This is a genomic window from Xanthocytophaga flava, assembly GCF_030068545.1.
In the GTDB taxonomy this organism is placed as follows: Bacteria; Bacteroidota; Bacteroidia; order Cytophagales; family 172606-1; genus Xanthocytophaga; species Xanthocytophaga flava.
This window is the reverse complement of the sequence record NZ_JASJOR010000009.1, coordinates 173,015-230,685: the sequence shown is the minus strand read 5'-3', so window position 1 is coordinate 230,685 and position 57,671 is coordinate 173,015. Positions and strand designations below refer to the sequence as shown.

Below are 57,671 nucleotides of genomic sequence, written 5' to 3'. Positions count from 1 at the left end.
GCACGCAGTATTATTTATAACTCACCAGTAGCCAAACTCGTCTTGACAGGTGAGGATATGAATGTTCAGACAGTGAATGAAAATATGATGCAGATGCTGGGAAAAGATGATTCTATTATAGGCAAACCGTTTAGGGAGGCATTGCCTGAACTTCGCTCTACCCAATTAATGGATCGTCTCAGCAGTGTATATACTTCTGGAAAAACCTATTATCAATCCGAAGAAAAGCTGGAACTGATCCGTTTTGGACAACCCTACATCGGATATTATAATTATATATACAAGTCGCTTGCCAATACGAAAGGAGAGATTTATGGTGTGATTGTAACAGCTACTGAAGTGACAGAACAGGTACTGGCCCGAAAGAAAGTGGAGGAGGCAGAAGCCATGATGCGCGGAGCCATTGAGTTGACAAATCTTGCCACCTGGACGTATGATCCTGTTACAAATCGTGCAACCTATTCCGACCGGCTCAGAGAATGGTTTGGTATATTGCCAGGAGAAGAGAATCTGGATGATATCTATCCTGTATTGTCCCAGGAAGATCAGGAGCGCATCTCTGCTGCTATGATATGGGCACTTAATCCAGAGTCTGAAGGTGTTTACAACGAAGAGTATGAAATAAAAAACCGAACAAATGGACAAAAATATATTATCCATGCCCAAGCCCGTACCTTATTTGATAAACAGGGTAAGCCTGTAAAGATGGTCGGTACCGCTCAGGATGTTACCCGTCAGCGTCAACTTCAAGTCGAACTTGAAAGGCTTGTACAGTTACGCACCGAAGAGCTGGCTGCGACCAATGAAGAATTAGCTGCGACCAATGAAGAGCTGGCTACTACCAATGAGGAGCTAATAGAAACCAATACATTGTTAACCCATTCCAATCAGCAGCTTGAGCAATTTGCCTTTGTTGCTTCGCATGATTTGCAGGAACCGCTACGCAAGATCCAGTCTTTTAGCGATTTACTTAAAACCAAGTATAGTGATAAGGTAGGTGATGCACTGCCTTTTCTGGAGAGAATACAAGTGGCCGCCAAACGCATGTCTATTTTGATCAAAGATTTATTATCTTTTTCCAGATTAAGTTTTGATCAGCAGACAACAACGGTCATTTCTTTAAATGATGTTTTGCAGACTGTACAAACTGAGCTGGAATTACGTATTTCAGAAACGAGTGCTCAGATTGCCAGTGATTCGCTGCCTGATATAACCGGTGACCGGTCTCAGTTAGAACAACTCTTTTTTAACCTGATCAGTAATTCCTTAAAGTTTATTAAACCAGCTATACAGCCTCAGATTCGTATTCAGTATCAGTTGGTCTCTTATGAGCAGCTTCCGTCAGGAATAAAGCCTGCTCATAAAGCTAAAAATTATCATACTATCAGTCTGGCAGATAATGGGATTGGCTTTGAAGAGGAATATTCAGAACGGATCTTTCAGATGTTTCAGCGACTGCATGCCAAAACTGAGTTTGAAGGGACCGGAATCGGGTTAGCTATTTGTGCAAAGGTAGTCATCAATCATGGCGGGGCTATTACGGCATCAGGCAAACCTGGCCAGGGAGCTGTATTTACTATTTACTTACCAGAAGTATAACTTGCGAGATAAACTATTAATAGCTGGTTTTTATGTAATCAGGGTATATAGATGGTTAAGTGCGAAGTGAACATAAGTACAAGAACAAAAACAAACACAATCCCAGAATGAAAGCAACGTCCGTTGCGTTGGTGCAAATTGAGCCAAGTTCAGCTGTCCTCCTGTAAGGATTCGTGGCAAGACCGGCGGCCTTTCCGACTAGAGATGATTTTTTCTCTCATAAAGGAAATGTGGCACTATTTGTCACAAGATTCTTTCAGAAGGACAATAAAGAAATATAAAAAAAAGAAATACACTCCCTTACCTTGACAGCATTGAGCGGACGCTTGCACCAGAAACTTTCTTTGTTTCCAGAAAAAATATGGTACAATATAAAGGCCAATCTCGTGGCAGAAAGAAGGCCAACGCACCTACACTGACATTCGCGATTGAAGTCATCTTTACTCTCTTTGTAGCATTTTTTATTACTTTCTCAATAACACCTTTCAAGGAGGGTATTTCCTGAAAGAACACTCAATTGCAGGTCTTAAAATATTACTATCGTCGAGGCAAAATGATAGTGATCAGGGTTCCTTTTCCAGGTGCAGATTCTATCTCTATCGTTCCTTCCAGCAGCTTTACCCGATCTTCAATCGTTTTCATTCCGATGCCTTTGCCGGATTTACTACTATCTGGTTTTGGGGTCTGGATTCCTTTACCGTTATCCTGAGCTTCTACATAAATAAACTGGTCGTCATGGGTAACTTCGATGCGGGCACGGGTAGCACCGGAATGTTTCACAATATTATTGGCTAATTCCTGTGCTATACGATAGATAGCTGCTTCGAGGTAATCGGGGAACCGTTCTTCTAATCCATGACAGGCAAACTCAATACCTGAACCCGAAAAACGTGTACAAAAATCTTTAATCGCCTTATCCAGTCCATATTCTTTGAGCAGAATAGGAACCAGTTCATGCGAGGCTCGGCGGGTTTCTGCAATAGCATCCACCAGCATAGCTTCTGTTGCCCGAAGTGACTTTTGGACCATCGGTTTATCATTGGACTCAAGATACAGTTCGAGCTGATTCAGATTAAGTTTAGTCGCATATAGAATCTGTCCTACCCCGTTGTGCAACGATTCTGAGATGCGTCTGCGTTCTTCTTCCTGAGCTTCCAGAATGGCTAACAAAAGTTGTTTCTGTTGCTCAATCTGTATTTTGATATTCTCTTCTTCCAGCCGTTTGAGTTCACTGATATCCAGATCTACACCCACTACCCGCATGGGCTTTCCTTCTGTATCATACATAACTGCACTTTTGACTTTAACCGTTACAGGTTTCTGATCCACTATCATATGCAATGTTTCCTCAAAAGGGCCTTCACCATTCCGGATCTTATCTACCATTTTTTGGGCAAGAGGGTGATCCTGTCTGTCAACATAGTCCAGATACACTTCCAGATGGATCTGACTACCAAGCGGCAAACTAAACAAACGATACATACCCTCTGACCAGTAAAAGGATTTTGTATCCAGATCATATTCCCAGCTTCCCATTGCCGCGACCTGTTCAGCTTGTTGTAAGATCATTAACCGTTTATGCAATTCCAACTCCACCAGTTTGCGTTCGGTTATATCCAGATTGGTAGCCACCACACCATCCTCCAGTTTGACAAACATACAGGTAAACCACTTATTAAATCCTTCAAATGGATAATAATATTCCATGCCTTCTGCGTTACCTGTTTCCATGACGCGAAGCATTATATCAAATATTCCCACTTGTTGTATGCCCGGAAACTCCTTTGCATACAACTTTCCTTCCAGATCTATACGCCCTGTTTCCCGTTTGATTTCTTTGTTCGCAATCCGAATCCGAAAATCAAGAATATTGCCATTCTCATCCCGAACAGCCTTCATCACCGACATTCCCATCAGACTGGTATCAAATACCGATTGCAGCAAATCGCGGCTTTCTTCCAGTTCTTTTGTCCGCTCGCTTACCTGCCTTTCCAGCATAGTATTGAATTCCTGGAGTTGCATCTGAGCCTGTAGGCGTTCAGTAATGTCTACAGCCATGCCTACAATAAAACGACGGCCATCCCGAAGCACTCCCGGTGAGGAAGCACTGAAACTCCAGTGCCGCAACTGCCCGTGACGGGTCAGAATTGGAAAATCAATGTTGAGTGTACGCACATGGCCTTCGAATAAATGCTGCATATGAGATCTTACCTGATCGGCTCCCTGGCCGTAGGCTTTGGTGAGCCAGAACTCAAAGCTTGGTACTTCCTGAAGGGAATATCCGGTCAGTTCTGTCCAACTGCGACTGATTTGAAGCACCTCTCCATCTTCAGCATGCATAATGATCGGAATAGGAGCCTCCTCCAGTGCCCTGCGAAACTGTTCCTCATTTTCGCGTAAGTTGGCTTCTGCTCTGGCTCTTTCGACAGCAGTCCAGATGCGTTCGGCTACTTCTTCGGCCAGACTTACTTCAAAGTTTGTCCAGTTTCTGGGAGTAGATTGCACAATGCACAATATGCCAACAGGATTATTGTCTTTTATCACAGGTATATTCATAAACGAGATAACCTGCAAGGACACACATAACTCACGCAAGGATTCATCTACCAACTCAGTCACTTTTACATCCGGAACGATAAACGGCTTTGCCACATCGATAACCGTTTTGAAGATTGGCATAGTATGTAAGGGATACACATTGGCAACAGAAGGAAGTCCCTCTCGTGCAGCATCTCTGTATATAATAGCCTGCCCTCCTTTTATCTGGCAGTAATAGCATCTGTCTGAACCAAAATAATCCATTGCAACCTTGTTTGCTGTATGCTCGATCTCTATTGGATCATATAAGGGGTGTAAAGCATCACTAAGTTTGAGCAGAAAGGCTTTTCGCTCTTCGCTTTCCCGAAGGGCATCTTCTGCTTGCTTACGGTCGTGGATGTCAGTAGCGGCACCATATATTTTGACTACCTGCCCGCTTGAGTCCTTGAGTGGCCAGGCACTGACAACAAACCAGCGATACTCGCCGTCATGGCGTCGTATCCGGTGCTCCTGTCGCAAAGGTTTGCCAGTTTCAAATGTATCGCCATATCGCCTGGCAGAGCCTTCTCTGTCATCAGGGTGAATAGCGTCTGTCCAGCCCCAGCCGATAGCCTGTTCCAGATTCTGTCCGGTATATTCCAGCCAACGCTGGTTATACCAGTTGGTTGAGCCGTCCGGTTCGCTATCCCAAAGCAGATCGGGCACTAGATTGGTTATTGATTGAAGGCGCTTTTGCGACTCTCGCAAAGCTTCTTCAGCTTTTGTTCTTTCTATTGCTGCCCAGGTGCGTTCAGCTACATCCGCCAGCAGTCTTTGCTCGCCGTCTGTCCAGTGACGTGGTATAGCCATAGCAGCAGCCATAGCCCAGATAACCTCATGTGTACCCTTTCGTAAAGGCGCTACAAGTAGTGCCCGCTGAGGCACTTTAGCCAGCATGGCCTTCTGTAAATCAGAAAAGCGTGGGTCATTGTCCGCATCATCGATGATCAATGGTTGAGTGGTAAGTTGTCGCATTGTTTCAGGATAATCCGCCAACCGGAAAACACCCGCCATCGATGGTATACCCTGGCGTAGATGCTCCGGACCGACTGTCGAAAAGCCTTGTTGCTCAAATACCTCACTGATGTAGCAACGGTCAGCATCCAGATATTCGCCCAGCATCCTGACCGTTTGTTCTTTAATAGACTGCTCATCAGTCAGAGCTCGTATTGTATCACTGAGAAAGAATAGGAACTCCTGGTGTTTCTCCCGTTGTTTACGTTCGGTAATATCATCATACACACATACAATCAACGGACTGTCTTTTCCACCTACTTGTGACATATACGCATTAAACCATTTTCCTAGTTCTTTTACAGGATATTCAATACGGATCGGTTCACCTGTATAATAGATGTCTTCTATCATCTGGTGCCACTCCGGTTCTACATAAGCTAACAGTTCGCTCATTCGTTTGCCAATGACATTTTTCAATCCGGTCATCCTTGTAAATACAGGATTGTGTTCTATGTGCCTGTAATCACTCACTTTTCCGTTTTCATCAAAGATTAATTCAATGACGCTAAAACCTTGATCTATGGAATTGAAAAGCGTACGATATTTCTCCTCACTTTTTTGCAAGGCCTGTTCTGCTTTAGCTCGTTCTACCGCTGCCCAGGTGCGCTCTGTAACTTCTTCTATCAACTGGATTTCTAAAGATGTCCAGCGTCTCGGGATTGCCGAAACGGCATTGATAGACCAATACGGATTTCTCTCTTCTTTCCGAACATTGGCAACCACCAAGGCGCCAAATCCAAGTGCACCAAAATTTTGTTTTTCTGTTTCAGTTAAGCCTTCCGTATTTTGAAAATCTGTAATGACCAGGGTTTGGTCAAAGGTTTTACGCAGCGCTTCCGAAAAATCGGACAAGCGTACGCCACCTTCAGGCATTGGCAGTACCCGGTCGTTTCCTGTCTGGTAAGGGAATATTCCGCGATCGTCAGCAAGCAGGGCAATCCCCACATAGCAACGGTCAAGTTGCAACTGCTCCGCAAGCATTTGAATAGCACGATTTGCCAAGGCATCAGCATCCGGCTCTGCTCGTAATGCATCTGAAAACTTTATAAGAAATGTTTGTTGTTGCTCCCGTTGTTTGCGTTCAGTGATGTCATTGAACACTACTGCAATCAATCGGCTGCCCGCCCCGCCAATACGTGAATACTGATACGTAAGCCAACGATTTAAATCGGCTGTATAGCCTTCATTACGCAACGGCCTACCTGTGTGGTAAACCTGGGTTAAGGCATCGAGCCAGTGTTGTTCGAGATGAGGAACAAATTCACTTACTTTTCTGCCAAGCGCATTTTTCATTCCGGTGTGTTGCTCAAAAGACTCGTTTACTTCCCGATAAATCAAATCAGTAACGTTACCCTGATTATCTGTAAGCAGCTCCTGTATGGCAAATCCTTCATCTATCGAATTGAAAAGTGCCTGGTATTTGTCAGTAGCTTTTTGGGCAATCTCCTCTTTAAGACGAATAATTTCTGCTTCAGTTATTTTTCGTTCAGTGATATCAACCGCTGTTGCCACCAGGCCGTCACCAAGCCTTGCTGCCATCAGATGAAACCAGCGTTCGGTGCCTTTGAGGGTAAGTTGCACTTCAGTATCAAGTGGATTACCTGTTTCCACTACCTGACAATACAGCCTGAAAACAATTGTATTCTTAATTCCCGGATACGCTTCCGAATACCGTTTCCCGGTCCGGTGTTCGACGGCATATTTCCGAGCTTCCCGGTTTTCAAGCCGGAACTCGAAATCAATAATTTCACCAGAAGCATCGCGTATGGCAGTGTGATAGGCAATCGGATTGAGAACAACGTCGAATACGGTTTGTACCAGGTCTCTGCTTTCTTTGAGTTCTTGTTCGATCTGCTTGCGCCTTGTGATGTCTTCGGTATTCATCACAAATCCATCTCCCATTTTGACCAGCGTTTGATGAAACCATCCATCAAATTGCTCATACGCATAATATTGCTCATGATCAATGGAAACGCCCGTCTCGGTAACCTGTACAAACTTGTCAAACAGGCCTGATTGCACTACCCCCGGATTTTCTTGAAGAACTTTTTTCCCGAGCATCTCATCGCCGTACAACTGCTTCCATCGCTGGTTAGTAAATATCCAACTAAAGTCTACAATCTTTCCGGTTTGGTCACGTACTGCCTCAAAGGCCTGAAACACATATAAAGAACTGTCTAGCACGGCCTGCAGGCGTTCATTGGCTATTTGCAGATTGAATTCGGCTTGTTTGAGCTTGGTGATATTGGTAGTAGTAGTTGCCACACCATCACCAAACTTTACAGTAGACTGATAAAACCATCCATCAAACTGCTCGTATACGTAATGCCGTTCGCTTTGATCGGCTATACCTGTCTCATCTACCTGCTTAAAGGTATCAAAAATGCCCATTTCTATTACACCCGGATTGAGCTCCAGCAGGCGTTTACCGATCACATCCCCGTAGATTTGCTGGGAGGTTTTATTGTTTACCTTCCAGATAAAGTCAACAATTTCGCCTTGTTCATTCCTGACAGATTCAAATACCTGAATCATATCCAGCGAACTATCCAGCACGGCATGAAAAAGATCTTCACTTTGTTGAAGGGCTTCTTTTGAATGTACCTCCTGCAAGGTCTGCTCAGTCACATCTTCTACCCTATGAATGATATAATGTATGTCTCCAAACTCATCAAGCACAGGGGTACTGAGTGGAAGCCAGTATTTTTTCACAAACCCTGCTTCCTTTCCTGGAAGAGGCACATCATATTGCTGGCTGGGCAACTGATGAGGCTGTTTGGTTGCCAGCACTTGCCGAAACGATGCAGACAGGTTCCGGACTGCATGTACACCTGTAGCTATCGGATTATCCGGGAATACATCAAATACGAATTTGCCTGTGATCTGCTCGCGTTTGGTAAAAGTCGCTTTCAGAAAGGCATCCGATGCTGTCAGAATCACCAGGTCAACAGAGAGTATCAGATACAGATCCGGAAGGGCTTGAAAAACTTTCAGGGCTTCTTCTGAGAGGGCGGGAGATGATTTCATACCAAGTCCTACTGGTTATAGGTGTAAGTGAACTGCCTTTCAGCAAAAAAGTGTATTGTTGTTTTAAAAATAGTAAATAGTATGAGAAAGCGACAGGAACAATGGAATAAATAACTGATCAATAAGGCATTAGAGATTTCACCTCCTTTATTTCTATTGAGTTGAGCTTTCGTATTGACATACAGGGCAGAGATTCCGAAGAGCAGATGGCAACCTTATTGTTTGATGTTCCGCGCCGGTTTTCAGGTTTATCGCTTTGTCTTTTTCAGGTAGTGCTAAATCTACAGAGTATTCTATCATTGGCAGCAGGGTATAGTGGTAGTATTGGGGAATAGACTTTTCAGCCTACAAACAGATAGTCTGATTATAAGTTACTGAAGTTTAGAATAAGCTATAAAGGTTGGAAAAGCCTTGTACTGGAAAAAGAGAATAAATACTCATTCTGATAATTGAGTATTTACCACAGCAATAAGAATAGAATCAGTAAATTAGTAGATTCGAGTTGTATACAAACTAAGCCTATTCTTTCCTATTATCTTTTTTATCTTCTAGCCATTTTTTAGCAAGTGAAGCCTCAATCGGTTGCAACAGTTGTATACCAAGTTGTATCTGCTCCTGGCTTAATTCGCCAAAACACATCTGGTTGACTTTACTTAATTTTTGATAGCAAGCTTCTAATACCCGTGTCCCTTCTTTGGTTATCGAGATCCGTTTAGTTCTCTTGTCTAACTCATCTTCCTGTTCTGCAATCAGGTTAGCTTTCTTTAATCTGTCGAGGATCAATAAACCAGATGAAAGTTCATTGAAGTTAGCTAAAATGATATCGGTTTTCTTTGAATTGGGAGTGTTGGAAATAGAGTTCAGATACAAAAACTCATCAAAGCTACTAATCCCACATTCCTTAAAGGCTCCAATTGCATAGAGGCTATGCAGTTTAGCAATTCTTCCAAGTAGCTTAGTGAACATGCTGGTATCATCCGGAGGGATGGGTGACTGCCAAAAGTCAGCCTTTTTGTTTTTTTGCTCCAGATTGATCAAATAAGCTTGACAAAACTGACTTAATTCTGCAGTAGGGTTTTCCTCCTCATACTTAGCCCATAAGTTAACTAACTCGACCGTTTTGTTCATATACATCCTATTTGATGTAAAAATAAATAATTATATCATACATGATACAATTAAATCACTAATGATATATATTTACAAATATAAACATCATAAATGATATAATTATGAAAAATTTAGTTGTAAAGGGATTGACAGGAGTAATCATGTCATCTGCTCAGCCGGAACGGTTGGCCAAATTTTATAAAGACGTGCTAGGCATACCTTTAGCACTTAATCGTCATGGTAACATGCCAGAACATTGGGAGTGTGACTATAACGGTATTCACTATGCGGTGCTTAAAGGAAAAGAGAATAAGCAACCCAATGAGACTATTGTACTCTCTTTTGTGGTTAACGATATAGAAAGTTTTGTGACTGCACACAACATTCAACTGCTTCATCCTATTATGGATCTTGGAGAAGGAGCCTATATTGCAAGTTTTAAAGACCCAGATGGCAACATCCTACGCTTCTGGATGAATAAGAATCTATAATGCTAGTAAGATTAAACTGTGGGCAGTGCTTGTGTTCTGTCACAGAAAAAAGGATTCAAGTCTGGATCGATAAAAAAACAGCATTATGTCTACTTTATGATCGCGCTTATAGTTGTTCCCACCAATGACCGAAACTCCGGTCAATTTGAAAAAATATCCGAACTCTGGTCAAAATTGAAATCGAAAACAGAGTGAGCGGGCAACTGTTCAGCAAGGCAAGTGAACAGAAATCGAATCACTTTTGAAAATGACTGGAACTCTGGTCACTTTCCAGAAATATCCGAATACCAGTCATGTTGAAAAAATATTCGATCTCTGTTCACTTTTATCTTTGACTGGAAGTATGGTCAAACCCGACAATTATCCGAATACTAGTCAGATTATTGACTGAACATAGTTCCAGTCAGCAGCTAACTAAATAGATGTCTATCGAGTAGATCAACCACCCAATACTAATCTGCTATTCTATTTTATGGAGATGTAAACAAGAATCTGTAAAACAGACTACAACATACGGGGCAATATTTCTGCCAGTTCTTCAGGTGTAGCCACCATATCCGGGTGATTATCCGCAATGATTGATGCGGGCATACTCTGAAAAAGGGCTGTTTCGGGATGCTGCACAAATACAATGCCTCCTTGCTTTTCGATGGCTTTAACACCCAAAAGTCCATCCTTGCCTGTACCAGACAAGACAATCCCTATCGCACGTCGTTGAAAAGCATAGGCAAGAGCAGTAAACCCTCTGTCAATCATACGGGTGATTTTTTGTTGAGACAGAAAGGGTTTAAGTAAGAAAGCTTGATCCTTAAAATCAAGCTGCTGCCCTGGAGGTAACAGATAGGAGCGTTCAGGTTTGGGAATAATCCCATTGTTTATCCAGCTAATGTGCAAATGTGTGCAACGTTTCAGCATCTTATCCAGCAGGCTTTTGTCATCAATAGACAATTGAGAAATAATCACAAACGATGCACCTGTAGGCTTGGGTAAATGTGTCAGAAATGTTAGCAAAGCCTCAATCCCTCCTGCCGAAAACCCTATTCCGACAATTGGGTAGGATGTACTTTTATCCATGCTTGTATTCTCAGATTTTATGGTACTAATACTATCCGTATAAATCCGACTAAAACCGTGCCTGTATAAGGCTATGAATGGAAAAAGCAGCCAATGGAAACAAACCAATACCAGACCATCCTGTAGGAAGAACACTCTTCACCAAGTTGCATCTTTTTCTAAATCAGGGTCATGGCTGATCATAACAACAGATCCTCAACTTACTCACTGGTGCGGTGAAGTAACTATATCCAATAACAATACTCCTCCTTTTGCTAAATAGTTAACCGGTTGGCTATAAGATTGTCAAGCACAAGCACTTTATCACTATGTGAGCTATATCACATAGTAGAGGTGAGATAGCTCACATATAACTTGTGATATACTTCCTATGCCATATTGGGCAACTACGTGAACTTTGCAGCCTAAATCTGAGCCATTCACAGGTAGTATCAAACAGAATCTGCCCACTGCCTGAAGATAAGCCAGACAAAGGTAGCGTGGCTTATCCCAACTAAACGTAAAACAATTAATTCAAAAGAAATGGACTTAAAACTAACAAACAAAACCGCATTTATCAGCGGCTCAACCGCAGGTATCGGCTATGCGATTGCAAAAAGACTGGCAACCGAAGGGGCAACAGTACTTATTAACGGTAGAACCCAGATTGCCATCGACAAAGCTGTAAACGAACTAAAAACAACAACTGGAAACCCAAATATATCTGGCATCGTGGCAGATTTCCTGGATGTTGATCAAATAAATCAACTACTCAATCGGCTACCTCCTATCGATATTCTGATCAATAATGCAGGAATATTTGAACCTAAAATGTTTGTCGATATCACTGATCAGGAATGGTTACGTTTTTTTGACATGAATGTAATGAGTGGCATCCGGTTATCTCGTCATTTATTTCCCAGCATGTTAGAGAAAAACTGGGGACGAATTATTTTTATTTCAAGCGAAACTGCTGTGTCCACAGCAAGCGAAATGGTACATTATAGCATGACCAAAACAGCTCAGATTGCCATCGGTCGGGGTATGGCTGAACTTACAAAAGGAACCGGTGTCACAGTTAACTCCATTCTGCCAGGTCCAACCAAATCCAGGGGGATTGCTGGGTTTATTTCCGATATGGCAGCAGTAAATAGTATTACTATAGAGAAGGCTGAACAAAATTTCTTTAAAGAAATCCGCCCTACTTCTTTACTACAGCGTTTCGCTTCAGTAGAGGAAGTAGCAGATACGGTAGCCTATTATGCGAGTCCGTTAGCATCTGCCACCAATGGAGCTGCTATTCGTGTGGAAGGAGGAACCATCAACACCATTATCTGATTGCTTAACTTCATCAAGATATCGTTGTTGTTCTATGAACGCTTATACCAACTTACTACACTACCTACTATACAGACAACAAGCGTATCAGTAGCAATATATGTGTTTGGGTAATGTTAGTAACAGAAGAATGTTGATCTTTCTTTTCAATATCTCTGTCCTCCTGAAAGGTTCTCTCCCTTGTTATCCTTTCAGGAGGACAAAAAATAATAAGAGGATTGAGAAGATGAAGGTTACTCTCTGACAGATAGTGTGTGTTATTTACTGAGAACAGGTTTTACATTATATCCTACATCTCGTAATTGCTGAATCAACCCTTGCCTGTACATAAGATGTCTATACCCAACTGCAACAAAACAGCTATTTTTTTGAAACACTTTGTCAAGCCTTTTAACCCATTTCCTGTTCCGTTCAAGCAAGGCTAAATTGTTGTTTTTATCTGTCAGATCTTTTGAAAGCTCATAGTTAATAGCCAGATTTTTATACGTATCAAAAATCTGGCATGGTTTGGAATCTTCCTCTAACATACTGCGCATAATACCGACACAGGCTTCAACCAACACCGAATCAGCCAGTGTGTTAGAAGAAAACACTTCACCTATCTTTTCTTTATCATCTAACGACTCTACCGGAATATTTTTTGTCTCAGCCAATCTCTCAATATAATGATCCAATGACTCATCAGAGTCACGGTTTGCTGTATCACAGAAGTTTTGTGCATACATGCGAAACAGGGTAAGGCTAAGCAGCAAAGGAGGAAGATTATAGTAATCTGTATTTTCTGCTTTTTGCACAAACGAGTCAAACACTTTTCGTTGTGCAGAATTTGTGGCCGCTTTCCATTTGTTTACATCCCAAGTGATGGTAGTAGCATTTGAGGCACCCGAATCGTAAAAATCTTTTCTGGATTGTTCCACATACAACATGGAGGAGCTGGTAAGCTTTTGTACTGCGTTTTTTTGTGATAAAAAGAAAGAAGGATATACTTCATGGAAAGTGCCAAATACATAAGACTTGTGTTTTAGCCCTACCCTACTGACTTCCCATAAAAGAGTATTCGGCTGATCCTGACTGAATACAGTAGAGGAATAAAAAACCAGCAATATCACTAATACTTTTTTTAGCATCGGAGCGGATTTTACTATACTGTGTGTATAATCGGTAAAATAGTATTTTTTTGCGAATATCTTTTAAGTGAAGCTTTTGCTCTCAGCGTTGGTATTATCGCCCTAGTAGTTAAGTCACTTATACATCACAAAAATCACGATTCTGAATAGTATTGTTGAGATGATCGGTCATCCAACCACTAGAAAATCAATGTACATGAGTCATCCCGGATTTTGAGTAAAAGAATATCACATCCTCTAGAAAAAGAGAAGCAAAGGAGTTATAAAGAGAGTTGCGATGCCTTCAATCGCGGAAGGTTGTGTGGGTGCGTAGGGCTTCTTTTCTCCGCGAGGTTGGCCTTTGGCCTTGTGGGTAAGAAGGATCGGAGAAAAGTGCCCTAATTTTGGGCAAGCAAAGAATGAAGAGGTCAGTGAAAGAATAAAGATTGGGGAAATAAATCAACTCAACTAAAAAGATTGCTTAAAAGTTAATCAGTGTCTATACTCTCTTCAAAAATACAGACTCTGATTTTCTTATTCATGTCCCGACATAGGCAAGACGATCCTTACAGAAGAATAGACAGCCGTATGTTCTGAGTAGTTTCCTTATGTTGACAGCATTGCGCATCCACTGAGGTGATAGGTATCCCCTTGTTTGAACATTATCAAAAAGCTCAACAAACTCAATTTGTCCAAAAGTATTTTCTTCTCCAGCCTGTAGGTTATTACCAATCTAAACGGGAAATAAGCATGGATCGCTTAGAAAAAGTACCTGCCAGTAAAATATAAAAAGGCAATCTCAGAGAGCCTGCCTTTTTTGTGTTAACCACTGAGCATAGAAAATGTATCTGTAACCCATTGCGAAATAGTATTAAAATAGCATGCCTGCTATATAGCAATACCTGTTAACATTATTTTCTACGATATAAAAGAAAGTGTGAATGACTGTATTAGCTGCCAATACAGTCAGCATAAGCGAGAAGTGTATTATGGAGTATATAGCTGGAATACAGACAAATACACTATCAAATGGCATTATTTTTTTACCTGGTATTAGCCTAAGGTTAGAGGTTAGAAATTTAGGTTAAGTAAAGGGTAATGTGGAAAGTCAGGCAAATACCTATGTGTCTGACTTTTTTTTGACTCACCCACCTACCTCTCTATACAGTATATTCCTTTATACATACAAAACAACCAAAATATATGCATACAGCTCCTACCCCTGTTTCGGCTTCGGAAAATCAGAAGGCATTAGTAGCAATTCTCGAAGAAATAGAAAAGTTAACTCCCTGTATAGCAGAAGATCATATACCTGTCAGGCTGCGGTCACTTATATGGGCTGCATGTGAAACTATCAAAGGATGTGTGGTGGCTCCAGATCAGTCGCTGACTCAGTTGGTACGTAAACGATTACTGACCAGTCTGGAAAGTGCACACGCTGTAATGGAGGCCTACCATTCCTGTGAGCAGAGACAGATAGAAGATCTAATCAGAATCAGTTCAGATGTATATCTGTCAATTGATATGTATCGACGCACTATGTAACGATGCCAAAAGAAAAGCATGTCAACTCCTTGACACGCTTTTCAATCTTAACCAGTGCTAAAGCAACATAAACCACTGTATATCAGAAAAAAGCATGCCTGATACTGGCTATATTTTTTCTAGTTTATTTCTTCCACATATTTTTATACTACCGTTCCTGGCCTAACGGTTCATGTTCGGGAATGCCTGACTGTGAAAGCCGGGCGGAGACAAAAAACTGTCCAGCATAACAAAGAGAACTTCGTCGGCTTTCTCTGAAGAAAGGACGCAGTATAGTTCCATTCTGATGTTTCGCTTAGGAGTTAGCGAAAGAACAATGTAAGTGACGATAAACCAATTCAACTAAAAAGATTGCTTAAAAGTTAATCAGAGCCTATACTCTTTTAAAAAACACAGACTCTGATTTTGTAAAACAAACTCTCATCCCAAATTCGGAATAAATCCTGTTGTATAGTCAGGCAAAGGATAGCCTTTGAGCAGATCCTGTTCCGAGGAGTCTGAATTACTGAACACACTCGCAATCTTTTGCACAATATTGCTGGCCATCAATCCTGCCACGATGTTGACTATCCGTACACCAAAGGCTGTTTTTGGATAGGCTAACCTGGGTATTCCAGGAGGTAGCTTCTGAACCGATTCAACATAAGGTCGCATGAGTTGTTCGTAACGGGCAAATCCTTCTTTGTAGTTTGGTTGGGAGGCTAGCTCTCCAGCCAGAATATACGCACCTACAAAAGCCAGCGTAGTACCTTTGCCTGTAATGGGTGCAGGACAGTAAGCGGCATCTCCTACCATGGCAAACCGACCTACTGACCACCGGGGAGCTTTTATCTGGCCAACGCCATCAAAGTAAATATCTTCGCTTTTTTCTACCTCTTTGGCTAAACGATCTGCTTCCCAGCCCGCACCTGCCAGCCTCTGGAGAAGAATAGACTTTCTGTTTTTTCTATCCAGCTTCTCATACTCTTCCTCTGATAAGAGGAAGTTAATTGAGGCACGGGTGGTTCCCTCGTTGTCTGGCCTGAGTAATAGCATTCTGGAATCATCGGCTGTATACCAGCGAGCCCAGTTAGAATCCGTTTCCGATTTGTCAATGGTCAGGTAGGCAGTACATAAGCCCAGGTAATGAAAGACAGGTTCGTTGCCAAAGATCAGATTCCGGGTTTTTGAACGAATACCATCTGCAGCAATGACCAGGTCAAACTCTTCTCTGTAACCACTGGCAAACGTAACATTCGCCTTTCTATCATCCTGAGCCAACTGGCTGATCTGGTCATTGAACCGATACGCTACATGGTGGCGGGTTTTCTCGTAGAGAATCTGAACCAGATCTCCTCTGACTATTTCCAGCTCCTGGGTCAGGCTACTGGCTCCTTCTCTGGGAAAACTAGCTTTAACCTGATTGTGTTTGTCTACCCACTGGGTACCAATTTCACCTGTATTGGCTGCCTGTATTGCCTGTTCAATGCCCATCAGGCGGGCAATCTTGCGGGCAGGTCCATTCACATCAATGTTTTGTCCACCGAGTCGAGCGGATGGTGCCTTTTCAACAATGGTTACTTCAAAACCATATGTATGTAGCCAATAGGCGAGAACAGGGCCTGCAATACTTGCCCCGGATATGAGAACTTTTTGCTTTTCCATTTTTTTTGTACACTTGATTTGAATTAGAACTTTCGTTTAGGATTGATAAACATCTGTGTGATGTTGTAAGTAATACATAAACAACGATATTGTAATTTTGTTTAATAAAAAAATACGAAAACGTAGTAAATTATGAATAGACCATCAGCTGTTCCTATGTTGATTGAGTGGGAACGCTTTACAGAAGAAAATCCTCAGGGGGACATTAGAGAGTTTGCCAGCTGGTTGTTAACGCATACAGACCCATTACGAAAAGACCCCTTTCGAAAAGATCTGCCAGCAAGAGCATCACAACTACTACAGGATGAACCAGTGGCTCAGGCAGAGCCATTGATGAAATCAGGAATGCGTCTATCAGAGGCGTTTCAGGAGAATGGAGATTTTTTAGCCTGGTTTTTCATGGGACGTTTAATTCGTTATGTTAAGTTTTATACCAAGGCAATGATGGCACAGCATGGGATGAGTGGACCCGATGAATTTTTGTTTCTGTCCCTGATTAATGAAATGGATCGTCCTACCAAAAAAGAAGTATGTATTGCGCATGCCAGCGAGCTGACAACAGGCATGGATATCTTACGGCGTTTACGTACACTGGGCTTGATTGAAGAACATGCAGATGAACGGGATGCCCGTTCCAAACGACTGACCCTGACTGATAAGGGACACAAAACGATAGGTGAAGTATCTATAGGCCTGGCCCAACTACAGCATAGTGTACTGGCAGATCTGGACCCGGCAAACCGGAAACATTTGATAGAAACGCTGCAGTATCTGAACAACTATCATTTTCCTTTTTTTAAGCTTTGACAAGATAATAGTAAACCCTTGTATGCAAAATCACCTGGAAAGTACATTTTTACAAAAAGGGTATACAGAATTCAAGAAATGGCTACAACAACGAGAGATTTGGCTACGTGCTTTTTTTAGTCTCAGGCCAACTTTGCAGTATCATTTACTCATAAACCAACTAGGACAAAATGAATGTGATACTCACAGGCTCATTAGGGCATATTGGAAAACCACTTACAGAAGAACTGGTCCGAAAGGGCTATACTGTTACTGTTATAAGTAGTAAACCGGAAAAGCAAAAAGACATTGAGGCTCTGGGTGCTACTGCTGCCATTGGTTCGATAGAGGATGTTCAGTTTCTCACTACTACCTTTACGGGTGCGGATGTTGTATACTGCATGATCCCTCCTAACTATTTTCACGAAGCAGACCAAACAACCTATTTTAGCAGAATCGGAACTAATTATGCGAAAGCCATCCGGCAGGCAGGCATAAAGCGTCTGATTCACCTGAGTAGTTTTGGGGCTCATCTGGACAAAGGTACCGGAATGATTCTGGGAGCCTACCAGGTAGAGACCATTCTGAATACCCTCTCAGATGTAGCCATCACCCATATGCGGCCTACCTACTTTTATTACAATTTATATGGATTTCTGGATAGGATCAAAACAACCGGTATGATAGCAGCAAATTATGGCGGAGACGATACCATTGTATTGGTTTCACCAACAGATATCGCTATGGCAATTTCGGAAGAAATCCAGACACAAGCCACCCACCGAAAGATTCGTTATGTTGCCAGCGACCACTGCACAGGAAATGAAATTGCTTCCGTCCTTGGCAGTGCAATTGGAAAACCTGACTTACAATGGCACATTATTACAGATCAGCAAATGCAAGAGGGATTGGAAACGGCTGGTATTCCTAAAGAAACCGCAGCTACACTAGTTGAAATGTATGCCTGCCTTCGTAGCGGAGCCCTGGCTGAGGATTACTATCTGAAACAACCTGCCACATTGGGAAAAGTGAAGCTGACTGACTTTGCCAAAGAATTTGCAGATGTCTTTAACCAGAAATAGCTATATTGAATTATGACTGACGGACATTTTCATCAAATCAGAACTACCAGTGACTATCATACGTTTCGGCAACTTGCCAAGCCACAACATCCCCTTATCAGTGTGATTAATGTGGAGGATATTCGCAATTTGCCTGTTGGAGAGGCTGCTACGCTGGTTATGGACTTATATTGCATTGCCCTGAAACGCAACTTTAAAGGCAAGATAAAATATGGCCAGCAGAAGTATGATTTTGATGAGGGAGTTCTGTTTTTTATGAGTCCTGGTCAGGTATTATCTATCGAAGCCACCGAAGAAGTATTCCATTCAGGGTGGATGTTACTTATCCATCCTGACTTTTTATGGAACACACCTCTAGCCAATACCATCAAACAATATGAGTACTTTTCCTATTCAGTACACGAAGCCTTGTTTCTTTCTGAAAAAGAAGAGACAGTCATCACAGAGATTATCCAGCAGATTGAACAGGTATACCAGGCTCCTATAGATAAATTCAGCCAACCGATTATGATAGCTCACCTGGAAGTGTTGCTTTCGTATGCGGATCGGTTTTATCATCGTCAGTTTATTACCCGTAAAATCACTAATCACCAGATTCTGAACCGCCTGGATACACTTTTGACGAATTACTTCAATAGTGATGATTTGATTATCAAAGGATTACCAACTGTTCAGTTTGTTGCCGAATCGTTGAATGTATCACCTAACTACCTAAGCGTATTGCTCAATTTATTGACAGGGCAAAGTACCCAACACCACATTCATGATAAATTAATTGAAAAAGCGAAAGAGAAATTATCCACTACGGATCTTTCTGTCAGCGAAATTGCCTATGCCTTAGGCTTTGAACACCCGCAATCGTTTAGTAAGTTGTTTAAGAATAAAACCAACTGCTCTCCTCTCGAATTCAGGCATTCCTTTCCCAACTAAATTTTCTTATAGTATCTCTTTCGATCTGGGTTAGAAGTCTTATTCGATCACGACGACTTCCTCTATGCCTTATTTCTTTCCTGATCCAATCATACAATGGTATCAAACATTCTATTAATGATATAGCTATCATTGCCATGATACCATGCTTGTTCCAAAGCTTTTAATGGAATCCAACCTCTCGGGCCTGAGCCATAAGTAAACTATATCATACCTTATTTCTATCCAGTTACTACACATTCCTACATACGAGAAATCTGTTATGACACTGCACCTTTCATCATTTGTTATATTTTATGACCAAATAGTTATATACTTAAGAGTCCGTAATGAAGAGCTTTGTCGTAAATGGTGGCACTTTTCCATTGGGTCTCTCTATCCCAATGGCCACCATACAGTCAACTTTTATTTATTTTTTATTCACTTAGTTAAACCTTCCCTTACTACGTATGAAAAAAAAGCTACTGAGCGCATGGGTGCTCGTTCTTTTGCTCTCCGGTTGTGCAAAAGAAAAAGATGGTGCGATTCAACCTATAGAAAAGGTTACTGCACAGGCTACAGCTACTATTGATGCAGCAACACCACAACAAACCATTAGAGGATTTGGGGGTGCCAGTATTCGTGGCTGGATTGCGGATCTGACAACGGATCAGCGAACAAAAGCTTTTTCACCAACCAATGGAATCGGAATGAGTATTCTTCGGGTCCGGATTCCGTATAACAGTGCTGATTTTGCCGCCGAAAAACCGACCATTGATGCAGCCAAATCATTTGGAGCCACGGTAATCGCATCGGCCTGGACCGCTCCGGCGTCTATGAAAGACAATAATAATTTGGTGGGAGGTAAACTCAAAACAGATTCTTATGCATCGTATGCGTCACATTTGCGGGCATTTAATACAGCTGTTGGTGGAGTGTATGCCATTAGCCCTATTAATGAACCCAATATTACCGTTAGCTATGAATCGATGAAAATGACTGCAACGGAGGTTGCCAGCTTCGTGGCTGCCCAGGGCGAGAATTGTGGGGCACCAATTATGGCACCAGAGCCTTTCAATATGGACCAGACGTATATCAATACCTATTTGAGCAATGCGACAGCAAAAGCCAAAACAGCTTTTGTGTGTGGACATATTTACGGCCGCACACCGTATAACTTAGGTAACATCGGCAAGTCGGTTTGGATGACTGAACATTACACCAATTCATCCATCAGTGGAAATGACTGGAATAACGCCATGAATGCGGCCAAAGAAATCCACGATTGTATGAATGCCGGCTGGGCAGCCTATGTATGGTGGTATATTCGCAGATCATATGGCCCCATCGATGAGAATAGCAATGTTACTAAACTGGGATATGTAATGGCACACTGGGCCAAATGGGTGCGGCCTGGATTTAGTAAAATTTCGTGTACGTCCAATCCTACTTCCGGAATCTTTGTAACTGCCTATAAGAACGGTTCACGGATTGTCATTGTGGCTATTAATCAGAATTCATCTGCTACCAATCAGGCATTCAGTCTCAGTGGGGCAACAGTAAGCAGTTTCAGTCGCTACCAAACAACAAGTTCTGCCAATCTGGTTTCCAGTAGCCTTTCTGTTTCAGGCAACAGTTTCAATCTTACTCTGCCAGCCTCCAGTATTACTACCCTGATAGCCAATTAAAAGCTTCTGATTGGGTTGAGGACTCTAACCAGTTAGCTTGAGAATAGTAGCTTGAGAGTAGGAATGACAAGAACATTGAGTAATATCTTCTTTGCCACCTATTTTCAAACTACTATTCTTATATGATTTTGTTGAGTAATACCAGAAAGTGTAGTGAATAGGAAGTATAACGATAGAAGAATTTATAAAAAACCTTTGTGTTTTCTCAAATAAGTACGATAAATTAAGGTTTTTCACAAGCTCTCACTTCGTAAAGCGGTAAACTTATACACCTACTTTCAAGATAATGAAATCTTTCTGTTTGATTTTGACTTTACAGATTTTCTGTCTGTTCGTAAAAGCTCAGATACCTAAAGACAGTACTTACCATGCCAAAATTTCCTCACCAGATGTTAACATGATTTCTGTGTACAAAGGGAAATACAAAGTATTTACCCAGAAAGTCGGAACAGGAAGTATCAAACTGCTTTTACTACATGGCGGTCCGGGACAATCTCATGAGTACTTTGAGAACTTTCCTGAAAACCTGAAAAATCAGAACGTTACGATCTATTATTATGACCAGTTAGGATCGTATTATTCAGATAATCCAGATGATTCGACAGTATGGAATGTGAACCGGTTTGTGGAGGAAATAGAAGAAGTACGAAAAGGATTGAAACTGGATAAGTTTTACTTGCTGGGCCATTCCTGGGGAGGAATGCTTGCAGAATTGTATGCCGCAAAATATGGACAACATTTAAAAGGAGTTATTTTATCTAATGTACCAGGATTTTTTTCAAAAGATCTCTCTACATTAAACTCGATAATCGACAGTATTGACCAGACTGTTCGATACCGAACTACATTACTACCCAAATTTTCTGCGAACAAACCTCAGATAGACTCCATCAGTAAAGGACTTGCACTGGCTGACCAAACAATATCTCTCAAACTCACTGAGCAATTCAACAAAGCAAATGATAGTATCTTTGGAAAAACAATGTACTACCATAAAGCAGGCAAAATGCCAGAGCCTTTGCGAAGAAGTATGAGACATGCTGAAAATAAGGGTATGGACACCTATCATTTTAATCCCTTTGGTGCAAATTATAAGCAAGCCCTTGAAAAAAATAAAGTACCAACTTTTCTTCTGGGAGGCCAAAATGACTTTTTACATCCTGAATATTATGATAGCCTGAAAAAGGTAATGAAAAATACGAAGGTAAAAGTATATATATGTCCAAATGGAGCACACTTTCCGATGTGGGATGATACAGACAACTACTTCAGGGAGTTAAACCATTTCCTGAAGGATGTAGAGACAGGTTCCTTTATTCCAAAGAGTTGATTTTTTTAACAGTTTTTCCTATCCAATAACAAAACCGCTATAAAACTTCCCTATAGTTACGCGTTGTGGTACATAGTACAACCCCAATAAATTTATCAATGCAAAGAGTCTTAATTTTAACTTTTATTCCAATAATTGCGATTGTCTTACTTGGTGCCCTGGTTCATTATATTGGAGTACAAGGCTTTTTATTTGCGTGGATTCTTAATTTTATGTTGATGGCATGTGTCCTTGCTTTCACAGAAACTCTAAAAAGCCCACTTACCTCTCCTTACTATAACGATAAAGCATGGGAACACAGAGGAAAAATATATGAGTCTTTTGGGGTAAATTTTTTCAGAAAATTATTGCGTTGGGTTGGCTGGGAAAAACTAAATAAAAAATCTAATCCAATAGAAAAAAATACTAAAACTTTGATGCAACTGCATTACCGAACCAAACAATCTGAATTAGGGCATAGCATTATTTTTGGTATAGTTCTAGGGTTCACTATTTTCGTAGCAGTCAAATTTGGAGTTTTCAAATCTGTATGGTTGTTCATACTCAATATCTTACTAAATCTATATCCTATTTTGCTCCAACGATACAATCGACCACGAATAGAAAGAGCTATCGTTTTAAGTAAACGCAATTAAAGATGCTTACTCTACATCTGTCTGACAGTATGACTTCAGTTTTAAAGTTCACTTCTCCAGGTAAAATTTAATATATCCAACTAAATCAGAGAGACTTGTTTAGGTATAAACGCTATTCTAAGTGAGCATGGAAACAATGAAAATTAAAAGCCGCTCCTGTGAAAAATCGGCTTTCCTATGATATATGGTGATGATGGATTTACTTTTAGATAGATGAGATTGAAACAATATCTTCGTTTCTTCTGCTTCTGGGCTTAGGCAGAGAGAGAAGTGCTCAACCCTGCTAGTAAGCCAGTTGTTCTGCTTCAACAAACTCCTTTATTTTTCGCACATCCAGACGATCCGTCAGCCGTTCAGAATAATAGACTTCTTTGATAGTCAAATCTTCTGCGATCAGAAATTCAGCAGGCATGGTAGAAAAAGACTCTCCACTGGCCATCATGTGTGTAGGTAATCCTTTGGAGACAGCATCAAAGGCTGTTTGGGCAAAAGTGGCAATATGACTCATGGTTGACTTATACAGTGACTCTTCCAGTCCATAAGAAGCATACCATTTCTTTTCCGGATCAGCTATCAAAGGAATAGGAGATACCTCCTGATGAAAACTGCTTTGCAACAACACTTTTTCTGTAGACTCAAAGAAAAAGATCATTTCAAGTCCCTTGGGATGTAGCTCATTATATACTTTTAGCAGTTTGTGTACACGAATATTACAAAACGGACAACCCGCATGGCGGAAAAATCCTATCAGAATCTTTTTATCACGATAGGTTTCTAAATTAATCTGACGATCAAAAATATCTTTTACGCTAAAAACAGGAGCTTTTAGTTCACGTTGTAACTTACTATTGACGAATTGCATAGTTTGGGTGGGCTTTGAAGTATTCTATCTTGCTTTTCTAAAACATACGATTACAACTATCAAATGGATTTACTAAAGATTGTACGTAATCTTTGTTAGTATGTGTTATTTCCTTTTATAGTAAATACGATAAGCAATCTATAAGTACTCCTGGCTTTCGTCTTCATCTAAAGTATCTATCAGGCAATTCCAGAGCATACCATTGAGTAGTTTGGTCTGTTTAAAAATGGATGCTATTTCCTGTTAAAGAAAAGATGGTAGACATTTGACAGTCTACATACTGAAGATTTTACCTTTCTATCAAGCAAATTCAGTTCTATCTACCTATTGAATAAGCCCTTTTATTGAAAATAATTCACACAAAAAGGTAAAAAGGATTCTAAACGTAAATTCTGTTCTATACTGCCCGGTAAATACTTCTTAGCATTGTAGTAATTAGTCAATTACATAAAATTATCCTCTTACTATGCTTCTTTTTACTGGAAAATCGTCTCTAAGTACCTTCTATTTTTATCTCAACAAAGCGATATTTACCCGCTTGGTTTTTCTATTAACGAGCGTCTTCTTTACCTGCTCCTCTGTATGGGCGCAGAGTGAGCCTGTTGCACCCGCCTATCCCAAAGTAATGATGTATATGGGTGTTCTACATCCTCTTGTTACATTCAGTGATCAGGAAACAGTTACCAACTTTGACACCTATTATGTAGTTGGGTTTCCAACTGGTGTTAATCTTTGGAAAAGCAGTAAAATAGGCTTCTCAATAGAGGTAGTTCCATTGATCCGTGCAGACAAAGAAGGTAGCAAAATGAACAACCTGCTTTTTCATCCTGGTGTGCTGGTAGGTCTGGGAAAAGGATTTACGTTTGCCGGACGTGCTGCTTTTGAAACATCCGGACGCTATGGTTTTACGCCTGTACTCAACAAGGTTTTTAAAACTCGTAGCGGAAGCTATTTTATAGCGATGCCTCTGCCTGTTCGGTTTGGAAATAACCATTCTGCCACGTTTACCATCGGATTGCAGTTTGGAGTGGTTATCTGACAAGACAGGATAGTAGTACTATGATTGAACCTAACTGCTAACTATCATATCGATGAAATGGATCACCCGTGAACGTCCAAAAATAGATCGAATCGCCTGTCCCTGGCTGATTAAAAACTTTATTGATCCCCATGCAGAGTTTATTTATGTACCCAAAGAGCAGGTATTTGCTTCCGCGAAGCAGCTGGATGCTATTCCGTATGATATACCAGGTGCAGAATATTCACATTATGGAGATCAGTGCAGTTTCGATTATTTTATCGAGAAACATCAACTCACCGATCCGGCTTTACTCCGCCTAGCTCCCATTGTTCGGGCTGCGGATACTGACCATTTTGATCTTGTACCACAGGCAGCAGGCTTATGGGCCATTTCTGCTGGCCTGTCTGTTTTATATACAGATGATTATGAGCAGTTGTCTATTGGAATGAAAATATACGATGCCTTATATGCCTGGTCTACACATGCTTTACACGAAACACACACATGGAATCCCAAACTATAACTCCCTCCGTTCATGTACCATCTTATAGTCTGAAAGATATTGTATGGTACTTTCTTAAACTCGGGACACTCGGCTTTGGCGGCCCTGTGGCCCTGGTAGGATACATGCACCGCGACTTGGTAGAAAAACGTCAGTGGATCTCAGAAGAAGAATACCGGGAAGGCCTGGCTCTGGCGCAACTAGCTCCAGGCCCTTTGGCAGCCCAGTTAGGTATTTATATGGGGTTTGTTCATTATGGGGTGCTGGGCGCTACCTTAGCCGGATTGGCCTTTGTACTTCCTTCATTTGTCATGGTAGTACTGCTTGGAATGGCTTACCGGATGTATGAAGGGTTAAGCTGGATGCAGGCGGTTTTCTATGGGGTAGGGTCTGCTGTAATTGGGATTATTTCCTTCAGTGCCTATAAGCTTACCATAAAGTCGGTGGGAAAACTTACGAAAGAGTCTATTCAGACCAACTGGCTATTGTGGCTGTTTTTCGTTTCTATGGCAGTGGTCACAGTAATTACAGAACGGGAAGAGGTTTGGCTGTTTGTAGGATTGGGCATTGTTTATATGCTGGTAAAAGCTCCTCCAGCCTGGATCAAACGCAAGAAAGGAAGCTTGTCTTTTATGTTGCTGACCAGCATTGGATTCTGGGAATATAAACCTGATACACTCTGGCAGATTGGTCTTTTCTTTACTAAAGCGGGAGCCTTTGTTTTTGGTAGCGGCCTGGCTATTATTCCATTCCTGCAAACAGGCGTAGTGAATGAATATCATTGGCTAAATGAAAAACAGTTTTTGGATGCTGTAGCAGTCGCTATGATTACACCAGGTCCTGTAGTCATTACGGTAGGTTTTATTGGGTATCTTGTGGCAGGTTTTCCGGGTGCCTGTGTAGCTGCTCTTGGAGTTTTCCTGCCTTGTTATGTATTTACTGTTTTACCAGCACCGTATTTCAAAAAGATCGCTAAAAATGTAAGTATCAAGGCTTTTGTGGACGGTATCACAGCTGCTGTAGTAGGAGCTTTATTCGGTGCTGTTATCGTTATTGCTATGCGGTCTGTAACCGATATTCCGTCTGCTTTGATTGCAGTTGCAACCGTTCTGACATTGATCTATGTAAAGAAACTTTCCGAACCCTATCTTATTCTGATTGCGGCTGTTGTAGGATTGATGTTAAAATTATTGCTGTAAGCTTAGCCTGTTTTCTGTTATCAGACGTAAAATGTTCATACATCCCTTACTCCTTTCTAGATGAAACGAAGAAACTTTTTGCAAACTGCCCTGCTTAGCAGTACTACACCCCTTCTGGCAATAGCTAGCCAACAAACCAATGAAAATATCGTTTTTGCTTCTACTCCTATTTCAGAAGTAGAAATGGCGGCTATTGATAAAGCATTAGGCAAAAAAGGAACCTACAATCAGACCCAGGCTGTGTATACAGTGGCATTACCCAGAAATGATCTGAAGGTTACCATAAAAGGACAACCTGTTCCTATTTCCTTTGGATTTGGAGGCTGGGTCTCTTTTAAGAAAACCATCGACGGCAAACAGACTGTCATGATGAGCGACACAGTATTACTACAGGAAGAAGTGAATCCGCTTATCTCTGCCACAAATGCCAGCGGATTGGAAATCAGTGCTATTCACAATCATTTCTTTTATGAAGAGCCTCGTGTTTTTTATATGCATTTGCATGGTATGGGAACAGCAGAAGAACTGGCAACCAAATTTGCAGCAGCTATTGGACAGACCAAACTCTTTCCTGCGAATCAACCTGTTCCTTCTGCAGGTGGAGGCAATACAGCCAAAGAAATTTTTGACTTGCCCGCTTTAGATGCCATTGTAAAATATACTGGAGTTGTAAACGGACCAACCTATAAGTACACTGTAGGAAGAGAGGATGTAAAGATTACTGCCATGGGAGCTGAAATGACGGCAGCTATCGGACTCAATTCCTGGGCATCCTTTGCTGGGACCAAAGAACAGGCACACATCGCAGGAGATATTGCCATGCTGGAAAACGAAGTAAATACAGTAGTGAAAACGTTGCGCGAACACAATCTGGAAGTAGTAGCCTTACATCATCATATGTTGGGAGAAAATCCCCGAACGATTTTCCTGCATTATTATGGACAAGGACCCGCAACGACACTGGCTCAGGGCTTTCGTGCAGCATTAGATATATTGGGCAAAGGTAAAAAGTCAGGACATAGTATGCATTAGTGTGTTTCTTCCGGAATAATCAGAGTGTTGAAGTTCAATCCAGTCATAGACATGTATTGCCACTTCCCAGCCTAATTCGCCACAAATATAGTGTGAACGATTAGCAAACTGACGATATTCTATATCTGCGGAACCTGAGATTATTTTGCTTTCCTGGTAAAAATAAAAGGCAGTCATTAACAAAATGGCTGCCTTTTATTTTGTTCTACAAGCTTGTTCTTGACTAAGCGGATAATGCACTACTGTAGCTATTGCAGTTCTATCTACACTATTGTGTAGTTTATTACAGTCGATTCTTTGATATCAATGTTATACATAGTTTAACATCCTACTACTTAACTTTGGCATTCGGTTCTACACCTATTGTTCTATCTGCTTTGGAGGAACGTTAAAAATAAAACCCACTTTAAAAACATTTTCAATGCTTATATCAGGGTCTTCTTTGAGGTATTTCCTTATTTTGGTAATAAAAACATCCAGGCTCCTGCCCAAAAAATAATCATTTTCTCCCCAGAGATCTTTGAGCATTTCTTCTCTCTTTATGACCCTATTCCTACGGATGGCAATATAGTTGAGAATGTCACTTTCCTTTTCTGTGATTCGTTTTGTGCTGGCACCTATTGTTAAGGATTGGTTTGAGACATTGAATATGTATTTTCCTAAGGAGATAACTTCTGATTTGTCTTCACCCGCGCTCTCAGGAATCCTTCGGATAACCGCTTTGATTTTCCACAGTAACTCTTCTTCATCAAAGGGTTTTGTGATATAATCATCAGCCCCTAAATCATAGCCCTTTAATTTATCTTCTTTTAACGACCTGGCTGTGATAAAAATGACAGGAATCTTTTTATCCTTGGTTCTGATCTCTTTTGCCAGCGAAAATCCATCACGGTAAGGCATCATTACATCCAGTAAACACAGATCAAAGGAATGGGAATGGAAGGCCTTTAAAGCCAACTCTCCATCTTTACAAAGCTTTACATCAAAACCTTCTGTCTCCAGGTAATCCATCAAAAGGACACCCAGGTTAAGATCATCTTCGGCCAGTAATATTCTAAGCTTATCTTTAGACATAGGGTAATCTGATGATAAATGTAGTTCCTTTCCCCTTTTCGCTCTCCAGTGCAATAATACCTTTATGTAACTCAACTATCTTTTTGATGTAGGCCAATCCAAGCCCAAACCCTTTTACAGTGTGTATATCTCCGGTTGGCACCCTGAAGAATTTATCAAATATCTTTTTGTGGTATTTCTTTTCTATACCTATGCCCTTATCAGAAACGGCAATGAGTATATGCTGACCGATGTTTGAGGTCTGAACAGATAGTTCAGGTTTCTCTCCGGAATATTTGATCGCATTGTCAATCAGGTTGCACAGTGCATTGGTAAGATGTGTTTTGTCTCCCATAACCACACTTCTGTCTGCAACCAGATCTGTTTTCAAGTACCCATTCTGGTTCTCAACCTGTATGTTTATGTATTTTAAAGCCCCTGTAATGAGTTGATGAACATCCAGTTCGGTCTTTTGCAAAGGAATTTCTCCTCTTTCCAATGCAGTCATACTTAGCATCTGTTCTACCTGATGTCGTAGTTTTTCATTCTCTTCAAGTATGATTTCCGAATGATGTTTCATTCGCTCTTCCTGCTTATGAGTAGACGCCTTCAGGATCATTTTGCCCGCTAAGGCAATATTTGTCAAAGGGGTTTTAAATTCATGGGTCATATTATTTAAAAAGTCCGTTGTGTGCTCTGATATTTTCTTCTCATTGATCAGTGAAACAATGGTTCGCCATGACAAAACGAGCACAACAAGAATTAGTATAACAGACGTAATAAATACACTTCCCATCTCCTGCCGGATAAACTGTTCTTTTTTTGGAAAGATAAGTTTCAGCTCTACCCCATTTTTATTGGCTACAGCCTCCAGATTCTTCTTATAGCAACCCGGCTGATCAGGTTTAGCATACAGACCCTTGGAATAGAAATCATCAGGATAGAGATTATTTACAAAGCCGATATTATCTTTGAATGTAACCGTACCTGGTTTGACCTCAAAGTAGTACTCAATATGAAAGTTATAAAACTTCATATAATGGGTAAACAACGAATCTATTTTATGGATCTCACTCTTTCCTATACTAGTTTCCAGTTTCCTGCATGCTTCTTTATCAGAAGCGAGAGCTTCAACAGTGCGGGCGAGAACCATATTTGCCTTTTCGTTAAATAGCTCTTCTTTTATTTGTGCCGTTTGCACTATCCAGTTCACCTGGATAATCAGTACAACGACCAATGCCAGCGAAGAAATAGAGATAAAGAGATATGTCCGGTTCAGTTTCATAGAAGAGTAGCAGAGAAGTATTTCAAAATTAGCCATTTTCCAGCGCATATTCCCTACGTTAACAAGTCATTAACATGGCAATAACTACTCAGTAACACAAGCAGTCCTCAATCAAAACTACCTTTGTTCTATCGATCGAAGCTTAACAAAGGCTATTCACAAGTACTACACAAAACGAAGAGAGAAAATAACACATCTGGAATATAACTATTCACCTTTACGAAAACATATCATGAAAAATAGTCTCATTACCCTGCTTTTACTCCTGCTCTCAGGCGTTGTATTTTCCAACGACTTAAGCTATACAGTTCATGGAAGATACATTCGTTTCATAAAAAAAGAAAGAGTAAAGGATGCTCCTGATATGGTTTACCCTATAAGCTGGATAACCAGGAATGTTTCGGTAGAGATTACAACCCCTGATGATGGGAAACCCAGGAAAGATGTACATCCGAATGATAGTATGCGTACAGATCAAAGATATATCCCAAACTGGATAAATCTGGGGACAGATATTGTGATAGACGTTGCTAATACCTACACTAACTCAATACATAATACCTCTGCAGGCAAAGTAATTGAAATGAATCTCATGCATAGTTCATCTACAGAAGTTCCAGCAATTGAAGCACACTATGTGGGTGGCTATCAGCAGATGACTGCCTATGTAAACAGAAATGTTATGTACAGGATCTCTGAAACAGTTCTCAAACAGTTGCAATCCGTTGTGGTGGCATTTACAGTAAACGAAAAAGGGGATATAACGAATGCGAAGGTGTCTAAAACATGTGGCAAACCAGAAATAGATAAGTTACTCCTTGATACCATTACCCAGATGCCTAAATGGAAACCTGCACAAAATGCAAAAGGTATAAAAGTGAAACAGGATTTTACCTGCCGCATTGGGAAACCAACGGGATGTTAGGCATTTACTATAGCATCCCAATAAATGACTATTAAATCTAAGTGGTGAATCATTAACAGATCGTTCTGTGAATAGAAGCTATCTGTTAATGATTAGCTTTTTGGTGAACTGCTCATGTGTATTCGTCGTAATTGACATAAAATATATTCCCGAAGGTAAAGAACTCACATTGATCTCGCTTCCTATTGCCAAATACGAAACCGATTGAAGCTTTTGGCCTAACATATTGACAAGTTCAATGTTGTAATAGGATATGCAGGAATTGGCAGATCTAACCCGTACTATCTCCAAACAAGGATTAGGATATAAACTAACATTAACTGAACCTGTCTGGCAATCACCTGTAGAGGAGTCAGACGAAATTCCATTGAAATACGACTGAATAAAGTTGGGTAAACCATCTGAAGGATAGCCATCCGGATCATCATAGACTCCAGGGAAATTAAAGTTGACAATGTTAATATCACAAGCAAATCCTCTTTTGTTTGGATAGTGAATCACCGTCAACTCTGCTTTTTGCAGATCGTCAGATGACGAACGAAGGTTAATCCAGTATAACTTTCCGTCTATCCCTAATTGCATTCCTAGTTCAGTATAGGTTAAATTATCGTAAGAATATCTGCCTTCTGTTCTACCTTGGTTAATATTCGTAAATGGATTATCTTTCACTATACTTTGTCCTGAATTGATGATGCTTTGTGGAGATTCATCTGTAAGATCATACTGTCGGATAATATCATAGTTAACCTGACCATTGGCGTCAGAACCCAGACAGGCCACATAGAGTTTGGAGTTATCAGGAGAGAAGGATATGCCTCCTACAGACCGCAGTCTGCCCAAATCGATAGGATTTGATAGTTGTCCGGTTGTAGCATTAAAGTCAAATAAATCTGCGTGGTCATATTGTCCACCAAACATTGCGGCGGCTATTTTCTTCCCATTGGGAGAGGGTTTCAACTGTCCAAACCTTATTCCTCGCAAATGGATTGATCCTATGGTCTGTACAAGTGGAGTTCCAATACCCTGACTGGTAACCGGAAAAATCAGAAAGTCAGAGTTATCATAAGAATGTGTAATCAGCCAGTAATCCTTTCCATTCGAATGAGGAACGGCAGTTAGTCGAAAAACCTCTTTGGCTAAGAATGTGTTTTTGTCCATTTTTTCGATCACACCACCTCTTCCATTACGTAGACGCATATCTATCATGGTATAACGCAAATAGGTAGTGTCGGTATATGGATAATTAGGAGCATCTGTATGAAACACATAGTAACAGAACTCTCTTGCAGGTACAGGAATAATCAGGGTCTGTTGTTCGAAATCCAGCCAACGTGTAGTGCTATCTATTGGGTCACTTGGAGAGGTAATAAAGTTTCCATCAGGCATTCGCTGATGCTGAGAATCAAATATGCCTGAGCCATCTGCATACAATAGAAGTTTGCCGGATGTCTTATCTGACATAGCAGAACTTCCTAATCCAATGATACGAGCTCCATTGGTCAGTGTTTTGAAACTGTTTTTACTAAAATCAAACCCTACTTTATCGCCAAAATACCAATAGGATGCTTCCTTCTGACCCAATACTGTCAGAGACATTAAAAAAGTGAAAGGAAAAAAGAGTTTAAACATCACAATCTGTATAGTATCTCAACCATAATCTTACAAAACACCAACCAAAGAACCATAAAATACCAACAAATAAGTTTTACATATAGAAATATGCAACTTTTTGGCCGTTTTAGTCACTATTTTTTCTTCAATAAGATAGAATGCCATATCCTTCCCTAATGATTCTTGTTTGGGTTAAACACCATAGAAATTCTATCTGGAGTTAAACATGGGGTAACATATAGATGAAAACCATAAATAATAGCAATTAGCCCATTTATAGTAGTAACTTGTCTGCAAACAGAGAAAACATGAAAGAAAGCAATCTATACATTCTGGTACTCTTATTTTTCATATGCATCAGTTGCACCCTTCCCAAAACTCATACATCCATTTTCCAACCAACAAACATTCAGTGGCCTGATACCCTTCCGTGGTGGAAGGCGAACAATCTGCGTGTCATTCAGACCAATCTTCCAGACTACGAAGCAGGCCTCAATATTGACTCACTGCTGTCTGCACTCACCTACTTCTCAGCTAATACTCTTCTGATCAATGCAGGGGGTATAATGGCATTCTATCCCACCAAACTACCCTTCCATTATACTAATCCCTATATGAAGGAGAATATGCTGGGGGATGTCATCACCAAATGTCATCGGGCAGGTATTCGGGTTATTGTTCGGTTTGACTTCAGCAGGGCGCATGAAAGCATATACAAAGTCCATCCGGACTGGTTCTATATCTCATCCAAAGGAGAACGCATGATAAACGACAACATGTATGTGGTCTCTATCAATGCGCCCTATGAACAGGAATGTCTGTTTAAAATCGTTGAGGAAGTGATGACACTCTATCCTATTGATGGCATTTTCATCAATATGCCTGGCTATCAGACACGCAATTCGTATATAAACAAGTATTATGGCATTGACCAGAATAACTATGACAAACAACGTTTTGCCCAATTCAGTGGAGGGATGAAATTACCAGTTACAGAAGACAAAAATGACCCTGTATTTCAGAAATACGAAGAGTTCAAGAAGTTCACAGCCGATGAAATTATCCAACGTCTGCATACATTAGTCAAATCAAAGAATAAACAGATTGCCATTTGTACCTATTCCGATAAGTATGTAGACATCATCCGGCATGAGTCACAGGCAACTTCCTCTATCCCCTACTGGCCATATACTGCTTCTGACAATGTGAACAATGCCCGAAATTCGTTTCCGAATCACACTATCAGCAATGCCAGTATACAGCAGATCTCCTTTCAATCCAGATACAATGCCATAGAACCTGAAGAAGTCGCCATACGATTATACGAAAATATAGCCAATGGCTCTGGCCTGGATATTAGCTTAATGGGCGATTTTCAGAATTATGAAGATGAACGCAACTACGACATTATCAAAGAAGTGTATGCGTTTCATAAAAAACACGAACTGTATTTTGGCAACTATACCTCCCCTGCCCAAATAGCCATTGTCGCCCCTGGAGCCTGGCCCTCTGGCGAACCAGCTCAGGAGTACAGAGGTATCCAGCTAATGCTCAAAGAAGCGCATATACAATATGACATCCTGGAAGATGCACAAGTGGGAGAACTGGAAGCAAGCTTACAAAAGTATCGGATTCTGATTCTTCCAGATATCATTCACCTCAATGAAAAATCATTGGCAGCCATCACTAAAGCTAGCCAGCAGGGAATGCATCTGATCGCCACCAACCGCTCTCTAACCGATCACCCAAAAACCCTGGAAAGTGTATTTGGCGTAATACCTGTCACAAACTATCCCGATGGCAGTGGTTATTACCTCGCTCCAGATAACAAAGAACTATTCAAACGCTTTACCCAGCAAAAGATGTTATTCTGGAAGTTTAATCTTGGACTATACACTATGGCAAAAGCTGACTCTGTATTTCTGCCTATTTTAACACCTGGACGCTCTGGCCCTCCGGAGATTATCGGAGGTCACCAACCTTCCGGCTATCATGCAATGGCAGTAAAAAAACACCCGGTCAGCAAAGTGGTTATTCTACCTATCAACCTGGGAAGATTGTATTATTTACATGGTTATGAACAACATAAAAATATCTTACTGGATGTGATCGACTATCTCTTTCCTGAAGCAAACCAACTCGTTCAAACCAATGCCCATCCACGTATCGAAACCATCTTACAAAAGTTTAGAAAGAATCTACCCGAAAATCTGACCAGACAGACCGAAGATGGATACATTCTTCATCTGGTCAACCTGACAGGGTTCAGTGGAAACACCTATTTTACACCATTGCCTGTTTATGGCCTTACATTCAAGGTAAAAACAGACTTTAAGCCTACTTCCTTATTTCTTTTATCATCTCATACAGCAATTCCCTTTACCTGGAACAATGGTTTTGTAACTTTTACGTTAGATAAAATGGAACAATTTTCCAGTGTTGTACTAGAGAAGTAGGATTATGGTTGCTAAAGGCCTTACGATATATAATCCCTTGTTTTAAATACTATTATTAAAACAATAAATGAGATAAAGATTGTGCTTTTCAGCACAGACAATATATTTGAGGCTCTATCACCCTTGCATGCTACGTAAACTACTCATACCACTTTTGCTGTTTTCACTAATGCTTCAGAGCTTTAGCCGGGTGGGTATAGTAGCCAGTTTTTATATCAATCAGAAAGTTATTGCAAACACTGTCTGTATTAACAAAACAAAGCCTTACCTGAAATGTAATGGAAAATGTTATCTGGCCAAGAAGTTAAAAAAGGCAGAGGAACAACATCAACGCAATACATCAGCCATTAAAAGACAATCGCTTATTCTTTTTTATACTCCTCTTTTTATCTATTCTACCTATCATTTTGCCACACAGTATACAAGATCGGTAGTCATGTATTACCTGCTTACAGTTTGTGGTTCCTACACCTTTGATGTATTTCAACCACCTCAATAAAATCAGGTAAAGATTATCTTCCAACCACACCCGCTTATACACAAAACTCCAACAAACAGTATAATCTGCACTATAGATTGTCTGTTATTACAAAAACATTTAGTATACCTCTTACAGTTATTTTTATGAAAACCTGTTTCTTTTCCAGGTTCAGCAAAGGTTTGGTCCTTAGTATATCTATACTTTGCCTGATCAGCTGTAACCATACTGACGACGTTACCCCTACCGGACAAGTGAAATTTCAATTCACACATGTGGTAGGTTCATTACCTCTTGCTCTGAATGCTACACAATACACCAATGCAGCAGGAGAATCCTTTTATGTGAAAACTTTCAAATACTACATCTCCAATATTAAATTTATTCGTGCAGACGGTTCTCAATATGCACAACCTGAAAGCTATTACCTGGTTAATGAAGGAGACTCTGCCAGCAAAACATTCACTATACCGAATGTTCCGATTGGTACCTATACGGGTGTCAATTTTATGATTGGAGTAGATAGTACACGCAATGTATCAGGAGCCCAGACAGGGGCATTGGATGCCTTAAATGATATGTTCTGGTCCTGGAAGACAGGCTATATCTTTGTCAAAATGGAAGGGACCTCTCCATCTTCCACAGCCAGTGGCAACCGGATCGAATACCATATTGGCGGATTTCAGAATCCAAACAATATCCGCACAGCAACATTCTCATTAGGCAATAATAAATTGTACATCAAAAGTGATAGTACCTCTTCCATCCACTTTCAGACGGATGTAGGACAACTATTTCAAACACCTAATTTGATTAAGTTTGCAGAAACACCGGCACTTATGACAGAACCTAAAACAGCAGATATAGCAGACAACTATAGTGATATGTTTTCCATTGTTTCTATTCAGACCGGAAACCCTTAATCCCTATGAAAATCACCATACATACCCTACTCCGCCTGACCATATTTGTAGTGTCTGTATCTATTCTGTTTTTCAGTGGATGCAACGGCAAATCATCTGTTGACCCTTCCAAAGAATTTAGCCTGGAGGTGCCATCTAATTTTCCTGCTCCGGTTTTTACCTTTTCAGATACTCCTATTACTGAAGAAGGTTTTGAACTGGGTAGATTATTATTCTATGAGCCACGTCTTTCCAGTACAGGTGCCATTGCCTGTGGCACCTGCCACCGGCAGACCTTTGCTTTTGCAGATCATGGACATGATGTGAGTCATGGGGTACATGATAGGCTGGGGAGCCGCAATGCACCTGCTATTCAGAATCTGGCCTTTCAACCTGAGTTTTTCTGGGATGGCGGAGTAAATCACATTGAACTGATTCCACTGAATGCGATTCAGAATACACAGGAAATGGACGAGTCCTTAGCAAACATATTGACAAAGCTGAATAACAATCCTACCTATAAACAGAAGTTTAAGGAAGTTTTTAACACAGACTCTATTACTTCCCAGCTTGTGTTTCGGGCAATGGCTCAGTTTACAGGTATGCTTATCTCTTCCAATTCACGCTATGATCACTATGTGCGGGGAGAAAATAACGTTCAGCTAACGGACACAGAAAAAGCTGGCTTACAGTTATTTCAACAGAAATGTGCTACCTGCCATGCAACAGATTTGTTTACAGACCACTCCTATCGAAATAACGGACTGGATGAAACACCGGCAGATCACGGACGGGAACTGATTACTAACAACGCGTCAGACAGAGGTAAATTTAAAGTTCCCTCTCTTCGCAATGTAGAACGTACATCTCCGTATATGCACGATGGACGGTTCACTACTTTGGAACAAGTGTTAAATCATTACACATCTGGTGTAAAACGGTCAGCTACATTGGATGCAGCTCTGATTTCAGGAGATGCAGTAGGTATTCCATTAACCGCTACCGAACAAAGCAATCTGATTGCCTTTCTGAGAACCCTGACAGACAATACATTTGTTACAGACAAACGATTTATTGATCCACTGGGAACCTCTAATCAGAATTAAAAACTCATCGCGACTAAAGAATACAGAAAAGTTTAGTTCAGAAAGCCAGCGATTACCAACCAATACCTATCTCTCACGGGATAGGTATTTTACTTTCCTAGCCATGCGTTAATATGTATTTCTGGCACAATAAATTCATATGAAAAGTTAAAATATGTAGGAGCGAAAATTTTCTTTCAAATAATTTTAAAACTTCAATCTTCCTCAAACCTTTTAACCCAACAAATCGTTACCTTTGCGAGAGAAATCAATAATTTGAAAACACCAGTCTTTCGTGTAGATTGCAGGCCGAATCCAAATGGCAGACATTAAAACCATACAAGCCCCGATTACAGCCGAAATGGAGCTTTTTGAGCTCAAGTTTCGTTCGTTCATGAAAAGCAATGTGATGTTGCTTGATCAGATCATGAATTATATTGTTAAACGAAAAGGGAAACAACTTCGCCCTATGTTCGTTTTTCTCACAGCCAAAACCTGTGGAGAGGTTACGGAGTCTACCTACCGTGGAGCAGGTTTGATAGAGCTTCTTCATACAGCATCTCTGGTTCATGATGATGTAGTAGACGACTCCAATTACCGCAGAGGGTTCTTTTCAGTGAATGCACTCTGGAAAAACAAGATAGCTGTTCTGGTAGGAGATGTATTACTTTCCCGGGGCATGTTACTGGCAGTAGACAACAAAGATTATGAACTGTTGCGCATTGTATCACAGGCAGTACGGGAAATGAGTGAGGGAGAGTTGCTACAACTGGAGAAAGCACGTCGGCTGGATATTAATGAAGAGATCTATTATGAAGTAATACGCCAGAAAACAGCTTCCCTGATTGCAGCGTGTTGTGCGGTAGGTGCCAGTTCGGTGGATGCAGATGAATCTACAGTTGAGAAAGCCCGCATATTCGGAGAAAAAGTAGGTATTGCCTTTCAGATCAAGGATGATCTTTTTGATTATGGCACTCAGGAAGTTGGAAAGCCATTGGGCATAGATATCAAAGAAAAGAAAATGACACTTCCTCTTATTTATGCCCTAAGTAAGGCAACCTGGTTTAAGAAGCGGGAGATTATTTATATGATCAAGAATCAAAGCCATAAGTCTAAAAAAGTAGCGGAAGTTATTGAATTTGTCAAACAAAGTGGAGGTATAGAGTATGCAACGCAGGTAATGCAGAGGTACCAGACCGAAGCACTTAACATCTTGCATACATTACCCGATTCTGAGAACCGCCAGGCACTGGAACAACTAGTACGATACACCATTGAACGAACCAAATAACTAATTATAATTGCATGAGCTCATTTCAATTGAATGCTATATCTCCTATTGATGGACGTTACGCCAATCAGACTGCCTCTCTAAAACCATTTTTCTCAGAAGCAGCTCTGATGCGGTACCGGGTACGAATCGAAATAGAGTATTTTATTGCATTGTGTGAATTACCTCTCCCCCAGTTAGCTGATTTCCCTAAAGATACCTACACTTTGTTGCGTAATGTATATCTCAACTTTAGTGAAGCAGATGCCATACGCATCAAGGAAATAGAAAAAGAAACCAATCATGATGTCAAGGCTGTAGAATACTTTATCAAAGGCAAATTAGCGGGTTTAGATGTTTCCAAGTATGAAGAGTTCATTCACTTTGGCCTTACCTCTCAGGATATTAATAATACGGCTATCCCTCTTCTGTTAAAGGAAGCAATCCAGCAGGAAGTAAAGAAACAGATTTTTGAGATCCTTCATACCTTGTATGCCTTGGCAGAAGACTGGAATACAATCCCTATGCTGGCACGTACACATGGTCAACCAGCGTCCCCTACCCGCCTTGGCAAAGAAGTACTTGTCTTCTGTGAACGTCTTGAAAAACAAATTATAGCATTGGATAATGTGCCCTATGCGGCCAAATTTGGTGGAGCGACAGGTAATTTCAATGCACATGCAACTGCCTATCCTGAAATTGACTGGCTGAAGTTTGCAGATAAATTTGTGAATCAGACTCTGGGATTACAACGTAGCCGATATACAACTCAAATCGAGCATTATGACTTTATGGCAGCTCTATGTGATACGTTGAAACGTATCAATACGATTCTGATTGACCTGGCTCGTGATTTCTGGCAGTATATTTCTATGGAGTATTTTACTCAGGAAATCAAGGCTGGAGAGGTGGGTTCTTCTGCTATGCCACATAAGGTCAACCCGATTGATTTTGAAAATGCAGAAGGTAATCTGGGATTTGCGAATGCTATCTATGAACACCTGGCAGCCAAATTACCTATCTCCCGTTTACAACGCGATCTTACAGATTCAACAGTACTTCGGAATATTGGACTGCCTATCGCACACTCGGTAGTGGCTTATTTATCACTACGTCGAGGCTTAGGTAAGATTGAAGTAAATGAGAAAGCTATACGTTCTGATTTACAGGATAACTGGGCAGTAGTAGCAGAAGGAATCCAAACAATTTTACGTCGGGAAGGGTATCCTAAACCATATGAAGCGCTAAAAGCATTAACACGAAATAATGAGAAAATTACTCAGGAGAGTATACATGCATTCATAGATCAGCTCACTGTTCAGGATAGTATCAAAAAAGAGCTAAAGGGATTGACGCCTTTTAATTATGTAGGCATTTAATTTCTTGTAAAGTACAGGTAAAAGAAAAAGCGCTGTCTTCCAACAGCGCTTTTTCTTTATTTATCTATTTCCTTTTTCACAGGTTCTTTCCGAAATAAGGTTATAATAAAAGTAGTTCCTTCATTTACCACTGAAAACACCTGAATCCGTCCCTGATGTATTTCTATTATCTTAGCAGTAAGAGGAAGTCCTAATCCGTGTCCGGAGATATTATTGGCATTTTTAGATCGAAAGAAAGGCTCAAAAATATAAGGTATCTCTGCCTCCGGAATTCCAATCCCTTTATCTGTAAATTGCAGCATGATTTTATCCTCCTGAAAGAATATTTTAATAGATACTGTATGATCAGGAGAAAACTTGCAGGCATTTTCCATAATGTTAATAAAGGCATTTTTCAATAACCGTTCATTAACCACTAACTCAAAATACTCTTCTTCTTCTGGTGGTTCTGCAAAATCCAGTATTACATCATAGTCAGGCTTTTTTCGTAACAAATCTGCTTCTGCCTGCAATACTATCTCATCAATCCGTTTCTTTTCGAATGGTAAGGTGGTCAGATCTGAGCTTGCATGTGCCAGATCCAGTAACTCATTCGTAAGATCCGTCATTCCAGTTACATCTTCATAGAGAGATTTCAGCAATTTCACATACTCCTGATTAGCTCTTTCATGCAGTAGGGTTACCTCTATCTGACCACGCATAACAGTCAGGGGTGTACGCAATTCATGAGAGGCATTGGCAACAAAACTTTTCTGAATATAAAAAGATTCCTGTAGCCGGTCTAGCATTCGGTTGAATGTCTGTGCTAACTGTGCAATTTCGTCTTTGTCATTTTCAGTTTGTACCCGCCGTTTATCCAACGTTGTAGAGTCAATCTGTTCAACCTGAAATATAACATCCGCAATAGGCTCTAGTGCATTTCCGGCAAAAACCCAACCGGCAAATACAATTACTAATACTCCCACAAACCAGCCAACAGACAAAATAGTAATCAGGAAGTTTTGCTTGCTTAATCCATATTGATCTATAGCAGAGACAACAACAATGAGATTTTTTTCTTTTTCCGGATAATATTTATACAAGGATTCCACCTCCCCTTTTCTCCGTTTAATTTCCTTATCCCTGGCATTGTAGATCTGACTTAAAATATGAGGATCGATAGGTTCCGGATACGGATGATTATAATAGATCAGATTGTTTTTATCATCAAAGACCGTTACCTTTTCTTCAAACAAGACAACCTTATCCTGTTCATCTATTAATTTGAGTGTCTGAGGAGTAATTTTCTGATTGGACTCATATAACAACCTGGCTGTAGTAATAGCCTTCTCTCTCAGACGCTCATAGAACTCACGTTCTCTGTAATCAGCAGAAAAATAGTAAATACCAACAGAGAATACCAGCAATAAAGAAGCTACAATAACAGCAAAAAGGTAGGCTATTCGGGTCCGGATCTTCATACATCTTTAACAAACTGGTGTTATACTACTTTCAAAAAACAAAACCAGCCTTACTCTTCTCTAAGAATATATCCCATACCCACTACCGTATGAATTAGTTTAGGGTCAAAATCTTTATCAATTTTTTTTCTCAGAAAATTCACATATACATCAATCACATTAGTACCCGTATCAAAGGTGATTTCCCATACCTTTTCAGCAATATCCACTCTGGAAACAACCTTACCTTTGTTTCGGATAAAGTATTCCAGCAAACCAAACTCCTTTGCGGTCAGGTCGATCTTTTTCCCTCCCCGTTTCACACTTTTATCATCTGTATTGAGTTCAAGATCAGCAACTCTGAGAATATTACTAGAACTCCCTGCATCTGTACTACGCTTGTATAATGCTTTAATACGAGCCAGCAATTCTCTAAACTCAAATGGTTTGACCATATAATCATCTACTCCGGCATCAAAGCCAGTGAGCTTATCATCAGTAGTTCCAAAGGCGGTAAGCATGAGTATAGGAGTCCTCAAATGATTATTTCGCAAATTCTTACATAACTCAAACCCATTAATCTGTGGTAGGTTCACATCCATAATGATTACGTCATAGGAAGTGCTTAGAGCCATTTTTTGCCCAATAAACCCATCAAAAGCTATTTCTACATCATATGTTTGTTCTTCCAGTCCTTTTTGGATAAAAGAGGCCACTTTGGGTTCATCTTCAATTACAAGTATTTTCATAGAGAGGTCTTAGGCTAATCAGGGTCAAAATAAAAAAAACTTTCTTCAAAGAAGAAAGTTTTTTTGGGTCTTGCTTCAAAAGGGTACTGTACATTTAAATTTTTTAGATGAAATATTTTAGTTAGCCCATATGCATACGTGCTATATTTACTTTACGATGAGTAGAAGAATCTGTATGTCCTAATGATTGTAATTCTTCCAGGCCAATGATAGAAAATTGACCGCCTCCAGCCTGAAAATCTCTCCCTAAAGCCTCCAGATTAGCAATCACTGTATGATCAGCCAGAGTCACTCCGGATAAATCAACAATTACATCATTTGTGGTTGGAATCTGATCGATTTCCTTTTTAATACTCAGATAATTGCTAAATGTGGCAGAGCCTGACAATCTAATCTCATGACGGGTACCGTGATTGGAGTGAACAATTTGAGCTTTGAAAATATTTTTAGGCTGTGTTTTTCCTAAAAAAAGGTTTAGGAAAAGTTTGATTGCACTACCTGCCAATACACCTATGAGCAAGCCTTCTACCATCGTAACTATAATTGTTGCCAGGAAAACAACCAATTGCTGCCAGCCAATTTCATACATATGGCGAAATTCTTTGGGAGAGGCCAGGCGATAGCCTATAAAGATCAACATTGCAGCCAATGCCGCATTAGGGATCATTTCAATAACCGGAGTAGCTAACAAGACAAATACAAGCAATGACAAACCATGAAAAAAATTAGCCCAACGAGTTTTGGCTCCATTATTTACGTTGGCAGCACTACGGGTCACCTCCGATATTATGGGCAATCCTCCCAGCAAACCAGATACAACATTTCCGATCCCAATTGCCAGAATATCTTTGTCAATATCAGACTTTCTATGATATGGATCCAATCCATCTATTGCCTTGACAGTCAAAACAGACTCTATTGTAGAAACAAAACAAAACAGGATTACATATTTTATAAACACTCCCGTCATCTGAATCCCTGAAAAATCCACATTCGGGCTCAAACTATCTATCAGACTTCCAACTTTTACAAGAGAAAACCCGGGTTGAGTATTTTTAAAATCCATACTGATTGCCATTGGAATGCTTACCAGCAACACAATAAGAGGAGCAGGTATTCTTTTAATTATTTTGTTCTGGATCAATGGCATTCCAAACATGATCAGTAAACTTATAATACCAATCATGGCAATAGAAGTGTTCATTTCCAGTAAACTGGTAGGTATACGCTCTAATAAAGCAATCGAACTTAATCCTTCCAGATCTTTAGGATCAGCACCTAGTAGGGTGTGAATCTGTTTGGCAAAAATCGTGATACCCACAGCAGCCAGCATACCATGAATAGCTGATACTGGAATAAAATCAGAATACTTACCAAGTTTAAGAAAACCTAAGACAACCTGTATCATTCCTGCCACAACGATTGCACCTAAAGCCAAATGCCATCCATGTTCTCCTCCTCCAAATTCAGTTACGGCACCAGTACAAATTACAATCAACCCAGCAGCAGGCCCCTTGATTGTAAGAGGAGAGCCAGCAAATATACTTACCACAACACCTCCTATTATGGCTGTAATCACACCATATATTGGAGGAAAATCACTTGCCTTTGCAATACCAAGACTTAGAGGCAATGCCAGTAGAAACACCAAAAACCCTGATAAAACATCAGAGTTGACGTTCTCTTGCAATCCACCCAAACCATCTTTGGGCATCACAACAGGCTCTGATCTTTTCATTGTTTGCTGGCGCATTTCAACCTAATAGTATTTGTAAGGGTTCTTCTGCTATCTACATTACAAATGTGCTTTTGTACTATTAAACTCGAATTAAATACAGATTAAAAATCAATTAAAAATAAATAGCTCCAGCTTGTAACAAGCTGGAGCTATTTATTTCCTCACTTTTATATTAGATAAAAATCTGATACTGAAGCAATACGGTCCCTTTACGATCACTAGTCTGTACATTTCCATTTGAATCAGTCTGATAAGTTGGGCGATTCTGATAGTCAAGAGAAATTTTGGAATTATGTCCTTTAATCAACCAGTTCAATCCAACATCAATTACATCCATTGACTTACCATTCAATCTATCATAACTGGCATGCATCCAAGTCGCATAAGGCATCAGTTGACCATGTTTCTCTCCAAGAAAACTGGTTGGCAACAGGTATCCCAATTGGCTGTAAAATACTTTACCAGTTCCAAACATAGGGAATGCATTACCATACGTTCCACCTGCTCCCGAAACAGCATTCGTGGCATTACTGCTAGTAGCAGGATTCATAATCCCATTGAAACGCAAATAATTAGGGCCATAATTGGTATTAAAGAAACCTGCATAAACAGATAAAGCAGTACCTTTTCCTTTATTTACAGGCATATCCAGAAATGACTCCACACTCCACAAAAGCATTTTAGTATAGGTTGTATCTCCATTACTTTCTGCATACCACATAGCATTAGGCTGTGTAATAATACCTGCAGCTATATTAAATATCTTCTTCTTCCCCAGATAAGTTCCTGTCATATACCCTGGGGTGGTATGTGACTCATGTTCAAAGAACTGATACATCAGGTAGGACTGAAACTGATGAGAGTGTCCTTTCTGCGCAAATGTCGCATTAGCAGTAGGCTTGGAGGCTACAGATCCATTACTCAAGACAGGAAACGGATCACTAATAGTTACACGATAATCAAATTTCCCAATCTGACCACGAGCATATATACTCAGTTTACGAGAAAACTGATCTATCTGATCAACGGTAGCCTGTGCAAAGACTGGTACATCCAAAGTCATGATACTGCTTACGCTAGGCTGGGAAAAGCGGGAAAGGCCATTCACAATTGTCAGCCCTCCTCCTAACTTCAACTGATTTCCTTTTGTAACCTTATACTCCCCAACCGCATCATGAAAGAAAGGTGCATTCTTACGATTAAGTCCACCTGAAGAATTATAATTATACTGTGAGTTAAAGTTGTTTTGCCCAAACTGAAAATACACAAACACATTATCTGTTATTTGTCCAAACATTTGAATACGGGTACGGCGCAAACCAATATCAAACGTATTTGACTTGGCCATACCATCTACCATTGTTCCAGGGTTACTCTGATTCCATCTCACCCAGGTTTGATTTAAAAAAGTGACCTGAAAAAAATGAGAGCCACTTTCATTCAGATTAAACTTTAAGGCGTCTTTCTCTTTGGGAGCAACAGAAGGATTAGCAGGTGGTGTAACATGTGTAGTATCCTGAGCACTAACATAGTGTAACATAGTTAATACCCAAGCCACTAATAGAAAAGCTTTTTTCATCTGATAGCTGATTATTTTCAGGTAAAGGTATAAGTACCCAGGGAATTAAATCCAGCGTTTTCGGCGAAAAAAGTACAGGATTAAGGCAGAGGATAAAATCATTAAGAGCAAAGCAAAATAAAAGCCCCACTCCTTTCCAGTTGTAGGTAAAATCTGATAGTTCATTCCAAAAATACCTGCAATCAATGTTGGAGGCAGAAAGACTATCGTAAAGACAGTAAATATCTTGATGATCTGGTTTTGCTCCAGATTAATCAATCCGGTAATGGTATCCTGAAGATACTCCAGTCGTTCAAAATTAAAAGTAGCATACTCCAGCAGAGAAGATATATCCTTTAAAATGATGCGTAATCGTTCTTTATGATAGTCTGAAAATAACGCACTACGCAATACAGCAGACATTACACGTTGTTTGTCAATGGTACTCTCTCTAACCATCATGGCATATTCCAGTAATTCACTGATCTTCAAGACGTAGTTTTCATTAGGCTTTTTTTCCAAATTCAGTTTTTTACTCATTACCGTAATTTCCCTGGAAATACCTTCCAGTAAATCAGCATCCGATTCAATCCGGGTTTCCAGTAAGGTCAGGAATACATCATCCCCTGTAGAAAACATTTCGGCATTTACCTTCATTTTCCGAACCGTATCTGCAAAAGTTTTGGAGTCTCCTGTTCGGTATGTAAACAAAATGTTGTTTCGCAACATAAAGGAAACCGGGTACAAGTGATAGCCGTTATGATCAGGCTGTAGAAAGTTAGAATTGGCATTAATGGTGCTATTCTGTTCAAAATAACGGGCACTACTCTCGATTTCAACAATCTCCTGAGGTGTCTGAAAACTAACGTTAAACTTTGTCTCGATCCATTCTTCATCATCACGAGTTGCCCCCTGCAGATCAATCCAAAGAACATTTTCCAGGTGACTCAACTCCCGCAGATCCATCTCTTTCTGAATATACTTTCCCTGTTTATAAAAAATACGCACCATAACAATTTCTGTTTAAGGCCATAAATTACAATGCCTTCCGAAAAATCCGACCATTCAAAAGAAAAAACACCTTATCACAAATCTTTTTTGAAACAATACATACACAAAGGAGCCCTTTCTTTTCTCAAGAAAGGGCTATAATACTTTTAAGATAAATTTTATGTAAGCAATTCTTTCGGTCTGATCATACACTGATATCAAATCCGGTCTATTAGAAATGAGTCCACCCCTGAGCCTGAAGGGCAATCCGATTACCAGATTTTGTCACCAGTTCGTTGCCCTTTGCAGCTTCCTGTATGTACCCAATAAGGGAAATGTCTGCATGATTTTTTATCTTTTCGTAGTCAGACTGTTGTATGGTAAACAATAATTCATAATCTTCACCCCCATTCAACGCACAAACAATCGGATCAAGCTTTAGCTCTATTGCAGTATCGTAAGCAGTAGCATCAATAGGAATTTTATCCTCAAACAAGGCAACTCCCACATTGGACTGTTTACAAATATGCAGAATATCTGAAGCTACACCATCGGAAACATCAATCATAGCTGTAGGGACAATACCCATTTCACGCAGTTCATGAATAATATCCATGCGGGCAGAAGGGCGTAACTGGCGTTGCAAAATGTATTCCCTACCTGTTAACTCTGGCTGCATGGAAGGGTCTTGCATATATACCTGTTTCTCTCGCTCCAGAACTTGCAATCCAAGATAGGCAGCCCCCAGATCACCTGTTACACAAACAATATCAGTAGGTTTGGCAGTATTGCGATACACGACCTTATCATGTTCTGTTACACCTACAACAGATATTGAAATAACCAATCCAGAACGGGAAGATGTGGTGTCACCTCCAATCAGATCTACTTTAAAGGTATCACAGGCAGCTTTTACACCTTCATAAAAGGCGTCTATAGCTTCTACAGAAAATCTATTACTTACAGCCAATCCTATTACAATCTGTTTGGGAATACCATACATGGCAGCAATATCCGAGACATTTACAGCAACAGCTTTGAAACCCAAATGAGGTAATGGCGTATAACTAAGATCAAAATGTACACCTTCTACTAACATATCTGTAGAAAGAAGTGTGTAATGAGTTGCATCCTGCGCAATTACAGCGGCATCGTCGCCTATGCCTTTAATGGACTCAGGATTTTGCAATGAGAAACGTGAGTTTATGTGATTTATTAGTCCAAACTCGCCTAAGGAAGCGAGTTCTGTACGTGTTGTATCCATAAAAAATAAAATCAGTAGTAGGTAAATCTTTACAAACAATTAACAAAGCAACAAAAATAATGCTCATTTAAGAATCAAAAAACAGGGATTTCTTCAGATTAGTAATAGAATTACCTGAGAATCGTTTTTTTGTCATACATTTGTCTATCACATTCTATTGATTGAGCGTTTGAAGCATATAGCTTATTTATGAAATATTACATCTGGTTTGTATTTATAGTTCTACTTATATCATCTTTTGGTTGCATTCCATATAAAAGAGTTGTCTACTTTCAGAAAACAGCAGCAGATGCACCTGACTCTACCTATATTAACCAAGATTATGAATTCACAATAGCACCATTTGATATCCTGTCCATAAAAATGACTGGCTTCACAAATGAAGAAGGACAAAATGTATTAGGTCCATTTAATACACCTGTAAGTGCAACAGGATCAGCGGCAGGGGGAGCAGGGGGGTATGCAACTGGAATTTTGGTTGACAAGAATGGTGCTATTGAACTGCACTATATTGGTAAAGTAAAAGTTTCAGGATTAACACTTGAGCAGGCAGCAGACACTATAAAAGCAGCATTATCGAAGTATATTATTACATCAGATGGAGGTATTACTGTAAATTTAAAGATACTTAGTTATTCAGTAACAGTATTAGGGGAGGTAGCCAGTCAAGGAATTCTGAAAGCGGACAATGAATATATGACTCTTACAGAGGCAATAGCTAAATCTGGAGGGGTAACACAATTAGGCAATATGAAAACTGTCAGAATTATTAGATCAGATCGATTAACAAAGAAAACGACAACCTATCGAGTTGACTTAACGACCCAGACACCAGTATCTCCTATCTTATCCAGATTACAACCCAATGATATCATTGTAGTAGACCCTCTTCGCAGAAAACAATTTAGTACGGCAAGCCAGATAATTGCATTATTATCTACAGTAATTACTGTTCCTCTCTTAATCATAAGTACCGTCAATACTATCAACAATTTCACTAAATAACCAGCTTGGCCATTTAATATGAATCAGGAGTTTTCCTCACCTTTGGAGAATAAGGATATTGATTTTGGACAAATATTTAAACTAATTCTAAGCCATTGGTGGGTAATTGTATTGTGTTTAATTATAGGTATAATAAGTGCAAATCTGTACAATCGATATACTATTCCTATATATAGTTCTACAGGCACTATCATTGTTAAAGATGAATCATCTACAACCCTAGGAGCAGACGCAGCCCAACTACAAGAATGGGACATTCTTCATCTAACAAAGAATCTGACAACAGAAATTGAGATAATAAAATCTCAAAGTGTTATAGAAAAATCGGTTGCCCTTATGGACTTTGTGGATGTATCCTATTTTGCCATGGGTAGATTTAAAACAACAGAATTATATAAAAACACTCCATTTATTGTTAAAATTGATACTTTTTATGCAAGAGAACAAAATTTCAATATTCAGTTCTTAGATACAGCCAGATTTAAATTCAGCTATCAAAGAGGGGAAGAAGAGATTAGTTCATTACATAGAATCAATGAAAAAATCAATAATCAATTTGGCATATTCTCTATCACAAAAAATACCCAAAGGCCAAGTAATCCAAATCTTAATGAACCCTATTCTTTTATTGTACATTATCCTTGGACACCTATAGGTAAATTCAGAGGAAGTGTAGGAATATCTCGCGGAAATGAAGCAACATCTATGCTCTATATTTCCTGTCAGGACAATGTTCCAGAAAGAGCGATGGATTTTGTCAATGCCTTAATTAAAGCATATCAGGAACGATCTGTTGAGGAAAAAACCAAAGTAGCTAAAAACACATTAAAATTCATTGGAGAGTTATTAGCCGCCTACAGAGATTCATTAAATTCATCTGAACAACAAATTGAGAGATTTCAACGTAGCAAAGGCATTATTAATCTGAGCCCTGATTTTTCACAAAGCCGCCTTGTAAGGTACATTGATCAAAAAGCAAACATGGAGTTAGAACTTCGGGCATTAGATTCATTAGAAGCATCTGTGCGTAAAGGCAAGGATCCAAGTTTAATATCTACAACCAATATGGGAACAGGGGATAGTCGTTTTGCCAGTTCTTTGTCGCAGATTAACCAGTTACAGATTAAGAGGAATACAATGCAAACATCGTTAACACCAAATAATCCTGACTTAAAACGTATTGATAGACAACTCGAATTAGCCCGAAAAAACTTATTTACAACTTTACAAAGCTATAAGGATGCTTTGGGAAATAACTTGCGTACTATTAACCAGGAAATACGAAAATACGAAACTGAACTTGATAAGATTCCGTCAACACAACGTGAGAATACAGGTATCCGTCGACGTTATGAAATACACGCAGCCAATTATCAATCACTATTGGCCAAAAGAGAAAGTTATAGCATTGCCGAAGCAGCCACATTATCAGATGTAGTCGTTCTTGATTATGCATATCTTCCTGGAAGTCCTATTCGTCCCAAACCTAATTCTGCATATGTTACTGCAATATTTATTAGCCTGGCAACTGCTGCAACATTTATTATCATTAAAATCCTGTTAAAAGACACTATAACTGACCGCAGTGAGGTTGAAAAAAACACACGAGTTCCCATTTTAGGGATTGTCAGTCATAGCCCACGACCAGGAAAGTCTAATTTGGTAGTAATTGACAGGCCTAAATCTATAATTTCCGAATCTTTTCGTTCCATCCGAACTAATTTGCAGTATCTGGCTAGCCAGTCTGAACATAAAGTTGTTTTGGTCTCTTCTACTATTAGTGGAGAAGGAAAAACGTTCTTTACATTAAATATTGGTTCTATTCTGGCTCTTTCTGACAAAAAGGTACTGATGGTAGGTTTGGATCTACGGAAGCCAAAATTACAACTGGAATTTAATTTACCGGGAGATAAAGGCATTACTCAAGTGCTTATAGGTAAATTGAAATGGCAGGATGCTATTGTTCATACCCCTGTTAACAATCTACATCTTCTACCTGCTGGTGCTATTCCGCCTAATCCATCAGAACTAATTATGAGTCCGGCAATGGAGCAGCTTATGGAAGATTTACGTAATGAGTATGACTATATTCTTATAGATACACCACCAGTAGGTTTAGTAACAGATGCGGTCATTGCTATGAAGTTTGCAGATGTAAATATATATCTGGTTAGGCAAAAAAAATCCAAGAAAATCTTTTTAGAAACTATCAATAAACTATATCAGGAAAAAACAGCGAAAAATCTTGCTATTGTACTTAACGATTTTCGAACAAGTTCAGGGTATGGATATAATTATGGATATGGGTATGGATACGGATATGGATACTATGATGAGGATACAAGTAAAAAGACGCTATTAAAACGTATATTTATACGCTTAGGATCACCATTTCAGTGGATTCGCAGAAGATTCGACAGCCAATAGGATACTCAATTCTTACCAAAAACAGAAAAATGCAAAAAAAACTGCTTACAGTTGTAGGAACACGTCCCAATATTATTAAAATCACTCAATTTGATAAGGTTGTACAACAATACCCTCAGCTTACTCATAAATTATTGCATACAGGTCAGCATTATAATCACAATATGAGTGATGTTTTTTTTGAGGAACTTCATCTTGCACAACCACAATACCGAATTCAGGCAGAAACTACTACTGTTATTACTCAGATGGCTCAGATCATGCAGGGTATTGAGGGGGTAGTTCGTGAATATAAACCAGATATGCTATTAGTAGTAGGCGATGTTACATCTACACTGGCAGCAGCACTGGTAGCAAATAAAACAAATACGCCATTAGCCCATATAGAAAGTGGCTTACGTAGCAATGACAGAGAGATGCCGGAAGAAATTAACCGGATATTGACAGATGCAATTACGGACCTATTCTTTGTAACAGAGCAAAGCGGACTTGATAATTTGCTGGCAGAAAAAAAATCTCCAGAATCAATTCATCTGGTTGGTAATACAATGATTGATACATTAGTAGCATATGATGCCGATATTCAGCAATCCAAAATACTGGAAAAACTGGAAATACAGCCTCAACACTATGCCCTGATGACTATGCACCGTCCAGGAAACGTAGATACTCTCTCCGGACTGGAACAACTGCTGGATATTATTGCCGAACTAACCCGAGAACTAAAAATTATTTTCCCGATTCATCCCAGAACACTCAATCGTCTTAAAGAATTTAATCTGTATGACCAAGTAGAAACTAATCCCAATCTTATTCTATCTGATCCTGTAGGATACCTGGATTTCCAGAAACTAATTCTGCATGCCCGTTATGTCATTACAGACAGCGGTGGAATCCAAGAGGAAACAACATTCAGAAAGGTGCCATGTATTACTCTGAGACCTAACACAGAAAGACCATCTACGATAGATCTCGGTTCCAATACACTTCTGCACTTTGACAAAGAAAAAATCCTGACAACTGTAAATCAGATTAATACGAGCAGTTACAAAACTTGTGGCATTCCGCCTCTTTGGGATGGAAAGGCAACTGAGCGAATTTTTTCTATAATAGACAAATTTCTGAGCTAAATATATATGTCTGGCAGTTGAATACTCTAACTGCCAGACATATTCTCAATAGCTTGACATAACTCTATTAAGACCCCATTAGTTGTTTTTGGATGTAAAAAACATACCAGTTTATTGTCTGCTCCAAACTTAGGTATTGCATTAATCAGTGTAAACCCTTCTCCCTCCAATCTCTTCATTTCAGCATAGATGTCCTTCACCTCAAAAGCAATGTGATGCATACCCTCTCCTCTTTTTTCAATATATTTGGCAATTGCACTATCAGGGTTAGTAGCCTGTAATAATTCGATCTTGCTATCTCCAACCTGAAAAAAAGAGGTAATTACATTCTCAGATTCTACAAACTCCCGCTTGTAAGAAGCAACTCCCAATAACTTTTCAAATAACTGTTCTGAAAAATCTACATCTTTGACAGCTACTCCTATATGTTCTATTTTTTGCATAATGAACTTTTCTAAAAGACAATCCGTTTTTATATTTGTAAAAATAGCATTGTTTGCAAAGTATCAAAAACAAATAAATATCGGTATCTCTCATTCATTTCCTTTATATAGACATGATTACAATAACAGATATAGCCAAAGATAAAATCATTGAACTGCGTCAGAAAGATGGGTTAAACGGTGAGCACAATATTCGTGTAGCAGTATCAGGTGGTGGATGTTCTGGTTTAATGTATGATCTGAAGTTTGATGCAGCTATCCAACCACAGGATCAGATCTTTGAAGACAAAGGAATTAAAATTTTGGTTGACAAGAAGAGTCTTTTGTATCTGTTGGGAACAGAGCTGGATTTTTCAGATGGATTAAATGGAAAAGGCTTCCAGTTCAAAAACCCTAATGCAACCCGTACCTGCGGATGTGGAGAAAGTTTTGCAGTATAACTTTATCAGACAATAAAAATCTATTTCGACCCATGAGAGTTTTCTCATGGGTTTATTTTTGTAACTTGCGCCTCATTTTTCAAATCTATATTTCTTCAAACAGAGGATTTGATTCCCCGGAAAGCAAATTGTAGAAAAGAGTAACTTACCTGCCTAATTAACCAATATGAATTACTTAGAAGGACTTAATGAGCCACAACGCGAAGCTGTAACACATGGAGAAGGCCCTTTAATGATTATTGCAGGCGCTGGTTCAGGCAAAACCCGCGTACTAACCTATCGCATTGCCCATTTGATGAACAGAGGTGTAGATCCATTTCGGATTATGGCCCTGACCTTTACCAACAAAGCAGCGGATGAGATGCGTAGTCGTCTTGAAAAGGTAGTAGGAACTGATGCACGCAATATCTGGGCAGGGACTTTCCACTCTGTTTTTTCACGTATTTTGCGAATAGAGGCTCAAAAGATTGGATTTACCAGTCAGTTTTCTATATATGATACGGATGATGCAAAATCGTTAATCCGAACAATCCTCAAAGAAATGAGCCTGGATGATAAAGTATATAGGGTTAACAATGTACTCTACCGAATATCATCTGCCAAAAATAATCTGATTTCTGCAGAAGCCTATATGAATAGTGCAGAATATCGTGCAGATGATGAAGCAAGTCGGGTACCAGAATTAGGAAAGGTATATAAAACGTATCAGGAAAGATTACGAAGAGCTAATGCAATGGACTTTGATGATCTGTTGTTCAATACCAATGTGCTGTTCCGTGATCATGTGGATGTACTCAATAAATATCAACAGAAGTTCCATTACATGTTTGTTGATGAGTTTCAGGATACTAATATCTCTCAGTATCTTATCACCAAAAAGATTGCGGCTGTTCATCAAAATATATGTGTGGTAGGAGATGATGCGCAAAGTATTTATGCCTTCCGGGGGGCTAATATTCAGAATATACTTAACTTTCAGCGCGATTTTCCAGATACCAGAATTGTAAAACTGGAACAAAACTACCGATCCACTCAGAATATTGTTAATGCAGCCAACTCTGTAATTGCCAAGAACAAGAGTCAGCTTCAAAAGAATGTATGGACGGCAAACGAGGAAGGCAATAAGATTGAATTAATAAAAGCATCTTCTGATAATGAGGAAGGATCTTTGATAGCGAACTCCATCTTTGAAGAGAAAATGTTGCATCAAAGGCATAATGATGAGTTTGCGATTTTGTATCGTACCAATGCTCAATCCCGTGCATTTGAAGAAGCATTGCGTAAGAAAAACATCAAGTACCGACTGATTGGTGGCGTTTCGTTTTATCAACGGAAAGAGATTAAAGATCTGATCTCCTATCTGCGCTTTACCATTAATCAAAGTGATGAGGAGGCATTTAAACGTATTATCAATTTACCAAAGCGAGGAATTGGAGATACTACCGTGGCTAAGATAGTAGTAGCTGCCATGGAAAATAACCTGACCCTTTGGGAAGTTGTTGCAAACCCTAAACCTTATCTGGGAGAGCGGTTGTCTACACCTATCGAAAATTTTTCAGCTCTGATTAAAAGTTTTCATGCAACTTCTATTATTAAGGATGCCTATGAAACAGCTGCCCATGTAGCAAAAGCGTCAGGCTTGCTGAAAGAGCTACATGAAGATAAAACTGTAGAAGGACTAGCTCGTTATGAAAACGTTCAGGAATTGTTGAATGCGATTAAAGAGTATGTAGATAATCCTGAAAGTCCGGATAAAAGTCTGTCCTCTTTCTTACAAAGTGTATCACTATTGACTAGTGCAGATGATGAGAAGGATGACAAATCTGACCGGGTCACATTGATGACTATACACTCTGCTAAGGGATTGGAGTTTAAGCATGTGTTTATTGTGGGGATGGAAGAAGATCTGTTTCCCTCTCAGATGATGTTGTCCAGCATGGCAGATCTGGAGGAAGAACGACGTTTGTTTTATGTGGCCATCACCCGGGCGGAACATAAACTGACTCTCTCCTATGCGGAAACCCGCTATCGTTTTGGAAGACTGCAAACCTGTGAACCAAGTCGTTTCTTAAAGGAGATCGATGCCAGCTACATGAAGATGACACAAAATACTCGTGTGTTTGAAGCAGAACGTAATACAAGCTTTGTAAAGAATCTTACAACACGTAAGGCACCACCAGTTACTACTCCAGCTACTACACATGCTCCTTCAACCAACTTTATAGCGAGTGATACATCTACTCTGGCGGTCGGGATGAAAGTTGAGCATCCTAAGTTCGGCTTTGGGGTGGTTACTTCTATTGACTTTAGTACTCCGGATAAGAAAGCGAAGATTAAGTTTGAGAAGGATGGGGAGAAAACACTTTTGTTAAGTTTTGCCAAACTAATGATTCATGAATAATATGGAAATTTCTATAGCGGTACTGAAAACCAAACCGCTATAGAAACTATACTACTTTCCTCTATACACTTTCTATGCTTTTACTGATTATTCAGGCTGTACTCAACTTGATTTATAGCGTCATTACATCTAGTACTTATAACAGATTATTTAAAACGACTGCCATTATCATCTTCCCATTATTGGCAATTTTCTTACCAATACTTCCATTATTAATCATAGTAAGTAGCTCATCTGCGCCAGATGCTTATGCATTTGGATACTCAAATGATCTTTTATTTAGTTGGCTTATGCAGATTGGCTTGCCTCTGATTATACAGATACTGTTTAACACCATCCTCATTAACAAGATCCAATCTTTGCGACTAAAGGCAAAAGAAACAAACCATCAGGATTGATGTTTAGGGATTGAAAAGGTAAATATTGATCCTTTACCAGGTTCACTTTCTACCTGAATATCTCCTCCATTTTTAACCACAAAGTCTTTGCACAAGGTTAATCCAAGACCTGTACCTTTTTCATTGCCTGTACCCACTGTAGTAAAAGCTGTCGCAGTGTTAAATAAACGTTCCTGATTCTCCTTTGTCATTCCTAATCCAGTGTCATGAATAGAAATATGAACAAACGATTCATTGGATGATGAACGTATGGCTATTTTCCCATTGGACTTTGTAAATTTGACGGCATTATTAACCAGGTTCCGTATTACAAGATTAATCATCTCCTTATCTGCATAGACAGCAGTCCTTGAGGTCATCTCATTGCTAATTTCAATTCGTTTTTTTACAACCTGCCCCTGAACTAGTCTAACATTTTCGTCTGCAATAGTCTTCACATCAAATACTGTTGGATGTACACTCATACCTTCCATCTGGGTTTTAGCCCAATGAAGTAAATTCTCCAAAAGATGTAATGTAATCCCTAAACGCTCTCCTAATTGAGTAACTACTAGCTTAGTCTCCTGTGGAGTTAAGGCCTCATTTTGCAATAAACCTACAATACCTTCCAAAGAGTGTAAAGGACTCCGAAAATCGTGACTGACAATAGAAAACAATCTGTCTTTAATAGCATTTAATTCTTCCAATCGTTCATTTTGTTGTTGTATGGATTCTTTTTGCTCATTAAGCAATTGATTATCTGCTCGTTTGGATCGATAGTTTCTATAAAACGTAACAGAGATTGCACCAAGCAAAAGTACTATTATACCAGTTGCGATACCCCAAGCCTGTTGTCTTCCAATAACAGCTTCTTTAAGTTGCAGCTCTGTATCTTTTATCTGTTTGTCTTTCAACAATTTTAGATTTTCCAGTTCTTTTCCTCCCAATTCTTGCTCAAACTGAAGCTTTTCCAATTGTCTGCCTTCTGTCTGTTGCCTAAGTGACAACTCAGCCAACTGTAATTCCGTTGCTTTTATCTGCTGGTCTTTCGTTAAGGCAAGTAACTCTGCTTTTCTTATTCTGGCATCTTTCAGTAAAGCACGGTTCTCCATTTCTTTTTTTTCCAGTTCATGACCGGCCTTAAGTCGTTCAAACTTCCGGATATCTTCATCTGTATCCAGACTGTCAAGATATGTACTTTGCAAAGACAAATAAGAAAAGGCTTTCTCATAGTTTTTCTGAAGCACATATATATTGGATAGTCGCCCACTTACCTGCGCTATGCTTGCTTTTACTCCTATCTTTTTTGCCAATTCCAAGGCTTTTTCTCCATAGGTAATGGCTTTGTCAAAATCTTGCAGACCTTCATATGCTTCATTCAGAATCATATATACATTCAGAACGCCTATTCCTTCATTTGTCTCTTCAAAAAGAGGCAACGCCTTTCGCTGATAGTCGATGCATTTCTCCTGCTGATGTAATCGTAGATAGAATACTCCTATATTTGAGAGCGCATAAGCAAGGCTTTTTTTATCCTTTCCTTCTCTTTTTATTTCCAATGCCTGAAGATAATACTCCAATGCTTTGGTATAGTCCTTCTTATTATCATATATAACAGCAATATTATTCAGAGTATGGCCAATACCTATTTTGTCACTTGCCACATAACGCTGCTTAATAGCTAAGGATTTCAGATAAAACTTTAGCGCTTCA

The 57,671-nt window shown here is 39.8% G+C and carries 45 protein-coding genes (2 of these 45 running past the window's edge); 27 read left to right on the top strand and 18 right to left on the bottom strand.

The genetic code is table 11. The features are described 5' to 3' along the window. A protein-coding gene (locus tag QNI15_RS15490) for a PAS domain-containing protein (protein WP_314032472.1) crosses the window boundary here: on the top strand, positions 1–1,599 show its 3' portion. It extends 1,593 nt beyond the left edge of the window; 1,599 of the gene's 3,192 nt are visible here — the last part of the coding sequence; its start codon lies off the left edge, out of view; its stop codon occupies positions 1,597–1,599. Between the two features lie 537 nt (positions 1,600–2,136). Here QNI15_RS15490 and QNI15_RS15485 read toward each other — a convergent pair. Both QNI15_RS15485 and QNI15_RS15480 read right to left on the bottom strand, forming a co-directional pair. Further along, on the bottom strand, positions 2,137–8,220 hold the full coding sequence (locus tag QNI15_RS15485; protein WP_314032470.1) for a PAS domain S-box protein: 6,084 nt from the start codon (positions 8,218–8,220) through the stop codon (positions 2,137–2,139). Between the two features lie 519 nt (positions 8,221–8,739). Beyond that, positions 8,740–9,348 carry a MarR family winged helix-turn-helix transcriptional regulator gene (locus QNI15_RS15480; protein WP_314032468.1) on the bottom strand — a complete coding sequence of 203 codons (609 nt, stop codon included), beginning with the start codon at positions 9,346–9,348 and terminating at the stop codon, positions 8,740–8,742. Positions 9,349–9,452: 104 nt separating this feature from the next. Between QNI15_RS15480 and QNI15_RS15475 the strand changes: the two genes are divergently transcribed. Continuing rightward, complete coding sequence (locus QNI15_RS15475; RefSeq protein WP_314032466.1) at positions 9,453–9,821, top strand: VOC family protein; 369 nt, start codon at positions 9,453–9,455, stop codon at positions 9,819–9,821. A gap of 504 nt (positions 9,822–10,325) precedes the next feature. Here the strand turns inward: QNI15_RS15475 and QNI15_RS15470 are convergent. After that, positions 10,326–10,895 carry a chemotaxis protein CheB gene (locus QNI15_RS15470; RefSeq protein ID WP_314032464.1) on the bottom strand — a complete coding sequence of 190 codons (570 nt, stop codon included), beginning with the start codon at positions 10,893–10,895 and terminating at the stop codon, positions 10,326–10,328. 522 nt (positions 10,896–11,417) lie between these two features. On the opposite strand from QNI15_RS15470, the gene QNI15_RS15465 reads away from it, so the two are divergent. Further along, positions 11,418–12,212: an SDR family NAD(P)-dependent oxidoreductase gene (locus QNI15_RS15465; RefSeq protein WP_314032462.1), complete on the top strand. Its 795-nt coding sequence runs from the start codon at positions 11,418–11,420 to the stop codon at positions 12,210–12,212. A 257-nt stretch (positions 12,213–12,469) separates the two neighbouring features. On the opposite strand, the gene QNI15_RS15460 is transcribed toward QNI15_RS15465, so the two are convergent. Beyond that, positions 12,470–13,339, bottom strand: a complete 870-nt coding sequence (locus tag QNI15_RS15460) for a TraB/GumN family protein (RefSeq protein ID WP_314032460.1) — start codon at positions 13,337–13,339, stop codon at positions 12,470–12,472. A gap of 1,182 nt (positions 13,340–14,521) precedes the next feature. Here QNI15_RS15460 and QNI15_RS15455 point away from each other — a divergent pair. Further along, positions 14,522–14,863, top strand: a complete 342-nt coding sequence (locus QNI15_RS15455) for a hypothetical protein (protein ID WP_314032458.1) — start codon at positions 14,522–14,524, stop codon at positions 14,861–14,863. A gap of 420 nt (positions 14,864–15,283) precedes the next feature. Here the strand turns inward: QNI15_RS15455 and QNI15_RS15450 are convergent, their stop codons facing one another. Further along, a complete protein-coding gene (locus tag QNI15_RS15450) occupies positions 15,284–16,507 on the bottom strand; it encodes an FAD-dependent monooxygenase (protein WP_314032456.1) in 1,224 nt (407 codons plus the stop codon). 132 nt (positions 16,508–16,639) lie between these two features. On the opposite strand from QNI15_RS15450, the gene QNI15_RS15445 reads away from it, so the two are divergent. The 6 genes from QNI15_RS15445 to QNI15_RS15420 all read left to right on the top strand — a co-directional run bounded on the left by QNI15_RS15445 (position 16,640) and on the right by QNI15_RS15420 (position 22,937). Then, on the top strand, positions 16,640–17,314 hold the full coding sequence (locus QNI15_RS15445; protein ID WP_314003121.1) for a MarR family winged helix-turn-helix transcriptional regulator: 675 nt from the start codon (positions 16,640–16,642) through the stop codon (positions 17,312–17,314). A gap of 170 nt (positions 17,315–17,484) precedes the next feature. Next, positions 17,485–18,375 (top strand): SDR family oxidoreductase, encoded by an 891-nt coding sequence (locus QNI15_RS15440; RefSeq protein WP_314032455.1) that lies wholly within the window; start codon positions 17,485–17,487, stop codon positions 18,373–18,375. A gap of 12 nt (positions 18,376–18,387) precedes the next feature. Then, positions 18,388–19,305 carry a helix-turn-helix domain-containing protein gene (locus QNI15_RS15435; RefSeq protein ID WP_314032454.1) on the top strand — a complete coding sequence of 306 codons (918 nt, stop codon included), beginning with the start codon at positions 18,388–18,390 and terminating at the stop codon, positions 19,303–19,305. Positions 19,306–19,754: 449 nt separating this feature from the next. Further along, the gene (locus QNI15_RS15430; RefSeq protein ID WP_314032453.1) at positions 19,755–20,972 is read left to right on the top strand and encodes a hypothetical protein; all 1,218 of its coding nucleotides are present in this window, start codon (positions 19,755–19,757) and stop codon (positions 20,970–20,972) included. A gap of 286 nt (positions 20,973–21,258) precedes the next feature. Continuing rightward, entirely contained in the window at positions 21,259–22,302 is a 1,044-nt protein-coding gene (locus QNI15_RS15425) for a proline iminopeptidase-family hydrolase (RefSeq protein WP_314032451.1), read from the top strand. A gap of 98 nt (positions 22,303–22,400) precedes the next feature. Then, a complete protein-coding gene (locus QNI15_RS15420) occupies positions 22,401–22,937 on the top strand; it encodes a glycosyl-4,4'-diaponeurosporenoate acyltransferase CrtO family protein (protein ID WP_314032449.1) in 537 nt (178 codons plus the stop codon). 283 nt (positions 22,938–23,220) lie between these two features. Here QNI15_RS15420 and QNI15_RS15415 read toward each other — a convergent pair whose 3' ends face one another. Beyond that, a complete protein-coding gene (locus QNI15_RS15415) occupies positions 23,221–23,799 on the bottom strand; it encodes a redoxin domain-containing protein (protein WP_314003132.1) in 579 nt (192 codons plus the stop codon). A gap of 466 nt (positions 23,800–24,265) precedes the next feature. Between QNI15_RS15415 and QNI15_RS15410 the strand changes: the two genes are divergently transcribed. The 4 genes from QNI15_RS15410 to QNI15_RS15395 are packed head-to-tail and all read left to right on the top strand — an operon-like array spanning position 24,266 to position 27,553. Beyond that, positions 24,266–24,838 carry a hypothetical protein gene (locus tag QNI15_RS15410; protein WP_314003134.1) on the top strand — a complete coding sequence of 191 codons (573 nt, stop codon included), beginning with the start codon at positions 24,266–24,268 and terminating at the stop codon, positions 24,836–24,838. 52 nt (positions 24,839–24,890) lie between these two features. After that, a complete protein-coding gene (locus QNI15_RS15405; RefSeq protein ID WP_313978132.1) occupies positions 24,891–25,343 on the top strand; it encodes a chromate resistance protein ChrB domain-containing protein in 453 nt (150 codons plus the stop codon). Continuing rightward, positions 25,325–26,521 carry a chromate transporter gene (locus QNI15_RS15400; protein ID WP_314032447.1) on the top strand — a complete coding sequence of 399 codons (1,197 nt, stop codon included), beginning with the start codon at positions 25,325–25,327 and terminating at the stop codon, positions 26,519–26,521. The genes QNI15_RS15405 and QNI15_RS15400 overlap by 19 nt, the downstream gene beginning before the upstream one ends. A gap of 60 nt (positions 26,522–26,581) precedes the next feature. Further along, positions 26,582–27,553: a DUF1259 domain-containing protein gene (locus tag QNI15_RS15395; RefSeq protein ID WP_314032446.1), complete on the top strand. Its 972-nt coding sequence runs from the start codon at positions 26,582–26,584 to the stop codon at positions 27,551–27,553. Here QNI15_RS15395 and QNI15_RS15390 read toward each other — a convergent pair. From QNI15_RS15390 to QNI15_RS15380, 3 genes are all read right to left on the bottom strand, one after another. Next, positions 27,533–27,730 (bottom strand): hypothetical protein, encoded by a 198-nt coding sequence (locus QNI15_RS15390; RefSeq protein WP_314032445.1) that lies wholly within the window; start codon positions 27,728–27,730, stop codon positions 27,533–27,535. The two genes, QNI15_RS15395 and QNI15_RS15390, sit on opposite strands and share 21 nt — an antisense overlap. A 183-nt stretch (positions 27,731–27,913) precedes the next feature. Next, on the bottom strand, positions 27,914–28,627 hold the full coding sequence (locus QNI15_RS15385; protein ID WP_314032444.1) for a response regulator transcription factor: 714 nt from the start codon (positions 28,625–28,627) through the stop codon (positions 27,914–27,916). Continuing rightward, positions 28,620–29,891 carry a sensor histidine kinase gene (locus QNI15_RS15380; RefSeq protein ID WP_314032442.1) on the bottom strand — a complete coding sequence of 424 codons (1,272 nt, stop codon included), beginning with the start codon at positions 29,889–29,891 and terminating at the stop codon, positions 28,620–28,622. The genes QNI15_RS15385 and QNI15_RS15380 overlap by 8 nt, the downstream gene beginning before the upstream one ends. A 232-nt stretch (positions 29,892–30,123) precedes the next feature. On the opposite strand from QNI15_RS15380, the gene QNI15_RS15375 reads away from it, so the two are divergent. After that, positions 30,124–30,816, top strand: a complete 693-nt coding sequence (locus QNI15_RS15375) for an energy transducer TonB family protein (RefSeq protein ID WP_314032440.1) — start codon at positions 30,124–30,126, stop codon at positions 30,814–30,816. A 78-nt stretch (positions 30,817–30,894) separates the two neighbouring features. Here the strand turns inward: QNI15_RS15375 and QNI15_RS15370 are convergent, their stop codons facing one another. Continuing rightward, on the bottom strand, positions 30,895–32,412 hold the full coding sequence (locus QNI15_RS15370; RefSeq protein ID WP_314032438.1) for a T9SS type A sorting domain-containing protein: 1,518 nt from the start codon (positions 32,410–32,412) through the stop codon (positions 30,895–30,897). Between the two features lie 323 nt (positions 32,413–32,735). Between QNI15_RS15370 and QNI15_RS15365 the strand changes: the two genes are divergently transcribed. The 6 genes from QNI15_RS15365 (at position 32,736) to purB (ending at position 39,997) form a co-directional block, all read left to right on the top strand. Continuing rightward, positions 32,736–34,883: an alpha-amylase family protein gene (locus QNI15_RS15365; protein ID WP_314032436.1), complete on the top strand. Its 2,148-nt coding sequence runs from the start codon at positions 32,736–32,738 to the stop codon at positions 34,881–34,883. Positions 34,884–35,010: 127 nt separating this feature from the next. Beyond that, positions 35,011–35,382, top strand: a complete 372-nt coding sequence (locus tag QNI15_RS15360; protein ID WP_314003152.1) for a hypothetical protein — start codon at positions 35,011–35,013, stop codon at positions 35,380–35,382. Positions 35,383–35,615: 233 nt separating this feature from the next. After that, positions 35,616–36,284, top strand: a complete 669-nt coding sequence (locus tag QNI15_RS15355) for an MbnP family protein (RefSeq protein WP_314032435.1) — start codon at positions 35,616–35,618, stop codon at positions 36,282–36,284. 5 nt (positions 36,285–36,289) lie between these two features. Next, the gene (locus QNI15_RS15350; RefSeq protein ID WP_314032434.1) at positions 36,290–37,369 is read left to right on the top strand and encodes a cytochrome-c peroxidase; all 1,080 of its coding nucleotides are present in this window, start codon (positions 36,290–36,292) and stop codon (positions 37,367–37,369) included. 298 nt (positions 37,370–37,667) lie between these two features. After that, positions 37,668–38,639, top strand: a complete 972-nt coding sequence (locus QNI15_RS15345) for a polyprenyl synthetase family protein (RefSeq protein WP_314032433.1) — start codon at positions 37,668–37,670, stop codon at positions 38,637–38,639. Positions 38,640–38,653: 14 nt separating this feature from the next. Beyond that, entirely contained in the window at positions 38,654–39,997 is a 1,344-nt protein-coding gene (gene purB, locus QNI15_RS15340) for an adenylosuccinate lyase (protein ID WP_314032430.1), read from the top strand. Between the two features lie 56 nt (positions 39,998–40,053). On the opposite strand, the gene QNI15_RS15335 is transcribed toward purB, so the two are convergent. The 6 genes from QNI15_RS15335 to thiL all read right to left on the bottom strand — a co-directional run bounded on the left by QNI15_RS15335 (position 40,054) and on the right by thiL (position 47,735). Further along, positions 40,054–41,457: a sensor histidine kinase gene (locus QNI15_RS15335; RefSeq protein ID WP_314032428.1), complete on the bottom strand. Its 1,404-nt coding sequence runs from the start codon at positions 41,455–41,457 to the stop codon at positions 40,054–40,056. Positions 41,458–41,507: 50 nt separating this feature from the next. Then, complete coding sequence (locus QNI15_RS15330) at positions 41,508–42,185, bottom strand: response regulator transcription factor (protein ID WP_314032426.1); 678 nt, start codon at positions 42,183–42,185, stop codon at positions 41,508–41,510. 121 nt (positions 42,186–42,306) lie between these two features. Next, the gene (locus tag QNI15_RS15325; protein ID WP_314032424.1) at positions 42,307–43,923 is read right to left on the bottom strand and encodes a SulP family inorganic anion transporter; all 1,617 of its coding nucleotides are present in this window, start codon (positions 43,921–43,923) and stop codon (positions 42,307–42,309) included. Between the two features lie 172 nt (positions 43,924–44,095). After that, positions 44,096–45,463 (bottom strand): hypothetical protein, encoded by a 1,368-nt coding sequence (locus tag QNI15_RS15320; RefSeq protein ID WP_314032422.1) that lies wholly within the window; start codon positions 45,461–45,463, stop codon positions 44,096–44,098. Positions 45,464–45,547: 84 nt separating this feature from the next. After that, a complete protein-coding gene (gene corA, locus QNI15_RS15315; RefSeq protein ID WP_314003170.1) occupies positions 45,548–46,492 on the bottom strand; it encodes a magnesium/cobalt transporter CorA in 945 nt (314 codons plus the stop codon). A 211-nt stretch (positions 46,493–46,703) separates the two neighbouring features. Continuing rightward, positions 46,704–47,735 carry a thiamine-phosphate kinase gene (gene thiL / locus QNI15_RS15310; protein WP_314032420.1) on the bottom strand — a complete coding sequence of 344 codons (1,032 nt, stop codon included), beginning with the start codon at positions 47,733–47,735 and terminating at the stop codon, positions 46,704–46,706. Positions 47,736–47,924: 189 nt separating this feature from the next. On the opposite strand from thiL, the gene QNI15_RS15305 reads away from it, so the two are divergent. From QNI15_RS15305 to wecB, 3 genes are read left to right on the top strand one after another with little or no spacing between them, the layout of a single operon-like run. Further along, positions 47,925–48,740 carry a polysaccharide biosynthesis/export family protein gene (locus QNI15_RS15305; RefSeq protein ID WP_314003174.1) on the top strand — a complete coding sequence of 272 codons (816 nt, stop codon included), beginning with the start codon at positions 47,925–47,927 and terminating at the stop codon, positions 48,738–48,740. A gap of 18 nt (positions 48,741–48,758) precedes the next feature. Continuing rightward, on the top strand, positions 48,759–51,167 hold the full coding sequence (locus QNI15_RS15300) for a GumC family protein (protein ID WP_314003176.1): 2,409 nt from the start codon (positions 48,759–48,761) through the stop codon (positions 51,165–51,167). Between the two features lie 29 nt (positions 51,168–51,196). Then, positions 51,197–52,297, top strand: a complete 1,101-nt coding sequence (wecB, locus tag QNI15_RS15295; protein WP_314032418.1) for a non-hydrolyzing UDP-N-acetylglucosamine 2-epimerase — start codon at positions 51,197–51,199, stop codon at positions 52,295–52,297. 26 nt (positions 52,298–52,323) lie between these two features. Here the strand turns inward: wecB and mce are convergent, their stop codons facing one another. Beyond that, positions 52,324–52,740, bottom strand: a complete 417-nt coding sequence (gene mce, locus QNI15_RS15290) for a methylmalonyl-CoA epimerase (RefSeq protein WP_314032417.1) — start codon at positions 52,738–52,740, stop codon at positions 52,324–52,326. Between the two features lie 113 nt (positions 52,741–52,853). On the opposite strand from mce, the gene QNI15_RS15285 reads away from it, so the two are divergent. From QNI15_RS15285 to QNI15_RS15275, 3 genes are all read left to right on the top strand, one after another. Continuing rightward, positions 52,854–53,180 carry a HesB/IscA family protein gene (locus tag QNI15_RS15285; protein ID WP_313978188.1) on the top strand — a complete coding sequence of 109 codons (327 nt, stop codon included), beginning with the start codon at positions 52,854–52,856 and terminating at the stop codon, positions 53,178–53,180. A gap of 166 nt (positions 53,181–53,346) precedes the next feature. Then, positions 53,347–55,581: an ATP-dependent helicase gene (locus QNI15_RS15280; RefSeq protein ID WP_314032415.1), complete on the top strand. Its 2,235-nt coding sequence runs from the start codon at positions 53,347–53,349 to the stop codon at positions 55,579–55,581. Positions 55,582–55,655: 74 nt separating this feature from the next. Next, positions 55,656–55,979 (top strand): hypothetical protein, encoded by a 324-nt coding sequence (locus tag QNI15_RS15275; RefSeq protein WP_314032413.1) that lies wholly within the window; start codon positions 55,656–55,658, stop codon positions 55,977–55,979. On the opposite strand, the gene QNI15_RS15270 is transcribed toward QNI15_RS15275, so the two are convergent. Then, positions 55,970–57,671 carry the 3' portion of an ATP-binding protein gene (locus tag QNI15_RS15270; RefSeq protein WP_314003186.1) on the bottom strand. Its footprint extends 407 nt past the window's final position, so the window shows 1,702 of its 2,109 coding nt (coding positions 408–2,109); the start codon falls outside the window, past its right edge — the gene reads right to left on this strand; the stop codon is at positions 55,970–55,972. The two genes, QNI15_RS15275 and QNI15_RS15270, sit on opposite strands and share 10 nt — an antisense overlap.

Coding starts and splice junctions, on each gene's coding strand:
- QNI15_RS15485 (WP_314032470.1), bottom strand. CDS start 8,220: ATGAAATCATCTCCCGCCCTCTCAGAAGAAGCCCTGAAAGTTTTTCAA.
- QNI15_RS15480 (WP_314032468.1), bottom strand. CDS start 9,348: ATGAACAAAACGGTCGAGTTAGTTAACTTATGGGCTAAGTATGAGGAG.
- QNI15_RS15475 (WP_314032466.1), top strand. CDS start 9,453: ATGAAAAATTTAGTTGTAAAGGGATTGACAGGAGTAATCATGTCATCT.
- QNI15_RS15470 (WP_314032464.1), bottom strand. CDS start 10,895: ATGGATAAAAGTACATCCTACCCAATTGTCGGAATAGGGTTTTCGGCA.
- QNI15_RS15465 (WP_314032462.1), top strand. CDS start 11,418: ATGGACTTAAAACTAACAAACAAAACCGCATTTATCAGCGGCTCAACC.
- QNI15_RS15460 (WP_314032460.1), bottom strand. CDS start 13,339: ATGCTAAAAAAAGTATTAGTGATATTGCTGGTTTTTTATTCCTCTACT.
- QNI15_RS15455 (WP_314032458.1), top strand. CDS start 14,522: ATGCATACAGCTCCTACCCCTGTTTCGGCTTCGGAAAATCAGAAGGCA.
- QNI15_RS15450 (WP_314032456.1), bottom strand. CDS start 16,507: ATGGAAAAGCAAAAAGTTCTCATATCCGGGGCAAGTATTGCAGGCCCT.
- QNI15_RS15445 (WP_314003121.1), top strand. CDS start 16,640: ATGAATAGACCATCAGCTGTTCCTATGTTGATTGAGTGGGAACGCTTT.
- QNI15_RS15440 (WP_314032455.1), top strand. CDS start 17,485: ATGAATGTGATACTCACAGGCTCATTAGGGCATATTGGAAAACCACTT.
- QNI15_RS15435 (WP_314032454.1), top strand. CDS start 18,388: ATGACTGACGGACATTTTCATCAAATCAGAACTACCAGTGACTATCAT.
- QNI15_RS15430 (WP_314032453.1), top strand. CDS start 19,755: ATGAAAAAAAAGCTACTGAGCGCATGGGTGCTCGTTCTTTTGCTCTCC.
- QNI15_RS15425 (WP_314032451.1), top strand. CDS start 21,259: ATGAAATCTTTCTGTTTGATTTTGACTTTACAGATTTTCTGTCTGTTC.
- QNI15_RS15420 (WP_314032449.1), top strand. CDS start 22,401: ATGCAAAGAGTCTTAATTTTAACTTTTATTCCAATAATTGCGATTGTC.
- QNI15_RS15415 (WP_314003132.1), bottom strand. CDS start 23,799: ATGCAATTCGTCAATAGTAAGTTACAACGTGAACTAAAAGCTCCTGTT.
- QNI15_RS15410 (WP_314003134.1), top strand. CDS start 24,266: ATGCTTCTTTTTACTGGAAAATCGTCTCTAAGTACCTTCTATTTTTAT.
- QNI15_RS15405 (WP_313978132.1), top strand. CDS start 24,891: ATGAAATGGATCACCCGTGAACGTCCAAAAATAGATCGAATCGCCTGT.
- QNI15_RS15400 (WP_314032447.1), top strand. CDS start 25,325: ATGGAATCCCAAACTATAACTCCCTCCGTTCATGTACCATCTTATAGT.
- QNI15_RS15395 (WP_314032446.1), top strand. CDS start 26,582: ATGAAACGAAGAAACTTTTTGCAAACTGCCCTGCTTAGCAGTACTACA.
- QNI15_RS15390 (WP_314032445.1), bottom strand. CDS start 27,730: ATGACTGCCTTTTATTTTTACCAGGAAAGCAAAATAATCTCAGGTTCC.
- QNI15_RS15385 (WP_314032444.1), bottom strand. CDS start 28,627: ATGTCTAAAGATAAGCTTAGAATATTACTGGCCGAAGATGATCTTAAC.
- QNI15_RS15380 (WP_314032442.1), bottom strand. CDS start 29,891: ATGAAACTGAACCGGACATATCTCTTTATCTCTATTTCTTCGCTGGCA.
- QNI15_RS15375 (WP_314032440.1), top strand. CDS start 30,124: ATGAAAAATAGTCTCATTACCCTGCTTTTACTCCTGCTCTCAGGCGTT.
- QNI15_RS15370 (WP_314032438.1), bottom strand. CDS start 32,412: ATGTCTCTGACAGTATTGGGTCAGAAGGAAGCATCCTATTGGTATTTT.
- QNI15_RS15365 (WP_314032436.1), top strand. CDS start 32,736: ATGAAAGAAAGCAATCTATACATTCTGGTACTCTTATTTTTCATATGC.
- QNI15_RS15360 (WP_314003152.1), top strand. CDS start 35,011: ATGCTACGTAAACTACTCATACCACTTTTGCTGTTTTCACTAATGCTT.
- QNI15_RS15350 (WP_314032434.1), top strand. CDS start 36,290: ATGAAAATCACCATACATACCCTACTCCGCCTGACCATATTTGTAGTG.
- QNI15_RS15345 (WP_314032433.1), top strand. CDS start 37,668: ATGGCAGACATTAAAACCATACAAGCCCCGATTACAGCCGAAATGGAG.
- purB (WP_314032430.1), top strand. CDS start 38,654: ATGAGCTCATTTCAATTGAATGCTATATCTCCTATTGATGGACGTTAC.
- QNI15_RS15335 (WP_314032428.1), bottom strand. CDS start 41,457: ATGAAGATCCGGACCCGAATAGCCTACCTTTTTGCTGTTATTGTAGCT.
- QNI15_RS15330 (WP_314032426.1), bottom strand. CDS start 42,185: ATGAAAATACTTGTAATTGAAGATGAACCCAAAGTGGCCTCTTTTATC.
- QNI15_RS15325 (WP_314032424.1), bottom strand. CDS start 43,923: ATGAAAAGATCAGAGCCTGTTGTGATGCCCAAAGATGGTTTGGGTGGA.
- QNI15_RS15320 (WP_314032422.1), bottom strand. CDS start 45,463: ATGTTACACTATGTTAGTGCTCAGGATACTACACATGTTACACCACCT.
- corA (WP_314003170.1), bottom strand. CDS start 46,492: ATGGTGCGTATTTTTTATAAACAGGGAAAGTATATTCAGAAAGAGATG.
- thiL (WP_314032420.1), bottom strand. CDS start 47,735: ATGGATACAACACGTACAGAACTCGCTTCCTTAGGCGAGTTTGGACTA.
- QNI15_RS15305 (WP_314003174.1), top strand. CDS start 47,925: ATGAAATATTACATCTGGTTTGTATTTATAGTTCTACTTATATCATCT.
- QNI15_RS15300 (WP_314003176.1), top strand. CDS start 48,759: ATGAATCAGGAGTTTTCCTCACCTTTGGAGAATAAGGATATTGATTTT.
- wecB (WP_314032418.1), top strand. CDS start 51,197: ATGCAAAAAAAACTGCTTACAGTTGTAGGAACACGTCCCAATATTATT.
- mce (WP_314032417.1), bottom strand. CDS start 52,740: ATGCAAAAAATAGAACATATAGGAGTAGCTGTCAAAGATGTAGATTTT.
- QNI15_RS15285 (WP_313978188.1), top strand. CDS start 52,854: ATGATTACAATAACAGATATAGCCAAAGATAAAATCATTGAACTGCGT.
- QNI15_RS15280 (WP_314032415.1), top strand. CDS start 53,347: ATGAATTACTTAGAAGGACTTAATGAGCCACAACGCGAAGCTGTAACA.
- QNI15_RS15275 (WP_314032413.1), top strand. CDS start 55,656: ATGCTTTTACTGATTATTCAGGCTGTACTCAACTTGATTTATAGCGTC.